Consider the following 56,881-nt stretch of genomic DNA (forward strand, 5'->3'; position numbering starts at 1 on the left):
GCGCGGGCCAGCACCGGCATCTCGCCCAGGCGGCCGGCCCAGCGCCGGCGCCACAGGATGGCCAGCTCCATCTGCGTGCGCATCAAGGCGCGCAGCGGCGGCATCCCAGGGCGCGCATGCCTGTGCGCATAGCGCTCGCTGGCCTCGATGTAAGCGTTGAACGCAGCGATGGTCGAAGGAGCGATGCGAAATCGGTCCTTCACGAACGAGCGCGCCTGCTCCAGCCTGAAAGGCACGCCCTGCAAACGCGCCTCGCGGTACATGATGGCCAGGGCGATCCGTGACAACAGGTCTGCGCCCAGGGGGTCGCTGCCCCGCCCCTGTTCACCCGGCGCGTAGCCACCGCCCACATCGGAGTGCACGCCGGGAAAGACGATTTCCTGACAGCCCTCGGGCAACACCCCGCCCACCGAGATCGAGTCCAGCGGAAACGAGCGGCGCACCTCATGGGCGGCCACCAGGTGCGTGCACTTGATGCCCGCCGGGATGCGCAGCGACACTTGCGCATCGGCCCAGGTCCCATGCCCATGGCCCACCAGCGCGGTGGAAGCCAACCCGACCGAGGCCACCGTGTCGAACAGCCCCAGAAAATCGAACTCCACCGCAAACCCGCCCAAAGTGCGCCCACTGCGCCCCAGCAGGCGCGCATCGAGCTCGCACAGCGCGACGAACCAGTTGGCAAACGCCCGCGCCATCGCCGCCCCGCGGGAGAACCCGAACGCACTGACGTACACGGTGCGCACGATGCCCGGGTCCACCCGCGCCGGCTGGCCCGTGCGCGCATCGGGAATGTGGGCCCGCAAAGCGTCGTGCAAACGGCGCAACACCCGCTCCAGGCACGCCATGGCGTGCGGCGCGCCCTGGCCGTCGGCCTCGGGCCACACCAGTCTGGGCAGCTCACGCAGGCCCCGGCGATCCAAGTCCACCTGCTGCGACCACTCCACCACCTCGGCATGCGAGACCAATGCCCTTTTGTGAAAGTAGCGGTGCACGGCATTGATCGCTTGGGCCAGCGCCCACAGGATGCGCCGCTCGCCCCAGCGTGCAAAGGCCGAGCCCAGCTTCTCGTCCAGGCCTGCACCGCTGTCGTCGATCTCCTCGAAGGGCGTGCCCACGCCGGGCAGATAGACGCGAAAGTAGTCCGGATACGCCGCCTCGTTGGGCCACAGCGCCCGCGCCGTGATCGCCGAGCGCGGGGCAATCGTCTGCCCCGGGTAGGCCTCGAACAAGCGCGCCACGTTCGAATGCGTGTGGTCGTCGCGCTGCTCGCTCAGCCCGTAGTGGTTGCGCGTGCCATCGAAGAAAAATCCGAAAAACAGGTTCGTCTCGCACGAACGGCCAGGTTGGCCGATGGCGGGGGTTTCGCGGGGCACGACATAGTTGTGCTGAATCTTGATTTGATCATCCTCTGTGAAGAACTGCTCCATCACTGAGGGATCCGTATAAGCCTTTGGATCAATCGCTCGTGCCAGCCTGATGCTCATGGCTTCACTTTCTCCATCTCCAAGAGGCGCGCTCGCACCGATGCAGCCGATTCCTCGCCATAACGCTTCAGCTTTTCGATGAATTCAGGATCGTCCGGCCCCTTGAAACCAGCGATCATTTCCTTCCATCGCTGGGCGTAGTAGTTCCATTTCTGCTGTCTCTCAGCCGCATCCAGGCCTTTGGCCATCCTCTCGAAGTGGGGCAGCAGCCTTGCCTCTTGGTCATATCGCATCTGCCACAGCTTGAGCCTGTGCTCCCGGCTCGGGATCGGCCAGTGCTTGAGCTTGCCCGGCCATTGCGGATGCCCCGGGTCCACCGCGCTGGCCAGCACTTCGACGCTGCCGTCCTCATAGAACAAGGCCCACAACACCCCCGGTTCGTCCGTCGGATACGGCGGCAGCTCCCGCACGATCGTCTCGTAGCGTCGGTCATACGACGAACCCGTCCACCAGTCGTAGCGCAGCTTCACCTGGATGCCCGGCCGCCACCGCCTCGGCAGCGCGTAGCAGCACATCGCACCATTGCCGCTGTAAGGGTCCACCCCGGGGCCGCCGGCCACTTTTTGATCGTTTTGCGGATCGATGAACAGCACCGCGTTCAATTCCCGCCCCGTGTAGTTCACCGCCGTCACCGCCACCGCATCGCGATCGGCGCGCACCGCCCCTGCGCAGCCGCTAAGCAGCACGGCGCACAGCCACAGCAGCCTCGGCAACAGCCACCCGCTTGCAGCTTTCACTTCCCGCTTCATCGGATCTTCATCCTCCAGCAGGGCCCTGTCGCCGGGCTTCACCAGGGCCTCGCGCACACGGTTTGGGCGGCCGGGGGCGCACCAGCCAGCACACTCAAGGCCTGGGCGATGTGGCCGCTGATGCGATGCATCCGAGCGTCGGCCCCCACGGTGTGCAGCTCAGCGCGGCTGTCCAGCCAGCCCGCCGCCAGCGCGGCCGCATCGAAAGGCTCGGTCATCACAGGCCTCCCTTGCTTGTCTTGTCCCTGAAAGCCGCGCGATGCTAGCAAGCCCCTCCCGGCGCGGGCCAGCAGGTTTTGGAAACAGGGTGTGACAAGCGCGGCACGCAGGGCAACAGTGGGGGCGCGGGAGCAGCGGCCTTCCTCGCCCCTCGAGTGGCCGGTCCCTTTTCAGTCCGAGCGGCGCCGCTGGAGTGCTCGTGCCAGCGGTGCATCGCGCTGGTACACATCGGCCGCAAATCGCACGGGGGCTCCCGGCGACTCGGCCCAGGCGGTGAAGTAGGCCAGGGCAACCGTCACCGGACGGTCGAGCATCACGTACTGCGAGGGGACGGCATCGTCGCGCATCGCCGCGGCCACCCGCTGCGCGTTCCAGCCCGGGTGTTCACGCAGGACCCAGGTGGCCAGGGCAGCCGGCTCCTGCACGCGCACGCAGCCATGGCTGAAGTCTCGCCGCTCGCGTAGGAAGAGGCTGCGCGCCGGGGTGTCGTGCAGATAAATGGCCTCGTCGTTGGGCATCATGAACTTCACGGCGCCCAAGGCATTGCCCGGACCCGGCTTCTGGCGCAGGCGCAGGCGGCCCTCACGCAGACCGGCCAGGGCCTCAGCACCGAACGGCAGCACGGGGGAATGGTCCGCCGGGCCGTCCACCACTTCTTTGTTCTGGCGGTGCAGGTAGCCCGGGTCGGCCTCGATGCGCGGTAGCTCCTCGTCGCGCAGGATGCCGGACGGCACGTTCCAGTAGGGACGGAAGACGAGGTAGCGCAGCTCCTCCATCATCGAGGGGGTGGCGTCCTTGCCACTGCGGCCCACGATCACACGCAACGCCAGGGCCGGCTCCGCGGTCGCGTCGGCATAGGCCCACAGCCGGAACATCGGCACATTGACCAGGATCAGAGGCTGGCCCGGCGGGGGAGGCATCCAGCGCAGCCGCTCCAAGCTCAGCTCGACCTGACGCACACGCTGCGACAGCGGTACGTTGAGCGCCGCCACGGTGGAAGGCCCGATCACCCCGTCGTCATTCAGTCCGTGGCGGGCCTGGAAGCGGCGCACCGCCGGTTCCCAGGCTGGGTCATAGCGGGTCGGGTCGGTGGGCGGGGGTGCATCGCCAGGCAGCTCACCCAGAAAGCGCAGCCGCTCGAAGACCCGCACCGCCTGTGCATGCGACTGCCCGGGGCGCAGACTGGGCCGGAAGACCGGCAACGGGGCTGGCGTTTCCCGGGCGGCCTGCGCCCGCAGGGCCGGCAAGGCGGCCCGCAGCGTTTCGTAGGCGGGCCAGGCGGGTCGCAGGGCCTGCACGGCGGGGGCCAGCCGTCCGGCCTCCAGGGCCTGGTGCAAGAGGGCGGCAAGGTCGGGCTCGACCCGGGCGGGTCGGCGCTTCCAGCCGTGCCGGCGCGGGTCGACACGGCCCAGGTGCAGCTCGCGCAGGAAGCGCAGCACGGCCAGGCTCAGGCGCTGGTCCAGCGCAGGCAGGGCTGACGGGGTGCCGTTGCCGGCAGCGGCTGCACGCCCGGATTGAACGGCCCGTGCGAGTTCATCGGCCTCGTAGTCGCCGGGATGCAACCCGTCGTCCTCGGCCGCGGCCAGCAGGGACAGGGCTTCGGCCAGCACCGGGCGAGCCCGGCCCTGCGCATCGAACCATCGCAGGCCGGCCGGGCCCAGGGCGTGGAAGCGCCGCAGGGTCTCGGCCTCGGCCGACGGAACCGGCATGACCCGGATCGACTCGGGGTGATCGAGCCACCGGGCCGGCGGCGGGGCCGCCGCCGCGGTGGGCGAGGGGGCGATGGACACGGCGGCCGCACAGGCCGCAAGGAACAGAGCGGGCAGACGCATGAGGTGCCAACGGTAACCCTGAAACCGGCGGTCACGGCATCCCCCGAATCGGCGAACCTCGTCGTCACCCGGGCCGGCCATCGGCACGCGGCCGACCGAACCAGCGCCCATACCGCCAGCTCCAGCCCAGGGCCACGGCCGCCCACAGCGCCGCCGAGGCCAGCACGAGCACGCCCGAGGCCGACCCCTGCCCCGCCCCCAGCAGGCGCAACACCACAGCGGCCTGCAGGCCCCAGAACAGCCCCCAGGCGAAGTCGTCGGCCACGAGCGTGCGCCCGCCGTGCCCACAGGACACGCGCGTGGCCATGGCCAGCAGGATGGATCCGAGAAAACCCAGCGTGAGCGCGTGCAGCGGGGCCAGACCCAGGGCATGCCCGCCCCACCACCACAAGGCCTGGGCCGCGGCCTGCAACAGCAGGGCCACGCCGAGCCAGACGAAGCCCAGGTGCAGCATGGCCAGCAGACGGATGCGCAGGCTTTGCACCAGGCCCCAGCGCACCGCCAGCCACAGGGCGGCGAGCCCGGCGACCCCGTTGATGCTAATCGCCAGCGCAGCCAGGGGGCCGGACTGTCGCGCCGCCCAGGCCAGTGGCGGCTGCGCCCCCAGCACCACCAGCCAGGTCCACAACAGCCACATCGGCCGCCAGGCATCGAGCGCCGGGAGCGCAGCGGCCGTGAAGAAGGGCACCATGCGATGCAGCACGGCGGCGTAGACAGGGGCGATGAACCACCACAGGCCCGCAGAGGCGGCAGCCAAGGTCCAGCCTGGTTCTTCGAGCACCAGGCCGACCACCGCGGCCCACAGGCCGATCGAGCCGACCAGGCAGGCGGTGCCCACCACACGCGCATGGGTGCGGTCCTCGACCGTGGACTTGCGCAGCAGTTGCAGGTAGCGCCGGGTGAATCCACTCCAGCCCCAGGCCACCGCCGACAGGCCGATGGCCGCCATTGGAGCCAGCCCATGCACCCCCATCAGGAAGACGGCCCAGCCGCTCAGGCAGGCCAGCGTGGGCGCCAGCAGGCTGCGCGCGGCCACCGGTGGCAGGCCCAGCCACTTCGGAGCGGCCGTGAAGAGGAAGCCCGTGATGAACAGCGGCATGAAACCCTGGCTCATCAGCAGGGCATGGGCCAGGCTGGGAGAGAGGGCCCAGGGCAGGGGCGGGACCAGGCCTTGGCGGCTGGCCAGCACGATCAGCCACCACAGGGCGCTGGCCGAAAGCATCACCGCCCCGGCAAAAAAGCCCAGCCGGTGCGGCGCGGCCAGCAGCCAGGAGGCACGCCAGGCGGGCGGCGGCACCGCCGGCGCGGCAGGCCCTGGCCGGATAGGGATGGTGCGCATGCCCGTGCCTCAGGCCGCCGCCGCAGCCGGGGTGAGCAGCCGTTCGACCAGCTCACGCACGCTGCGGATCTGGTCACCGAAGGGCAAGGGGCCCACACCCCGGAAGAACAGGCCCTTCTTCACGTCGCCGCGCAAGGCGGCAGCGAGCTGGTGGTCGATGCAGAACTGGCCCCAGCCGGGCAGACCGTCGCGCAGCCCGCACTGGGCCAGGCAGTCGAAGGCCTTGGTGCAGCGGCTCTTCAAGTGCGCCACGGCCTGCAGCTTCTTCTCGATCTTGAGGTAGGCCTTGAGCCAGGGGGTGGCCACTGCGCGTGCGGGCAGACCGGCCACGCTGGTGAACTCGACCATGTCCTCCTCGCGGGCTTGCGCCAGCACGCGCTTGAACTCGGGGTGGGCGTCGCCCTCCTCGGTCACCGCAAACGGGGTGCCCAGTTGCACGGCGCTGGCCCCCAACGACTGCATGCGGACGATGTCGGCATGGCTGCGGATGCCACCGGCGGCGATCAGCGGGATCTCGCGTTCGATGCCGGCCTTGCGCAGGAATTCGCGGGTCTCGGGCAGCACCCGTTCGAAGTCGAAGCGTGGGTCGTTCAGGTCGGCGATCTTCGCGGCGCCCAGGTGACCGCCTGCCAGGCGGGGGTGTTCGATCACGATGGCGTCGGGCAGACGCTTCTTGCGCTCCCACTTCCTCACGATGAGCTGCACGCCGCGGCTGTCGGACAGGATGGGGATGAGCAAGGCGTCGGGATGGTCCTGTGCCAGGTCGGGCAGGTCCAGCGGCAATCCGGCCCCCACCACGATGGCGTCAATGCCGGCCTCCAATGCACGCTTCACGCTGGCGGCATATTCGCTGACCGCGCGCATCACGTTCATCGCCAGCAGGCCCCGACCGCCGCTGCGCCGACGGGCAGCGGCCACCTCGCGGTCGATGGCTTCGAGGTTGGCCGCATCGATGGCCTGCTTGGCGGCCTTGCCGACGCCCAGGCCGCGGGTGCGCTCCATGAGGTCGGGGTGGTGACGGCGCAGGTCCACGCTGCTGAGCGTGCCCACACCGCCGAGTGCGGCCACGCTGCCTGCCAGACGATGGGCCGACACCCCCACGCCCATGCCCCCCTGCACGATCGGCAGCAGGCGAGCGCCCTTGAGCACCAGCGCCGACAGGCCGCTGCGTTCGAGCAGGCCGGCCATGGCGGGTTCGACGGAAGACGAGACTTCGGACATGGACACACCTCGTGATGGAGGTGTGAAGGTAAGCGCACGACACCGGCAGGGCCTTGACCCTGCTCAATGGACGCTCGTCAATGCAGCACGAGCACGGGCAGTTTCGTGCGCGACATGAGGTTCTTCGTGTGCGAGCCCCACATCAGTTCACCAAAGACACCGCGGCCATGCGTGACCATCACGATGAGATCGCACTGGTGCCGGGCTGCGGCATCGACGATGGCGTCCTCGATGTTGTTGGCCTGCACACTCACGCGCTGGAAGGGCACCTGCGCCTGTGCCGCGAGACGCTCGAAGCGGCCGAGCACTTCGTCGGCATGCGCGCGCACCGCTTCGTCATGGGTCTTGGTGATGCGCCCATAGGCATAGCCTTCGCCGATGCTGGCCGGTGGTGGGGCGAAGGGCTCGACGATGAAGCCGGTGACGCGGGCCCCCAGGCGCCGGGCCAGGGCCAAGCCCGCATGCATGGCTTTGTCGCTGAGATCGCTGCCATCGACGGGCACGAGCAGATGATCGAACATGGGAGCCTCCGTCCGAGCCCGCCTCGGGCCCTCATGCACACTCTACGCCGCGCGTGTGCATCTCGGCTTGCTCCACGTCAAGCCTGGGGTCATCGGGACGGGTGCAGTCGGCTGTCGATCTCGTTGAAGCACACGTCCTGCTCGGCCGGCACGTACGGCCCGGTCCCGCTGTGCTCGGACCGTGAGGCCGGCACAAAGCCACCGGCCAGCACGTCGAAGACGTGCACCTCGCCGTCCTCGATCACGTAGTGCCAGCCGTGCAGTGTGATCGTCCCGGCTTCCACCCGGGAGCGCACCATCGGATAGTCCATCAGGCGTTCGAGCTGCAACACCACGGCGCGCTGCTCGGTCCGGCGCAGGGCCTCGGGACTGGGCTGCACCGGCAGGGCTGCCTCGCGGGCAAGGTCGAGCCAGCGGGCCAGGTTCGGGGCTTCGGGCGAGATTTCCTCGTACAAAGCCTTCATGGCGCCGCAATGGCTGTGGCCGCACACCACGATGCGCGTCACATGCAGGTTGAGCACGGCAAACTCGATGGCCGCGGTCGTGCCATGGTGGCCGTGGCTGCCGTCGTAAGGCGGCACCAGCGCACCCACGTTGCGCACGATGAAGAGCTCGCCCGGGCCCGTCCCGGTGAGCAGGTAGGGCACCAGACGGGAGTCCGAGCAGCCGATGAAAAGCGTGGTGGGGTGCTGCCCCTGGTCCACCAGGTCGCGAAACCGCGCCTGGTGTCGGGGGAAGTAGTCGTCGTGGAAACGACGCAGGCGCTCGATCAGCTCGTCGGGCATGGCCGCACTCCCCTGCGCCCTACTGCACCAGGGGCGTGTCGGCGGCGTCGAGCGCCACCCCATCGAGTTCGGCCTGCCCGGCCAGCAGGCGCAGATACTGGCGCAGCGCGGTCACCCAGGCCTGCTGCTGCAGCGCCAGGCGCACAGCACCGCGCACAGTCTCGAAGGGCCGGGCCTGGCCGGCGTGGCGCTCCAGCACCTCCACCACATGCAGGCCGAAGCGGGTGTGCACCAGGCGAGGCAGCACGCCCACCTCGGTGTGCCCGAAGATCTCACGGGCGAACTCGGGAGCGCAGTCGGCTGCGCGCAGCCAACCCTCCTCGTCACCGATCACGCCGCCGCGCGCACCGCTGGGGCAGTTCGACCAGTCCTGCGCCGCCCGGGCAAAGCGCCGGTCCCGATCGGCCTGGGTCTGGCCTTCGTCGTGGCAGCGCAGTTCCAGCAGCACGCTTTCGGCCTTCAGGCGCAGGGCCTTCACGTCCACGCCGGGCGTCACGGCGAACAGAATGTGGCGGGCGCGCACCCGCTCGCCTTCACTGTACTGGGCGGCGTGCGCCGCATGGTGGCGGCGCAGCGCCTCCTCGGACGGCTCGGGCAGCGCCAGCTCGCGTTCGAGCAGGGCCTCGATCGCGGCGCCGGCCGCCTCGCTGATCACGCCGTCGGTGCCCGGTTGGTCAGCAGCGTCGAGCAGGCCGGCAGCCTGCGCGGCCTGGCGCAGCAGCTCGGTGCAGGCCCGTTGGCGCAGCACCTCGGGCGGCAGCGCCTGGCCAGGGGCGTGGAGCGGCCGGCCGTTGACGCGGGCCACCAGGCCCAGGGTGTCGATGGTCATGGCATTGTCTCCTTCAGGCCACGGGGCGGCGGGCCGGGGCATGGTGTTCGGCCGGCAGGTTCAGACGGCGTGAGCGCACCACCTGGTAAGGCCGCAGCAGGTAGGCGATGGCGCCGAAGCCGCTCCACACATGCACCAGGCGGGTGAACGGGAAGATCAGGAACATCGTCATGCCCAGGACCATGTGGGCGCGGAAGACCCAGGAGATGTCGGCCATCTGCTCGGCGGCCCCGGGCCGGAAGGTGACGATGCGCTGCGCCCACTCGGCCAACACCAGCATCACGCTGCCGTCCAGATGCTGGGCCGACAGCGGCACGGTGGCCAAGCCCAGCGCGAGCTGCACCCACAGCAGCCACAGCAGGACGATGTCGCTGGTCTTGGACGTGGCACGGATGCGCGGGTCCGACAGGCGGCGGTGCAGCAGCAGGCTCACCCCGATGAGCGCCAGCACGCCGGCGATGCCGCCGGCCGTCATCGCCAGCACCTGCTTGGTGCCCGAGCTCATGAAGGGCTCGTACAGGAAGTGCGGCGTGAGCATGCCCACGAAGTGGCCGAAGAAGAGGAAGAGCACCCCGGCGTGGAAGAGGTTGCTGCCCCAGCGCAACTGGCCGGTGCGCAGCAACTGCGAGGAATCGCTCTTCCAGGTGTACTGATCGCGATCGAAGCGCAGCAGGCTGCCGACGAAGAACACCCCGAGGCAGATGTAGGGGTAGAGGCCGAAAAAGAAGAAATCGACGGTGGCTTTCATGCGCGTGCTCCTTGGGAAGCTGCGGGCTTGCGGACGATGTGGATGGGCTGGGGTTGATCCGGCCGGTTCTGGCCCCTGGTGGCGCAGCCGTCGAAAGCCGGGGGCTCGGCCCAGGCGTCGTCCAGGCCCTCTTCGGGCGGCAGGGCCAAGTGCTGGACACGCTCGCCAGCCATTTCCAGCACCGCGGCAATCGCCGCCGCATAGGGGCTGTGCCGCTGCACGAGTGCGCTGTGCAGGGCGTTCAGGATGTGCGCCATCTCGCCGAGGAAATCGCGCGCCACAGCCGCCGGCTGCGTGGCGGCGAACTCCAGGGCCACGGGCAGGTAGTCGGGCAGTTCACCCGGGGCGAGGTAGAGGCCGGCCTGCTCGTAGGTCTGCAGCAGGTCCACCATCGCCGGGCCGCGGTCACGCGAGTCACCGTGCACGTGCTCGAAGAGATGCAGCGAGGTGGCGCGTCCGCGGTCGAAGGTGTCCACGTAGCGGGCCTCGACTTCGAAGGCTTCGCCGCGGCGCAATTGCCGGATCAGGGCCTGCAGGCCGGCACGGGCTTCGGCGCTGAGGGCGGACTCGGCCATCACCACCGCCTCGATCTCGTCGAGGGCGGCGCGCAGCGTGTCGTCCGGGTAGCCCAGCAGGCAGGCCACCGCGCGGCAGCTTTCGGAAGGAAAACGTTTCATCGTGGTGCTCCTGCGCTCAGACGGTGGCCTTGATGGGGATGGTGCGCTTCTTCTTGCTGCCAAAGAGGCTGGTCTCGGTGCTGCCATCGGAGCAGCCGTTGCCGAAGGAGAAGCCGCAGCTGCCGCGCACGTCGAAAGCGTTCTCGGCGTATTCGCGGTGTGTGGTAGGGATGACGAAGCGGTCCTCGTAGTTGGCAATCGCCATCACCTGGTACATGTCCTCCACCGTGGCCTGGTCGATGCCGACCTGCTGCAGCGCCGTCGTGTTGATGCGCCCTTCCACATGCTTCTCGCGCTGATAGGCGCGCATCGCCAGCATGCGCTCGAGCGCACGCACCACCGGCGCCGTCTCCCCGGCCGTGAGCATGTTGGCGAGGTAGCGCACGGGAATGCGCAACTGGTTGACGTCGGGGATCTCGCCGTTGATGCCGATGTCGCCGGCGTTGGCCGCGGCGGTGATGGGCGACAGCGGCGGCACGTACCACACCATCGGCAGGGTGCGGTACTCGGGGTGCAGCGGCAGCGCCACCTTCCAGTCCACCGCCATCTTGTAGACGGGGCTGTTGCGTGCCGCCTCCAGCCAGGCCTCGGGGATGCCGTCGGCGCGGGCCTGTTCGATTACCTTGGGGTCGTTGGGGTCGAGGAAGATGTCGAGCTGGGCCTGGTAGAGCTCGCGGTCGTGCTCGACGCTGGCCGCCTGCTCGATGCGATCAGCGTCGTAGAGCAGCACGCCCAGGTAGCGGATGCGGCCCACGCAGGTTTCGGAACACACCGTGGGCTGGCCGGCCTCGATGCGGGGGTAGCAGAAGATGCACTTCTCGGCCTTGCCGGTCTGCCAGTTGTAGTAGATCTTCTTGTAGGGACAGCCCGAGACGCACATGCGCCAGCCGCGGCACTTGTCCTGGTCGATCAGGACGATGCCGTCCTCCTCGCGCTTGTAGATCGAGCCCGAGGGGCAGGAGGCCACGCACGCCGGGTTGAGGCAATGCTCGCACAGGCGCGGCAGGTACATCATGAAGGTGTTCTCGAACTGGCCGTAGATGTCCTTCTGCACCTCCTCGAAGTTCTTGTCCTTCGAGCGCTTGGCAAATTCGCCGCCCAGGATCTCCTCCCAGTTCGGCCCCCACTCGATTTTCTCCATGCGCTGCCCCGTGATGAGGCTGCGCGGGCGCGCCACCGGCGCGGCCTTGGACTCCGGCGCCGACTGCAGGTGGTCGTAGTCGAAGGTGAAGGGCTCGTAGTAGTCGTCGATCTCGGGCAGGTTGGGGTTGGCGAAGAGGCGCATCAGCAGCTTCCACTTGCCCCCCTGGCGTGGCTCAATGTTGCCGTCGGCCTTGCGGACCCAGCCTCCGTGCCACTTGTCCTGGTTCTCCCATTCCTTCGGATAGCCGATGCCGGGTTTGGTCTCGACGTTGTTGAACCAGGCGTACTCCATGCCTGGTCGATTCGTCCAGACGTTTTTGCAGGTGACGGAGCAGGTGTGGCAGCCGATGCACTTGTCCAGGTTGAGGACCATGCCGATCTGTGCGCGGACTTTCATCGCAGGTATCTCCTTTTTGTCAGGCGGCGGTCGCCGGGGTCCCGTCGTCGAGCCAGTCGATGCGCTTCATCTTGCGCACCACGACGAACTCGTCTCGGTTGGTCCCGATGGTCCCGTAGTAGTTGAAGCCGTAGCTCAACTGCGCATAGCCGCCGATCATGTGCGTGGGCTTGGTGACGATGCGGGTCACCGAGTTGTGGATGCCGCCACGCTGCCCGGTGATCTCGCTGCCCGGGGTGTTGATGGTCTTTTCCTGCGCGTGGTACATCATCACCATGCCGGGGTTGACGCGCTGGCTCACCACCGCGCGCGCTGCGATCGCGCCATTGGCGTTGAAGAGCTCGACCCAGTCGTTGTCCACGATGCCGGCGCGCTTCGCGTCGTCCTCGCTCAGCCAGATCACCGGACCGCCGCGGTTGAGCGTGAGCATCACGAGGTTGTCGCTGTAGGTGGAGTGGATGCCCCACTTCTGGTGCGGCGTGATGAAGTTGAGCGTGATCTCCGGGTTGCCGTTGGGCTTGCGGTTCATCACCTCGTCCACCGTCTTCAGGTCCACCGGTGGGCGGTAGCTGGTGAATCCTTCGCCGAAGGCGATCATCCACGGGTGGTCTTGGTAGAACTGCTGGCGGCCGGTGAGCGTGCGCCAGGGGATCAGCTCGTGCACGTTGGTGTAGCCGGCGTTGTAGCTGACGCTCTCGCTTTCCAGGCCCGACCAGGTGGGCGAGCTGATGATCTTGCGCGGCTGGGCCTGGATGTCGCGGAAGCGGATCTTCTCGTCCTCTCGGTGCAGGGCCAGGTGGGCGTGTTCCCGGCCGGTGATCTTTGAGAGCGCCTCCCAGGCTTTCACCGCCACATGGCCGTTGGTCTCGGGCGCGAGCATCATCACCACCTCGGCGGCATCGATGTCGGTCTCGATCTTCGGCATGCCCTTCGTCACGCCCTCTTCGTGCACCTTGCCGTTCAGTTCGGCCAGTTGTCGCACCTCCTCGGCCGTGTTCCAGGTGATGCCCTTGCCGCCGTTACCCACCTTCTCCATCAGCGGCCCCAGGGCCGTGAAGCGCTTGTAGGTGTTGGGGTAGTCACGCTCGACGACCGTGATCTGCGGCGCGGTCTTGCCTGGGATCAGCTCACACTGGCCCTTCTTCCATTCCTGCACATCGAAGGGCTGGGCCAGTTCGGCCGGGGTGTCGTGCATCAGCGGCGTGAGCACCACTTCCTTCTCAACCCCCAGATGGCCCACGCAGACCTCGCTGAACTTCTTCGCAAAGCCCTTGTAGATCTCCCAGTCGGAGCGGGCCTGCCAGGCCGGGTCCACCGCGGTGGACAGCGGGTGGATGAAGGGGTGCATGTCGCTGGTGTTGAGGTCGTTCTTCTCGTACCAGGTGGCCGTGGGCAGCACGATGTCGGAGTACAGGCAGGTCGTGCTCATGCGGAAGTCGAGCGTGACCAGCAGGTCGAGCTTGCCCTCCGGGGCCTGGGCGTGCCAGGCGACCTCCTTCGGTTTCGCATCGTCAGGGCCCAGGTCCTTGCCCTGCACGCCGTGGGCGGTGCCCAGCAGGTGCTTGAGGAAGTACTCATGCCCCTTGCCGGACGAGCCCAGCAGGTTGGAGCGCCACACGAAAAGGTTGCGCGGCCAGTTGTTTGGATGGTCCGGATCCTCGCAGCTCATCTTGAGCGCACCGCTCTTGAGCGAGCTCACGACGTAGTCCTTGATGTCCTGGCCGGCGGACTGGGCGTCGCGCACCACCTGCAGCGGGTTGGTCTGCAGCTGCGGCGCACTGGGCAGCCAGCCCATGCGCTCGGCGCGCACGTTGTAGTCGATCAGGCTGCCCTGGAACTGGGTCTTGTCGGCCAGCGGCGAGAGCACCTCTTCGACGCCCAACTTCTCGTAGCGCCACTGGTCGGTGTGGGCATAGAAGAAGCTGGTGGAGTTCTGCTGGCGCGGAGGGCGGATCCAGTCCAGCGCAAAGGCCAGCGCCGTCCAGCCGGTCTGCGGGCGCAGCTTCTCCTGGCCCACGTAGTGCGCCCAGCCGCCCCCGCTCTGGCCCACGCAACCGCACAGCATCAGCATGTTGATGATGCCGCGGTAGTTCATGTCGCTGTGGTACCAGTGGTTCATCGCCGCGCCGATGATCACCATGGACTTGCCATGCGTCTTGTCGGCGTTGTCGGCGAACTGGCGCGCCACCGCAATCACCTGCTCGCGCTTGACGCCGGTGATCTTCTCCTGCCACGCCGGGGTGTAGGGCACGTTGTCGTCGTAGGAGAGTGCTGCGTTCTCGCCGGGCAAGCCGCGCGAGACACCGTAGTTCGCAACCAGCAGGTCGAAGACCGTGGCCACCAGCGCCTCGCGCGGCTCGCCGGCCTTGCCCAGCGCAATGCGCACCGCCGGCACCTTGCGACGTATCACGTCGCCGGTGGACTTGTTCGCGTTGAAGTGCGGAGTGTCGATTCCCCCGAAGTAAGGGAAGGCGACATCCACCACCTCATGGGCCTGCGCGCCCTCTTCCAGCACCGACAGCTTGAGCTTCACGTCGTGGCCGTGGCGGGCTTCCTTGTTCTCGAGGTTCCAGCGCCCGGCGTCGGGCCGGCCGTCCGGGCCCCAGCGGAAGCCGATGGAGCCGTTGGGCAGCACCACCTTGCCCATCTCGTCGAAGGCCACAGTCTTCCACTCGGGGTGGTTGGCCTGGCCGAGCTTGCCGTTGAAGTCGCTGGCGCGCACATAGCGGTCGGGCACCAGCGTGGTGCTGCCGTCGGGCAGGGTGTGCTCCTTGAGCCGCACCAGCAACGGCAGGTCGGTGTAGCGGCGCGCGTAGTCGTCGAAGTAGCTCGATCGCTTGTCGAAGTAGAACTCCTTCAGGATCACATGCCCCATGGCCATCGCCAGCGCAGCGTCGGTGCCCTGCTTGGGGTGCATCCACAGGTCGGCCAGCTTGGAGACCTCGGCGTAGTCGGGCGTGATGGCCACGACCTTGGCGCCCTTGTAGCGCACCTCGGTGAAGAAGTGCGCATCGGGCGTGCGCGTCTGGGGCACGTTGGAGCCCCAGGCGATCAGGAAGGTGGAGTTGTACCAGTCGGCGCTCTCGGGCACGTCGGTCTGCTCGCCCCAGGTTTGCGGGCTGGACGGAGGCAGGTCGCAATACCAGTCATAAAAGCTCATGCACACGCCACCGATCAGCGACAGGTAGCGGCTGCCGGCCGCGTAGGAGATCATCGACATGGCCGGGATGGGCGAGAAGCCGATCACGCGGTCCGGGCCGTACTTTTTGATCGTGTAGACGTTGGCCGCTGCGATGATCTCGTTGACCTCATCCCAGGTCGCGCGCACGAAGCCGCCCAGGCCGCGCTGCTGCTGGTAGTCGCGGCGCTGGCTGTCGTTCTCCACGACGCTGGCCCAGGCGTCCACCGGCGTGCGGGCCACGGCCTTGGCCGCGCGCCAGTGCTTGAGCAGGCGGCCACGCACCATCGGATACTTCACGCGGTTGGCGCTGTAGAGGTACCAGGAATAGGAGGCGCCGCGCGCGCAGCCGCGCGGCTCATGGTTGGGCAGGTCGGGCCGGGTGCGAGGGTAGTCGGTCTGCTGGGTTTCCCAGGTGACGATGCCGCCCTTCACGTAGATCTTCCACGAGCACGAGCCCGTGCAGTTGGTGCCGTGGGTGGAGCGCACGATCTTGTCGTGGGCCCAGCGGGCGCGATAGGCGTCTTCCCAGGTGCGGTCTTCACCGGTGGTCACGCCATGGCCGTCGGCAAAGTGTTCCTTAGGCTGGTTGAAGTAGGTCAGTCGGTCCAGAAAGTGGCTCATCGGAGGCTCCTTGTTCTGTTCGCTGGATCAGCAGGGCATGGGCGCGTTCTTGCGGCTGTAGTACCACCAAGTGATGGCCACGCAGGTGACGTAGAAGACGATGAAGACGTACAGCGCGGCCTCGGGCCCGCCCGTCAGGGCGATGGACGTGCCGTAACCCTTGGGAATGAAGAAGCCGCCATAGGCCCCCACGGCCGAGCTGAAGCCCAGCACCGCAGCGGCCTCCTTGTTGGCGTCACGCTGGGCCTGCTCCTGGGCCGCCGCGCCTGAACCGGCCGCACGCTGGCGCTCGGTCAGGAAGATGATGGGGATCATCCGGAAGGTCGAGCCGTTGCCCACGCCGGCCGCAGCAAACAGCACGAGGAAGGAGATCAGGAAAGCGTTGAAGTTACCGGCGCGCCCATCGGCTGGCAGGAACTGCAGCACCGCGGCCACGCCCAAGCCCATCACGATGAAGGTCCAGAACGTCACGCGGGCGCCACCCAGTTTGTCGGACAGCCAGCCGCCCACCGGGCGGATCAGCGCGCCCACCAGCGGGCCCAGCCAGGCGTACGACAAGGCGTTGACCTCTGGAAACTGGCTCTTGATGAGCAGAGGAAAGCCGGCCGAGTACCCAATGAAGCTGCCAAAGGTACCGATGTAGAGCCAGCACATCAACCAATTGTGTTTGCGTTTGAAGATGATGGCCTGGTCGGCGAAAGAGGCTTGGGCTTCTTTGAGATCGTTCATCCCAAACCAGGCGGCCACCGTGGCAGCCACGATGAACGGCACCCAGATGAATCCTGCGTTTTGCAGCCACATCGGCACCTGCTGCCCGTTGCGGGTGACCATCGCCGGCTCGCCGCCCAGGACACCGAACACGCCCGTGGTGATCACCAAAGGCACGACGAACTGCACCAATGAGACGCCCAGATTGCCCAGGCCAGCGTTCATGCCCAACGCATAGCCCTTTTTCGATTTGGGATAGAAGAAACTGATGTTGCTCATGCTGGAGGCGAAGTTGCCGCCGCCCAGGCCGCACAACAAGGCCAGCAGCACGAAGACCTCATAAGGCGTGGCCAAGTTCTGCACCGCCAAGCCGATACCCAGCGCGGGTAGCAGCAAGCTGGCAGTGGAGATCGCAGTCCAGCGTCGCCCGCCGAAAATCGGCACGGCAAAGGAGTAGAAGATGCGCAGCGTCGCGCCGCACAGCGCGGGCAGCGCCGCCAACCAGAAGAGCTGGTTGGTGTTGAACTTGAAGCCCACGGCGGGCAGGTTGACCACCACCACCGACCACACCATCCACACGGCAAAGGCCAGGGTCAGCGCCGGAATCGAGATCCACAGGTTGCGGCGCGCGATGGACGCGCCTTGCTGGTTCCAGAACGTCTGGTCTTCAGGGTTCCAGCGTTCAATCACATGAGAAGCCACGTCAGCCTCCGTTGGGGGGTTCTGTTGAAGATCAGCTCTGGGGGGCCAGGCCGCCAGTGTTGGCGCCGAGCACTTCGCGGCGGCGCACCTCGGTGAAGTACATCCAGATCAGCGACACCCACACCACGCCGTAGAGCAGCATGAAGGCGCTGGAGCGGATGCCGGTGAGGTCGAGCAAGGCGCCGAACATGATGGGCAGGATGAAGCCGCCCAGGCCGCCGGCCAGGCCCACGATGCCGGAGATGGCGCCGATGTTGTTCGGGTAGTCGTCGCTGATGTACTTGAAGACGCTGGCCTTGCCGAAGGCCCATGCGATGCCCAGGATGAACATCAGCGCGGTGAAGACATACACATTCAGGCCGATCGTGAAGCTGCGCGCGCCGTCCACGGTGAGCACCGTGAACTCGGTCTGCGGATAGCTCAGCAGGAACAGGCAGATCCAGCTCACCCACATCACCCACCAGGTGACGCTGTGAGCGCCGTACTTGTCGCTCAGCCAACCGCCGATGGCCCGCAGCACCCCGCCGGGCAGCGAGAAGCAGGCCGCCAGCAAGGCAGCCACGCGGATGTCCAGGCCGTACTCCCCCACGTAGTACTGCACCATCCACAGGCTCAGCGCCACATAGCCGCCGAACACGATGCTGTAGTACTGGCAGTACTTGAGCACCCGCAGGTCCTTCAGCGCCTTGAGCTGGTCGGTGAACCTGACGTGGCTGGGCACCAAGTGACTGGGGTCGCTGTGGCTGAACATCCAGAACAGCACCACGGTGCCGAGCATGATGGCCGCATACACCTGCGGCACCATCGTCCAGCCGAAGGCCACCAGGATCACCGGCGCGACGAACTTGTTCACAGCCGCACCCGAGTTGCCCGCGCCATACACGCCCATTGCAAAGCCCTGGCGCTGCTTGGGAAACCAGCGCGCCACGTAAGGGGTGCCCACCGAGAACGAACCGCCGGCCAGGCCGACGAACAGGCCGATGACGAGGAAGTGCCAGAACTGTGTGGCATAGGCCATCAACCAGATGGCCGGCACGGTAGCGGCCATCAGCAGCGTCATCACGATGCGACCGCCATAGCGGTCGGTCCAGATGCCCAGCGGCACGCGCACCAGCGAGCCGGTGAGCACCGGTGTGGCCATCAGCAGGCCGAACTCGGTGGCGTTGAGGTTCAGGGCCTTCTTCAGCGGGATGCCGATGACGCCGAACATCATCCACACCATGAAGCACACCGTGAAGGCCAGGGTGCTGACGATCAGCACCGACCAGGCCTTTACCGGAATGGGGGGGACCGTTGCCGATCCTGCTTGGGGGGCCGCCATGGGGATCACTCCTTGCTCTTCTCCATGGCAGCCACTGTAGGAAGCGGGACCGGCCTTGCCCATCCTTCTGCAAGGCGTTGCCGGCCGTCCGGAAGAACGAGGGTCCGCAGGTGCCCATCGTTCTTCCGGACTATTGACGCCGGACTTCAACCCAGGCGGTTGAAATTGACATCTACCTGACATCCCACGGTGGACGTGCGATATGGCGACAGGCGCACGAGCAAACGCGTTGGGACTTACCCGCGGCATAAGGTGGCCGTAAGCCTTGCCCACCACATTGCAAGGCAACGGTGCAGGTCAGGATCTGCAGCGCGATTTGCAGGGCGGCCCCATCACCGCCCTGGACTCCCTTTTCACGTTTCGAGAGGAGACACTCGATGGAAGACAACAACGCAAAAGCCTACTGGTCAGCGACCCTGGGCTTGCTGACCAAGGTGCTGGTGATCTGGGCCTTGGTGTCCTATGGCGCCGGTATCCTGTTCGCCCCGGCACTCAATGCCATCCACCTGGGCGGCTATCCGCTGGGTTTCTGGTTCGCCCAGCAAGGGTCCATCTACATCTTCATCGCACTGATCTTCTGGTACGCGAAGAAGATGAAAGAGATCGACCGCAAGTTCGGCATGCAAGAAGACTGATCGGGGACGGACCATGGATCTTCAAACGATGACCTACCTGATCGTGGGGCTGAGCTTCGCGATCTACATCGGCATTGCCATTTGGGCACGTGCCGGCAGCACGAAAGACTTCTACGTGGCCGGCGGGGGCGTGCACCCCGTGACCAACGGCATGGCCACGGCCGCCGACTGGATGTCGGCCGCCTCCTTCATCTCGATGGCCGGCCTGATCTCCAACATGGGCTATGGCGGCGCGGTGTTCCTGATGGGCTGGACGGGTGGCTACGTGCTGCTGGCCTGCCTGCTGGCTCCGTACCTGCGCAAGTTCGGCAAGTTCACGGTGCCCGAGTTCATCGGGGACCGCTACTACTCGCAGTTCGCCCGCAACGTGGCCGTGATCTGCCTGCTGGTGGCCTCCATCACCTACATCATCGGCCAGATGACGGGCGTGGGCGTGACCTTCGCACGTTTCCTGGGGGTGACCAGCGACCAGGGCATCTACATCGGCATGGCCATCGTGTTCGCCTATGCAGTGTTCGGCGGCATGAAGGGCATCACCTACACCCAGGTGGCGCAGTACATCGTGCTGATCGTGGCCTACCTGGTGCCGGCGTTCTTCATCTCGCTGAACCTCACCGGCAACTTCCTGCCACAGCTGGGCCTGGGCGCGAACCTGGCCGGCACCGACGTGTCGCTGCTGGCCAAGCTCGACCAGGTGGTGACGGATCTCGGCTTCGGCCAGTACACGACCACCGCCGCCGGCAGCACGATCAACATGGTTTTCTACACGATCTCGCTGATGATCGGCACGGCCGGCCTGCCGCATGTGATCGTGCGCTTCTTCACCGTGCCCAAGGTGGCCGATGCCCGCTCGTCGGCCGGCTGGGCGCTGGTGTTCATCGCGCTGCTGTACACCACGGCTCCGGCCGTGGGGGCGATGGCCCGCCTGAATCTCTTCGGCACCACCAACACCGCCGTGGGCATCACCCAGAACGAGGTCGGTCAGATGGCGGTGAATGCCGATGCGGTCAAGGCCAACAGCGACCTGTTCGCCCCTGAGGCCAGCCTGGTCTACGAGCAGCGTCCCGACTGGATGAAGCGCTGGGAGAAGACCGGGCTGCTGAAATGGGAAGACAAGAACGGCGATGGCCGCATCCAGTTCTACAACAGCGCCACGAAGAACCCCGACGTGCTGGCCAAGGCCGAAGCCGCCGGCTGGAAGGGCAACGAGCTGACGGTGAACGCCGACATCATCGTGCTGGCCAACCCCGAGATCGCGCAACTGCCCAACTGGGTGATCGCGCTGGTGGCCGCCGGCGGCCTGGCCGCCGCCCTGTCGACGGCCGCGGGCTTGCTGCTGGCGATCTCCTCGGCGATCTCGCATGACCTGATCAAGGGCGCGATCAAGCCCGACATCAGCGAGAAGAGCGAGCTGCTGGCCGGCAAGATCGCGATGGCCGGCGCCATCTTCGTGGCCGGCTACCTGGGCCTGAACCCGCCGGGCTTTGCCGCCGGCACAGTGGCCCTGGCCTTCGGGATTGCGGCCTCGACGATCTTCCCGGCCCTGATGATGGGCATCTTCAGCAAGACGGTGACCGACAAGGGCGCAAGCGCCGGCATGATTGCGGGCCTGGCGGTGACGCTGTTCTACGTGTTCGCGCACAAGGGCATCTTCTTCATCCCGGGCACGGACTACCTCAACCTGATCGGCGGGGCCAACAGCTTCTTCACCATCACCCCCGAGGCTTTCGGCACGGTGGGCGCGATCGTGAACTTCGCGGTCGCCTTCCTGGTCAGCAAGGTCTCGGCGCCCGTGCCCTCGCACATCGCCGCGATGGTGGACGCCGTGCGCACGCCCAAGGGCGCCGGCGCCGCCACGGCCCACTGAGCAGCCCACACTGAGCGGCCCGCTGCGGCTGTGGGCGGCCTGCCGGGCCGCCCACCCCCGGGACCCCGTCGGCCCCCCCGGCGGGGTCTTTTTGTTGCGAGAATCGAATCCACCTCGGTCCAAGACCATGAGCATCTATCTCCTCAACTGGTTCTTCCTGCTGGCGCTCATTCCGGTGGCCTTTTTCTGGCTGCGCCGCGCCTGGCGCATCGGTGTGCGCCGCGATTTCTCGGAGGTGGCGCTCAAGAAGGGCTTGCCCGCGCCCAACGCCGAGCGCTATGCCCCCTACGAGCTGATCATCAACCTCGTGGGCGGCCTGGTGCTGGTGGGGGTGCTGGTGGCCGTGCTCGGCTTCCAGGCCCTGGGGCGCGACGAATGGATCGCCATCGCCGGCTCGACGCTGTGGCTCAAAATCTTCGCCTCCTTCGCCCTGAGCCGTCAGGCCCATGGGCTTTCGGCCGCACGCCGTCGTGGTCCTGGGGGTTCACCGTAAGGTGTCGGTCAGAGGAAGGGGCACAATCGTCGATACAGAGAGCCTTGCCGCCATGGACGACACCCCCTGGATGAGGAGACGCCGATGTTCAGGAGCCTGGGGGCGCAGCGGCTGGTGTTCGTGTTTTTCGCCGGCTGGCTGTCGCTGAACTTTCCGCTGATGGCGCTGTGGGACCGCGAGGCCACGGTGCTGGGGGTGCCGCTGTTCCCGGCGGCGCTGTTCCTGGTATGGGCGGTGCTGATCGGCGTGACCGCCTGGCTGGTGGAACGTCTGGACGACTGACACCGTGCTCAGTGCGCCGCTGGTCATCGTCACCGCCTTCGCCTACCTGCTGCTGCTGTTCGCCGTGGCCTACCACGGCGATCGCCGCGCCGCCGAGGGCCGCTCGATCATCGGCAATGCATGGATCTACACCCTGTCGCTGGCGGTGTACTGCACGGCGTGGACGTACTTCGGCAGCGTGGGACGTGCCGCCGGCTCCGGCGTGTGGTTCCTGCCGATTTACCTCGGCCCCACGCTGGCCATGGTGCTGGCGTGGATGGTGGTGCGCAAGATGATCCGCATCGCCAAGACCTATCGCATCACCTCGATCGCCGACTTCATCGCCAGCCGCTACGGCAAGAGCCCCGCCCTGGCCGGGCTGGTGACGCTGATCACCGTGGTGGGCATCGTGCCCTACATCGCGCTGCAGCTCAAGGCCATCTCGGTGGGCTACGGATTGCTGACGCAACCTCCGGTGAGCCCCCTGGGCGCCACACCCAAAGGCCTGCCGTGGTGGCAGGACACCGCCTTGTACGTGGCGCTGGTGCTGGCCGGCTTCACGATCGTCTTCGGGGCGCGGCATCTCGACAGCACCGAGCGTCACGAAGGTATGGTCGCGGCCATTGCCTTCGAATCGCTGGTCAAGTTGCTCGCCTTCCTGGCCGTCGGTGCCTTCGTCACCTGGGGGCTGTACGACGGCCTGGGCGATCTTTTCGGCCGGGCCCTGGCGGACCCGGAGCTGGCCCCGCTGCTCAGCCCCTCACAGGGCGCGGCGCAGGGCAATGGCTTCGCCTACGGGTCGTGGTTCGCCCTCACGCTGCTGTCCATGCTGTCGGTCATCTTCCTGCCGCGGCAGTTCCAGGTGATGGTGGTGGAAAACGTGGACGAGAACCACCTCCGACGAGCCGCGTGGGCCTTCCCCGCCTACATGCTGCTCATCAACCTTTTCGTGCTGCCCATTGCCTTGGGCGGGCTGATGCTGTTCGAGCGGGGCAGCCAGAACCCCGAGGGCTTCCTCATCTCGCTGCCACTGAGCGACGGCCAGCAGGCGCTGGCCCTGCTGGCCTTCATCGGCGGCCTGTCGGCCGCCACCGGCATGGTCATCGTGGAGGCCATCGCCGTCTCCACGATGGTGTGCAACGACCTCATCATGCCCTGGCTGCTGCGTGCACGGCGCGTGCAGGCCCGCTCGGGCGGCGACCTCACCGGGGTGCTGCTGGGCATCCGGCGCGCCGCCATCGTGGGCATCCTGCTGCTGGGCTACCTGTACTTCCACCTGGCCGGCGAGGCCTACGCCCTGGTGAGCATCGGCCTGATCAGCTTTGCCGCGGTGGCCCAGTTCGCGCCGGCGATGCTGGGCGGCATGTACTGGAAAGGGGGCACCCGTGAGGGCGCGATGGCCGGCCTGCTGGCGGGTTTTGCGCTGTGGGTCTACACCCTGCTGCTGCCTTCGTTCGTCAAGTCGGGCTGGCTGGACGCCTCGCTGCTGGATCGCGGCCCCTTCGGGTGGGAACTGCTCAAGCCCGAGGCCCTGCTCGGGGTGAGCGGCCTGGACTACCTTACGCACTCGCTGTTCTGGAGCCTGCTGGCCAACGTCGGTGCCTACGTGGGCGTCTCATTGTGGCGCGGGCCCTCCGCCCACGAGGCCAGCCAAGCGATGCTGTTCGTCGATGTGTTCGATCGCACCCAGGCCACGCGCCCGGTGTTCTGGCGTGGCCGTGCCCAGGTGGCCGACCTGCTGCCGCTGGTGGCCCGCTTCCTCGGGCCGGTGCATGCACGCCGGCTCTTCGAGGACTATGCCCGCCGGGTCGGCGCCCCCAGCATCGAACGCATCCCACCCGATGCCCGGCTGGTGCAGTATGTGGAAACCCAGCTCGCCGGGGCCATCGGCAGCGCCTCGGCGCGCGTGATGGTGGCCTCGGTGGTCGAGGAGGAGGCGCTGGACCTCGACGACGTGATGCGCATGCTGGAGGAGACTTCGCAACTGCGGGCCCATTCGCGCGAGCTGGAGGAGAAGTCGCACGCGCTCGAGCAGCTCACGGCCGAGCTGCGCCAGGCCAACGAGCAGCTCAAGAGCCTGGACCGCCTCAAGGACGACTTCATGTCCTCGGTCACCCACGAGTTGCGCACGCCGCTCACCTCGATCCGTGCGCTGTCCGAGCTGATGCTCGACGACGCCGACATGGACCGCGCGCAGCGCCAGCAATTCCTGGGCCTCATCGTCAGCGAAACCGAGCGCCTGAGCCGCCTGGTCAACCAAGTGCTGGACATGGCCAAGATCGAGTCGGGCCACGCCGAGTGGCACCCCACCGACGTGGACCTGGCCGCGCTGCTGGAGCAGGCGGTGAAGACCACCCGGGAGCTCTTCCACGAGCGCGGGGCCGAGGTCCATCTGCACCTGCCGCACGGCTTGCGCACGCTGCGCACCGACCGCGACCGGCTGACCCAGGTGATGCTCAACCTGCTGACCAACGCCGCCAAGTTCGTGCCACAGGGGCGTGGCCGTGTGGACGTGCGGGTCACGCCCGACGAACGCGGCGTGCGTATCGAGGTGCACGACAACGGCCCCGGCGTGCCCGAGGCCCTGCGGGCCACGGTGTTCGAGAAGTTCCGTCAGGGCGGTGACGAGGACATCCGTCGCCAGGGCACCGGCCTGGGCTTGCCGATCAGCCGGCAGATCGTGGAGCATTTCGGCGGACGCATGTGGCTCGACGATGCCGCAACGGGAGCCTGCTTCTGCCTGTGGCTGCCCTGGACACCGGCCGACGAACTCTCGAGTCAAGCACCCCTGAACGGAGACGAGCATGCCTGCCAAGATCCTCATCGCGGACGATGAGCCCAACATCCTGCTGTCGCTGGAGTACCTGATGAAGCGCGAGGGCTACGAGGTGGTCCTGGCGCGCGACGGGCAGGAGGCCCTGGACGCCATCCGCGCCGACCCGCCTGCGCTGGTGCTGCTGGATGTGATGATGCCTCGCCGCACCGGCTTCGAGGTCTGTCAGGAAGTCCGCGCCGACGAGAGTCTGCGCGGCGTGCGCATCCTGATGCTCACCGCCAAGGGGCGCGACACCGACATCGCCAAAGGCCTGGCGCTAGGGGCCGACGCCTATATGACCAAGCCCTTTTCCACCAAGGAGCTGGTGGGCAAGGTGCGAGAGATGCTGGAGGCGCAGGGCTCGTGAGAATCGACCGCCGCTTCGTCGTGGCCCTGCTGGCTTTCGCGCTGGCGCTGCTGCTGTGGGCAGCGCTGAGCCTGGTGCTCGTGCTGTCCACCGTCGACGATGCTCAGCGCGGCCTGCTGCGATCGGTGCTGAGCGAGCGTGCGCCCCTGGTCTTCATGGCGTTCGTCTTCACGCTGGGGGTGGTCGTGTTCGTGTTGCGTCCGGTCTACCGGCGCTGGATCACCGCCGCGGCCCGGCTGGCCGAGGACACCCAGACCGTGCTGGGCACCGGCATCGTGCGCGAGATCGCGCCGCGCGGCAGCGCCGAGCTGCGCGCCCTCACCGGGGTGATCAATGAACTCGTGCGCCAGCGTGCGCGGCTGCGCGAGGACATGGCCCAGCAGGTGCGCCTGGCCAGCGAGCGCGTCGAACAGGAACGCTCGCGCCTGGCCGCGCTGATGGCCGAGCTCAGGCAGGCGGTGGTGGTGTGCAACCTCGACGGGCGCATGCTGCTCTATAACGCCCGGGCGCGCAGCCAGTTCCGCGCCCTGTCGAGCGTGCCGGCCCTGGCCGACGGAGCCGAGCTGATCGGTCTGGGTCGCTCCATCTACACCGTGATCGACCGCCGCCTGGTGGCGCATGCGCTGGACACCGTGCGCCGTCAGATCGAGCGCGGACACCCCGAGCCGTCGGCCCAGTTCGTCACCAGCACGGCCACGGGCCAGTTGCTGCGCGTGCAGATGACGCCGGTGCGCGACCATTCGGAGTCGGGTCTGGGCGGCTTTCTGCTGATGCTGGAGAACATCACCGAGGCCTTCGAGGCCGAAAGCGAGCGCGACCGGGTGCTGCACGACCTCATCCAGGGCACTCGCGCCTCGCTGGCGGCCCTGCAGGCGGCCGTCGAGGTGCTGGACGACCCCGGGCTGGAACCCTCGATGCGCGAGCGCTTCCAGCGCGTGATCCGCGAGGAGACCGCCACGATGAGCCGCCGGCTGACCGAGCTGGCGCGGCGCAGCACCGAAGCCCGCCAGACCCGCTGGCCTCTGGAGGACATGCTCGGCGCCGACTTCGTGGCCGCCGCCGCCCAGCGCCTTCAGGCCGCCCATGGGGCGCGCGTCACCGTCGGGGAGGTCGATTCCACCGTGTGGCTGCGTGTGGACAGCTTCTCGCTGCTGCAGGCCCTGGCCTACCTGGCCGGCCGGCTGGTGGAGGAGTACCAGGTGCGCTACCTGCAGTTGCGCCTGGCCCCGGCGGGTTCCCATGCCCACCTCGACCTGGTCTGGCCCGGCCAGGCCATGAGCACCGAGACCGTGATGAGCTGGGAGCTCGACCCCATGCAGGGCGAAGCCGCAGCCTCGCCGCTGAGCGTGCGCGAGGTGCTCGACCGCCACGGCGGCGAGTTCTGGTTCGAGCGCGAGCGCACGCGCAACCAGGCCTTCTTCCGCTTCCTGCTGCCCCAGGCGGCCGCGCCCGAGGCGGCCGATCCTGCGCCGCCGGCCGTGGGCGACAGCCGCCCGGAGTTCTACGACTTCGACCTTTTCCGCACCACCGACTCGACCGAGGAGCTGGCCCAGCGCCGGCTGGTGGACCTGGTGTACACGGTGTTCGACACCGAGACCACCGGCCTGGAGCCCTCGGCCGGCGACGAAATCCTCCAGATCGGTGCCACCCGCATCGTCAACGGCCGGCTGCTGCGCCACGAGTGCTTCGAGCAGCTCGTCGATCCGCAGCGCCCCATTCCGGCCGCCGGCATCCCGATCCACGGCATCACGCCGGAGATGGTGCAGGGACAGCCCACGATCGACACGGTGCTGCCGGCGTTCCACGCCTATGCCCGCGACACGGTGCTGGTGGCGCACAACGCGGCCTTCGACATGCGCTTCCTGCAGCTCAAGGAGGCCCGCACCGGCGTGCGCTTCGACCAGCCGGTGCTCGACACCCTGCTGCTGTCGGCCGTGGTGCACCCGCACCAGGACTCCCACAAGCTCGAAGCCATCGCCGAGCGCCTGGGCGTGACGGTGTTCGGCCGCCACACTGCGCTGGGCGACGCCATCGTGACGGCCGAGATCTTCCTCAAGCTCATCCCGCTGCTGGCGGCCCAGGGCATCCACACCCTCGGGCAGGCGCGGGACGCCTCGAAGAAGACCTTCTACGCGCGCATCAGCTACTGAAGGCCGGGGCGCGGGCCGGCCTTCACAGGTCGAGCACCAGGCGCGGGCAGCGCGCTCGCGAGCAGCAGGCCATCATGCGCTGGTGCGCCTCACGCTCGGCGCGGCCCAGCACGCTGTCGCGGTGATCGACCTCGCCGTCGAGCACGCCGACCTCGCAACTGCCGCACAGGCCTTCCTCGCAGTCGCTTTGCACATCCACATTCGACGCCCGCAGCACTTCCAGCAGCGTCTTGTCGGCCGGCACCTGCAGACGCAGCCCCGAGCTGCGCAGCTCCACCTCGAACGGCTGCTCCTGTGCAGGATCGAGTCGCCGTGCCCCGCCCGAGAAGTGCTCGACGCGCAAAGCGTCTTCGGGCCAGGCGGCTGCCAGCCGCTCCAGTTCGTCGAGCATGCGCTGGGGGCCACCGGCGGCTTCGACGCCAACCCGCAGGGCCCGATCGCCCAGGCCGTGGCCGCCGAGGCCCGTGCGGCCAGCGCGGCGCTGGGTCATCGAGCCTGATCCGGCCCCGCCTGCGACACGCCGGAACGGCTCAGGCGCCCATCCGGTCGGCCAGGTCGGCCAGATCGGCGGCCTCCAAGTCCACCGGCACGCCAGCCCGGACCTCCCCCCGCCCCGGTCCATGCTCATCGGGGCGGGCAATGAAGGCAGTGCGCAGGCCCGCCGCGGCGGCCGCGGCCAAGTCGGAAGAATGGGCCGCGACCATCATCACCTCGTGGGGGTCGCAATCGAAGGCGCGTGCCGCGGCGAGGTAGACCTCGGGCTTGGGCTTGTAATCGCGCGCCACCTCGGCCCCCAGGATGGCATCCCAGTGCCAGTCGTTGCGCCGCGCCAGGTCCACCATCAGCGAGATATTGCCGTTCGAGCACGGGGCGACGAGAAAGCGCTCGCGCAGCCGCGCCAGCGCCGGCCTCACGTCGGGCCAAGCGTCGAGCCGGTGCCAGGCGCGGTTCAGGTGCACGCGCATGGGCTCGTCGACCGCGGCGTCCAGGCCAAACTGGCGCAGCACCACGTCGAGGTTGCGGCGGTGCAGGATATCCAGCGTCGAGAACGGCCGCCGGCCCGAGCGCACCTCCTCCATCGCCGGCTGGTACTCGTCCCGCCAGGCATCGGCAAAGGCCAGCGCATCCACCCGCAAGCCCAGGCGCTGCAGCGCGAGCTGCACCTCGCGGGCGATGCTGGTACGCCAGTCCACCAGGGTGCCAAAGACATCGAAGACAAGGGCGCGCACAAACGTCATGGCGCTGGCTCCAGGAAAAGATGTTCCGCCAGTGTCTCAAACCTCGCACCGGCCCGCCCCCCCAAACGCGCGATCTGCGCCCTTGAATCGCCCGATGGATCTGCGACGGGCTGCGCTGCCCCTTCAGTTTGCACCGGCCATGCCGATAGTGCTCGACATACGCCCCATGAGGCCCGAAAGGCGCCCAGGGCGCCTTGTCCTTTCCGAGGAGCACACTTCATGAATATCCTGCGCAACCTGCGAGTCGGCACGCAATTGATCGGTGGCTTTTCGATCGTCTGTGTGATCGGCGCGCTCATCGGTGCGGTCGGGCTGTGGCGTTCAGCCCAGATGAACGACCTCGCCCACCAGATGTACGACCGTCAGGTCGTCGGTCTGAATGCCGCGGCCGAGACGGCCTTGGCCCTGCTCGAGGCCAACCGGGCCGCGACGAATGCGGTGTTCGCCGACACCTTGGGCGAGCGCCAGAAGCACATCGCGTCCACCCGGGCCCGCCTGGAAGCCACCCGCGAAGCCCTGGGGCGCACGGAGACCCGGTTCTTCACGGACGAGGTCAAGCAGCAGGTGCATCGCGCGCGCGAACAGGTGCAAAAGGTGTCCCAGGTGGTGGACGAGCTGCTCACGCGCCTGGACAGCGAACCGCCCGGCGAGGCCTGGACTGCCGCCGACATGCTGAGCAATGAACTGCGCCCGGCGGTGGACGAGGCCGATGCACTGCTCAAGCAGCTCATGCAGCGCAAGCAGGCCGATGCGGCCGGCCTGGCCGAGGCCACCACGGCCACCTTCGCCAGCGGCCGTGTCGCGATGATCGCCCTGACCCTGGGCGGCTTCGCCGTGGGCCTGGGCCTGGGCATCTGGCTCACCCGGCGGCTGACCCGCCAGCTCGGCGGCGAGCCGGCCGACGTGGCCGCGGTGGCCAATGCCATCGCCGAAGGAGACCTGACCAGGGCCATCGACACTTCGCACGCGCGGCCCGGCAGCGTGGTTCACGCCATGCACACCATGCAAGAGGCGCTACGCCGCGTGGTGGGCAGCGTGCGCACCGGCAGCGACCACATCGCCACCGGCTCCAGCCAGATCGCCAGCGGCAATGCCGACTTGTCGCAGCGCACCGAGGAGCAAGCCAGCAACCTGCAGCAGACCGCCGCCTCGATCGAGCAACTGGTCAGCACCGTTCAACACAATGCCGAGACCGCCCGCCAGGCCGCCCAGCTCGCTGGCGTGGCTAGCGACGTGGCGGCCAAGGGCGGCCAGGTGGTGGGCGAGGTGGTGCACACCATGGGCGAGATCAACGCCAGCTCCAAGAAGATCGCCGACATCATCGGCGTGATCGACGGCATTGCCTTCCAGACCAACATCCTGGCGCTGAACGCCGCGGTGGAGGCCGCCCGCGCCGGCGAGCAAGGCCGCGGCTTTGCCGTGGTGGCCGGCGAGGTGCGCAACCTCGCCCAGCGATCGGCCCAGGCCGCCAAGGAGATCAAGAGCCTGATCCAGGCCAGTGTGGAGAGGGTGGAAGCCGGCAGTGGCCTGGTGGATCAGGCCGGGCAGACCATGAATGACATCGTGGCACAAGTCAAGCGAGTGACCGATCTCATCCAGGAGATCAGCGCGGCCACCACCGAGCAGACCTCGGGCCTGAACCAGATCAACGATGCCGTGGGCCAGCTCGACCAGGTGACGCAGCAAAACGCCGCGCTGGTGGAACAAGCGGCCGCCGCCGCCGACAGCCTGGCCCAGCAGGCCCGCCGTCTGGTGGAGGCCGTCTCCCAATTCAAACTGAGTGAACACGAGGCGGCGCAGGCCATTGCCCGCGCCCAGGCCTCCAGTGCGCAAGCCCTCGCCCCCTCGCCGCGCGATGCCGGCGACGACGATGGTTGGCGCACGCACTGAGGCACGGCCCGCTCACTCCTCACTCAGAAGCGCCCGGCCTGGAAACGCTGCTCCAGCACGCTTTGCAGGGTGTGGACGACGTCGAAGGCCTCCTTGAGCTGGCGGCGCTCGAAGTTGGACAGGCGGTCGACGACGAGGAAGTTGTCGGGCGGGTGGCCTTGCGCCATCTGGCCGGCCTGGTGGCGGATGCGCATCGCCGCCAGGAACTCCAGCGCCTGGCGCAGGTCGCGCACGCCGTCGGCGCTGATCTCGCCGCTGTCGGCCGCACGCTGCAGGCGGTCTTGCGTGTTCACCTCCTCCAGCGCCCCGGCCAGGGCATAGATGCGCGCCAGGTCGACGATGGGCACGATGCCGGAGTGCTTGAGGTCGATGGCACCGCGGTGCTCGCCGCTGCGGATCGGCGCAATCCCGCCGAACAGGCCCCGCGGCGGCCGATGGGCCAAGGCGTTGCCCACCATGTAGGCCAGGAAGATGCCGTTGCCGCGCGTGCGCTCGAGCATGTCGCTGCGCACCTGTTCGAGCAGCTCGGTGCGGCCGTGCACCGCGCGCAGGTCGAAGAACACGCAGGTGAGCATCAGCGCCTTGGGCTCGGGCTCGTCGATCCAAGTGCGGAAGTACTGACGCCAGCGGCGTTGGGGCTGGCGCCAGGCCGGCGTCATCGCCATCATCTCGCCGGGGCAGTGCACATAGCCGCAGGCCGCCAGGCCATCGCAGACGAAGCGTGCGAAAGCCTCGAAGTAGGCGCCGTGCCGGGCTTCGTCGTAGCCGTCGTCGAGCACCAGGCAGTTGTCCTGGTCGGTCTTGGCGGTTTGCTCGCAGCGGGCCTGCGAGCCGGCGGCCACCCAGACGTAGTCCACCGGCGGCGGGCCCAGGCGGCTTTCGGCGAGGTGGATCAGCCGGGCGGTGAAGGCATCGGTGACAGCGGTGATCAGGTGGCCCGTGGCATGGGCCGAGGCGTCGGCCGCCGCGAGGTGGCGCTGCAACTCGGGCAGGCGCCGGCTCACGCGCACCAGCCCCTCCAGATTGGGCTGCTTGTGGATCTCGCCGACGAGATACACCGCGGTGGTGCCGTGCCGCTCGGTCAGGTCGCGCACCGTGACCAGGCCGGTGACGCGCTCTCCGTCCATGAGCGGCAGGTGGTGGATGTTGTGCCGCGCCATCAGCATCAAGGCCTCGATCGCGGGGCGGCGCTCGTCCAGGGTCAGGGGCGCCAGCGTGGCGATGTCCATGACCGGGCGCGACGGATCGAGCCCGGCCGCCACGACCCGGTTGCGCAGGTCGCGGTCGGTCACCAGGCCGAACAGGCGGCCCTGCTCGACCACCAGCACCGACGACACCCCCTGCTGCTGCATGAGCTGCGCCGCCTCGCGCACGCTGGCCGTGGGCGGCACCGTGACGGGATCGCGCCAGCGCAGGCCCGACAGCGGTTCGCTCAGCAGGTGCAGGTGCTGCTCGCGCCCACCGGGCGCCGGGCCGGGGACGGTCGGGTCGGGGGGAGGCCAAGGTGCGTGCATGGCCCCATCATCGCCGGCCAGCCCCGGCCTGACCAGAGGGGTACCCTGAGCAAGCTCAACCGCGCTGGCGCTCGCTGGCATAGACGGCCGCCTGCACACGCGAGCTCAAGCCCAGCTTGCGCAGGATGTGCTGGACGTGGATCTTGACCGTCGTCTCGGCGATGCCGAGTTCGCGGGCGATCTCCTTGTTGCTGGCCCCCCGAGCGATCTGGCCCAGGATCTCGCGCTCGCGCGGCGACAGGGTGTCCAGCGGCTCGGCCGCGGCCGGTTCAGGCGGCGCGGGCGCGCCGGGGGCGGCGTGCAGGGCCTGGAAGGCCGCCACCAGCTTGGCCGTCAGTTCGGGGCTGACGACCGAGTCGCCAGCCATCGTGCGCTCGATGGCCCGCACCAGGTCCGGGCCGTCGATGGTCTTGAGCACATAGCCGCGTGCACCGGCCTTCAGCGCCGCGGCGAGGTCCTGCTCGTCCTCGCTGACGGTGAGCATCAGCACCTTCGCACGCGGTGCCACCTCACGCAGGCCGGCCAGCGCATCCACACCGTTCACCCCGGGCAGGTGGTTGTCCAGCAGGATGAGGTCGGGCTGCAGTTCGCGTGCTTGGCGCTGGGCCTGCCCGGCATCGCCGGCTTCGCCCACCACCTGCAGCCGCGGCTCCAGGCCCAACAGGGCCACGATGCCGCGGCGAAACAGGGTGTGGTCATCGACGACCAGCAGGCGGATGCGGGCAGGAGCAGCAGGCATGGGCAGGGGTGGGTTCAGGCGGCCAGCGCTTGGGCCGGCACGGCCGGACCGGGCAGGGTCAGGACCACGCGGGTGCCGTGGCCGGGCTGGGTGTCGATGTGCACCGACGCGCCGATGCGGGCCGCGCGCTCGCGCATGATGCGCAGGCCCACATGGGTTTCGTCGGGGGGGGCTGCAGCGGCATCGAAGCCCACGCCGTCGTCGCGCACCTCGAAGCGCCACACCGGGGTCTGCTGCACGTCCACCCAGACTTCGCGGGCCTGTGCATGCTTGCGCACATTGGACAAGGCTTCCTGCACCACGTGCAGGACCTGGATCTGCACGTCCGGATCGAGCGGCAGGCCATGGCCATGCATCGACAGGTGCGCCCGCATCCCGCTTTGCAACTCGAACTTCTGCAGCGTCGCGCGCAGCGCCGGCTCGATGTCCTCGCCGCTGGCGCGGGTGCGGAAGTGCAGCAGCAGTTCGCGCACGTCGTTGTAGCTCTCGCGCACGCCGGCATCGAGCTCGCCCAGCACCCGCTCCACCGCGTCGGGATCGGCGCGGCGCAGGGCCTCGCGCAGCAGCTGCACCTGGATCTTCAGAAAGGCCAGCGACTGGGCGATGGAGTCATGCAACTCCTGCGCCAGCAGGCTGCGCTCCTGGGCCACCGCGGCCTCTTTGCCCAGCGCCTCGGCGCGCAGGCCCTCCATGGCCCCGGCCAGATGGGCCGCCAGGGCCTCGAGCAGGGATCGTTCGTCCTCGCCCAGTGCGGTGTCGCTGCGGAAGAAGAGATCCACCTCCCCCAGCAGCCGGTGCTGCAGCCGCACCGGCACCGACACCAGGGTCTGGTAGCCAGCCTGCGCGCACAGATCCCGTCCGGAGGGTCGGGACGAGACGATCGGAATGACCCGGGTGCTCGCGCCGTCCACGGCCTGGCCGCAGTGGCAACTGCCGGTCTGCACGCACTGCTCGTGCTCGCTCATGAACTGGGGCAGGCCGTCGCCGGCCAGCAGCAGATAGCGCTGGTTGGCCTCGTCGGACCAGCGCACGGCCACCGCGTCGGCCCGCGCCAGGCGCCGCACCTGGCGCGCAAACCCCTGGGCCAGCTCATCCAGCGTGGCGGCCTCGGCCAAGAGCGCGCTGGTCTCGTACAGTGCGGCCAGGCGCTCGCGCTGCTGTTCCAGCCGGGCGGTCTTCTCGGCCACCCGTCCTTCCAGGTTGGCATAGAGCGCCTGCAGCGTCTGCGCCATGCGGTTGAAGCCGCGGGCGAGCTGATCGAACTCCTCGCTCGATCCTTCCTCGACCCGCGCAGCAAAGTCCTGCGCCTGCACGCGCTGCAGGCCGCGCTGCAGGCGGTTGAGCGGATGGATCACGAACAGGTGGCCGGCATACAGCAAAGCCACCCCCACCGCGATGGCCAGTGCAAGGATGCCCAGTTGCACGGCGTGCAAGATGGCCGTCCACAAGGACAATTGCTGCTCGATGGCGCCGACAAAATCATCGATGGCCCCCACGAAGCGTTCGACGTCGCCAGAGGCGGCCGACGGTACAGCGCCCTGCCAGCGCTCGCGCAGGCTGCGCCACTGGCTGCGCACGGCGTCGAACCGGCTGCGGGTGGCCTCGTTCCAGGGTACGAAGAGCGGGCGGGAGGGGTCGCCGGTGAGCAACAGCTCCAGGCCCTGGTCGAATCGGCGCAGCCGTTCCTCGATCACGGCCGGGTCGGCCCGGCGCTCGACCTCGAGCGCGAGCTGGTAGCTCTTCATGCGCAGCCGGCCGGCCTCATTGACCGCGGCCGCCCCCCCCTCGATCTGCCAGGTGATCCACAGCGTCAGGCCGATCGAGGTCAGCGCGGCCAGCAAGAAGGCCGTGCACAACAGGGCCAGTTTGGCCCACAGCGTCCCCGGATGGCGTCTCATGCGGCCACTCTAGGCCGCAAGCCGGCCGCCTGGCTTGATCCGCGTCAAGTCCTCAAGAGCTCAGCCGGGTGCGGCCGCCATCTGCTCGCGCAGCACACGCGCGGTGGCCTCATCGGCCGGGAAGAAGGGCCGGGAAGAAGGTTTCCAGGGCCAGGTCCAGTTGCGACAGGTGGCGCTGCTGGCGCCAGTGGCGCAGCAAGGCGCCCACGTCGGTGCGCGCGCGGCCTGTCTCGCCACCCGCCGAGGAAGGGTTGCGTGTCATGGCCGCCAGCTTATCCGCGCGATCGCCGCATGCCCATGACCTGTGAGGTCATCGCCTGCGGCCGGCGCGCTCAGCTCAAGCCGTTGACGGGCAGCGCGGCCCCGTGCAAGGCGCGTGCCGCCGGCGAGGCCAGGAAAACGATGACCTCGGCCAGATCCTGCGGGGCCACCCAGCGGGAAGGGTCGGCGTCGGGCATCGCGGCCCGGTTCTCCGGCGTGTCGATGATCGTGGGCATCACGCAGTTGACATTGATGCCGTGCTCACGCAGTTCCATCGCCATCGCCTCGGTCAGACGCACCACGGCGCTCTTGGAGGCGCAGTAGGCCCCCATCTGCGCGCGGCCCTGGGTGGCACTGGCCGCTGCCACCTGGATCACCTTGCCCGCCCTTGCGGCCAGCATGTGCGGCACCACCGCGCGCGCCGTGTGTACCACCGTGCGGGCATTGAGGTCGAGCAGGAAATCCCAGGTCGCATCCGAGGTTTCATGCACGGCCTGCCCCATGCGGAAGCCGCCGGCGATGTTGCACAGCACGTCCAGACGGCCGAAACGCTGCAAGGCCTGCTGCACGGCCGCCTCCACCTGCGACGGATCGAGCAGGTCGGCCGCAAGCGTCAGGCGGGTGGCGTCGTCGGCCCCGTAGGCCCGCTGCAGGGCCGCAGGCTCACGATCGAGCAGCACCAGGCGGGCGCCGCGCTGTGCAAACGCCCGGGCCACGGCGCGGCCGAGATTGCCGGCCGCGCCGGTGACGAGGACGGTCTGTTGGCTGAAGTCCATGGGGAAGCACTCCTGTGTTTCGATGCACATGCGGGCTGGCATGTTAGAGCCTGTCAGCGCGCCGGTTCGCAGCGGGCGCACCGCCCGAGCTGCCCACCCTTGCCGAACAGGGCTTCCCGGACGTGGACGTGGGCGGCTGGTTCGCCGTGGTGGCCCCGGCCGGGCTGCCAGCGGCCCAGGTGCAGCGCATCCACGCCGCCGTCGTGGCTGCCTTTGCCGACCCCGAGGTCAAGGCCGCGATGGCCCGCCAGGAAAACATCATCCACCCCACCTCACCCGAGGCCGCACTGCAGTTCTTCAAAACCGAGCAGGCGCGCTACGCCCGGCTGGTGCAGAAAGCTCAAGTGAAGCTCGATTGAATCCCCCCACGATGCGGCGGCCCGCCCGCCGCCGCGCCGAGGCACCGTCATGAACACTTCATGCGAGGATAGGAGTATCGAAAGTCTCTCGGTCCCATCCCGCCCATGCAAGAACCGGTTCGCCTCCAGACGACTGCCGACGCCCTCGCAAACAGCGACCTGCCCGATCCCGGGCGGCGCCGCTGGCTCAGTCGAACGGTGCTGGCCTGTGCAGCGCTGGTCGGCTGTGCGCAACGCAAGGGCCCAGGGCCCGATGAGGCCGCCGCGCCCGCTCAAGTGGCGCCCTTCTCGGCCTCGGCACCCGACGGCCGGCTGCCAAGGGGCTGGGAACCCTACGTCTTGCGCCGAGACAAGCGCCCGACCCGTTACGGCACCGAAGCGCACGACGGCCGCACCGTGCTGCGGGCCGACTCCCTCGGCGCGGCCACCGGCCTGCGCTGCCCGGTAGACATCGATCCGCTGCACGCCGGCCGGCTGCGCTTTTCCTGGAGGGTCGACGACGTGGATCCTCGCCTGACCGTGACCGATCCACGCATCGACGATGCGCCCGCGCGCGTGATCCTGGCCTTCGATGGAGACCTGCGGCGGCTGTCGCTGCGCGACCTGATCTTCTACGAGCAGGTCGAGGCTTTCACCGGTCAGCGCTTGCCCTATGCCAGCCTGATGTACGTCTGGGACGGCCGGGCGCCCCGCGAAACGGTGGTCCAGTACGCCCGCAGTGGACGCATCCGCTACCTCGTCGTCGACAGCGGCACGCAGCCGGCCGGACGCTGGCGCTTGCACGAGCGCGATGTGGTGGCCGACTTCCGTCGGGTTTTCGGCGAAGACCCCGGCCCGGTGCGCAGCGTGGGCGTGCTCACCGACAGCGACGACCTGGACATCGCGCTCACCGCCTGGTATGGCGACATCTCGCTCACACGGTCTTGAGAAGCGCTGCGCTATGACAGCGTGTATGCGGTTTTGACCGTCGTGTAGAACTCGGCGGCATAGCGGCCTTGCTCGCGCGGCCCATAGCTCGAGGCTTTGCGCCCGCCAAAGGGCACGTGATAGTCCACGCCCGCGGTGGGCAGGTTCACCATCACCATGCCCGCCTGGGCATGACGCTTGAAATGCGTGGCGTGCTTCAAACTCGTGGTCGCAATGCCCGCACTCAGGCCGAAGGGCGTGTCATTGGCCAAGTGCAAAGCCTCCTCGTAATCCCTGGCGCGAATCACGCTGACCACCGGGCCGAAGATCTCCTCGGTATTGATGCGCATGGTCGGCGTGGTGTGCGTGAACAGCGCCGGGGTGAGGTAGTAGCCGGGCGCGCCGTCGGCGTTGCAGTCGATGCGTTGCCCCCCTGCGGCCAGCGTCGCACCTTCTCGTTGGCCGATGGCGATGTATTCGAGGTCCTGGGCGAGCTGGCGCTCGTCGACCACCGGGCCGATGTCGGTGCCCGGCTTGCGGGCATCGTCCACCTTCAGGCACCGCATGCGCTCGATCATTGAGGCCACGAAACGGTCGTGGATCCCCTCGGTGACGATCACGCGCGAAGACGCCGTGCAGCGCTGACCGGTGGAGAAAAAGCCGCTGTTGATGGCGCAACTGACGGCCACGTCCATGTCGGCATCGTCCAGAACCACGAAGGGGTTTTTGCCGCCCATCTCGAGTTGGAACTTCGCACCTCGCGCCACGCAAGCCTGTGCCACCTGACGCCCGGTGGCCACCGAGCCGGTGAAGCTGACCGCCGCCACGCGCGCATCGTCCAGCAGCACTTGACCCACCTCGCGGCCGCGGCCCATCACGAGGTTGAACACGCCGGCTGGCAGCCCGGCGCGTTGGACAATGTCGGCCAGCGCCCAGGCCGAGCCCGGCACGAGTTCGGCCGGCTTGAGCACCACCGTGTTGCCATACGCCAGCGCTGGCGCCACTTTCCAGGCCGGAATGGCGATCGGGAAGTTCCAGGGCGTGATCAAACCCACCACACCCAGCGGCTCGCGTGTCACCTCCACCCCCACCCCCGGACGCACCGAGGGCAGCACCTCGCCCGCGCAGCGCAAGGCCTCGCCGGCAAAGTACTTGAAGATGTTGCCGGCGCGCACCACCTCACCAACGGCTTCCGGCAAGGTCTTGCCCTCCTCGCGGGCCAGCAAATCGCCCAGCTCGGCGCGCCGCGCCAGGATTTCCGTGCCCACCGCATCGAGGATGTCGAAGCGCTGCTGCGGTGTGCTCAGCGACCAAGCCGGGAACGCGGCATGCGCTGCGGCAATGGCCTGTCGCGCCTGCGCAGCATCGGCCTGAGCGTACTCGCCGATCACATCGCGCGTGTCGGAGGGGTTGATGTTGCGAATGGCGCCAGGCCCCTCCACCCATTGGCCATTGATCAGGTTTTTGAACATGGTGTGTCTCGTTCAGCGGACCAGACAAGGCCGCTTGGGGTCGAAAGCCCAGTTGGGGATCAAGTACTGCATCGCGATCGAGTCGTCTCGGGTGCCCAGGCCATGCCGCAGATACAGCTGATGTGCTTTTTCCACCTCGGCCATGTCCAGCTCGATGCCCAGTCCCGGCCTGTCCGGCACTTGGACGAATCCGTTGCGGATGGACAGCGGCTCTTTCGTCAGACGCTGGCCGTCTTGCCAGATCCAATGGGTGTCGATGGCCGTGACCCGGCCCGGCGCGGCAGCGGCCACGTGCGTGAACATGGCCAACGACACATCGAAGTGGTTGTTGGAGTGCGAGCCCCAGGTCAGTCCCCAGTCACGGCAGGTCTGCGCCACCCGCACCGAGCCCGACAGCGTCCAGAAATGCGGATCGGCCAGCGGAATGTCCACGGATTGCAAGGCCAGCGCATGCACCATCTGACGCCAATCGGTGGCAATCATGTTGGTGGCCGTGGGCAGGCCGGTGGCGCGGCGGAACTCCGCCATCACCTCGCGTCCCGAAAAGCCGTCTTCAGCCCCGCAGGGATCTTCGGCATAGGCGAGCACGCCGCGCAAATCGCGCATCAGGCGGATGGCGTCTTTGAGCCGCCAGCCGCCATTGGGGTCCAGCGTCACGCGGGCGTTCGGAAAGCGTTCGTGCAACGCGCGCACCGCCTCGACTTCCTCTTCGCCGCGCAACACACCGCCTTTGAGCTTGAAGTCGTTGAAGCCGTAGCGCGCGTGCGCGGCCTCGGCCTGACGCACGATGGCCTCGGGCGTCAGTGCCGGGGCATGACGCACGCGGAACCATTCGTCTTCGCCGGTTTCGCTGGCCGGGTCGGTGTACGGCAGATCGGTGCGCGTGCGATCCCCCACGAAAAAGAGATAGCCCAGCATCTCCACCTTGTCGCGCTGCTGGCCTTCGCCCAGCAAAGCCGCCACCGGCACCCCCAAATGCTGGCCGAGCAAGTCCAGCAAGGCCGACTCCAGCGCCGCCACCGCATGAATGGTGGTGCGCAAATCGAAGGTCTGCAAGCCGCGTCCGCCCCGATCGCGCTCGGCGAAGGCGTGTTGCACCCGTTGCAGGATCTGCCGGTGCGCGCCCAAGGTTTGCCCCAGGACCAAGGGCGCGGCGTCTTCGAGGGTTTGACGGATGTTGTCTCCGCCGGGCACCTCACCGACGCCGGTGCGTCCGGCACTGTCTGTGAGGATCACCAGGTTGCGCGTGAAAAACGGCCCATGCGCGCCGCTGAGGTTGAGCAGCATGCTGTCGCGGCCGGCGACGGGAATCGCGCGCAACGCCGTGATGCGGGGGGTGTCGTGCAAGGACATGAAATCTCCAAACGAACGGCGCTGTCCCAACTCAGTCGGCCGTGATGTTGCGCGCCTTGATCAGCTGGCGCCAGCGCTCGTACTCGGCGCGCTGGAACGCGGCAAACTGTTCCGGCGTGTTGGCCACCAGCTCAAAGCCAACCGAAACGAACTGTTCACGGATTTGCGGATCGTTGAGCGCTGCCACCAAGGCGGCATGCAGCTTGGCTTTGACGTCCGCCGGCAATCCGCGCGGCGCCGCGATGCCTTGCCAGGAATACACATCAGCCCCTTTGATGCCCGCTTCGTCCAGGGTGGGCACTTCGGGCAGGAGCTTGGAGCGCTGGGTCGAGGTGATGGCCAAGGCGCGCAGCTTGCCCGTGCGCACATGTTGGATGATGGCGTTGATGTTCTGGAACGAGGCGTCCACCTGACCGCCCAACAAGTCGGAAATCGCAGGTGCGCCGCCTTTGTAGGGCACGTGAATGCCGGTGGTTCCCGACTGCTGCCAAAACAGTTCGGCCGTGAGGTGGTCGGACGAGCCGTTGCCCGATGAGGCGAAGGTCAGCTTCCCAGGGTGGGCCTTGGCATGGGCCAGTAAATCCGACAGCGACTTGAACGGCGAGGCCGCCGGCACCACCAGCACATTGGGCGCCTGCACGGCTACCGTCAGCCCGTCGAGATCCTTGATGGCATCGTAGGGCACGCTCTTGAGCAAATGCGGCGCGATCACGAAGGGCCCCAAAGAAGCCACGAGGATCGTGTGGCCGTCGGCCGGTGCGCGCACCACCAGGCTGGCGCCGATGGTGCCCGTCGCCCCCGGCTTGTTCTCAACGATGAAGCTTTGGCCCAGCTGCTGTTGCAGCTTGGGCGCAATCGCCCGGGCCAAGGTGTCGGTGGAGCCCCCCGGCGGGAACGGCACGACCAGGGTCACTGGCTTGTCCGGCCAGGCCCAGGCGCTGCTCATCAGCCCCCAACCCACAGCCAACGCAAGCAGCCATTTTTTGGCGTTCAGTCTCAACATGACAGTCTCCTCGAGCATCGATCGTGAGAATTCACCTGCGACTCATTGAGGCCCCAGCGTTTGGATCAGCGCGCGCAGTTGTTCGACCTCTGCGGGCTTCAACTCCGACAGCGGCGGCCGCACGGGCCCGGCGCTGCGGCCCACAATCGATGCGCCCGCCTTCACGATGCTCACCGCATAGCCGTGGCCCCGATTGCGCAACTCGATGTAGGGCAGGAAGAAGTCGCGGATGAGGCGGTCGGTCGTGGCCGTGTCCCCGGTGGCATGGGCGTTGTAGAACGCCATGGCCGTGCGGGGGATGAAGTTGAACACCGCCGACGAGTACACCGGGCACCCCATGGCTTTGTAGGCACCGGCAAACACCTCGGCCGTGGGCAAGCCCCCCAGATAAGCGAAGCGATCGCCCAGGCGCTGACGGATGGACACGAAAGCCTCGATATCACCGATGCCATCCTTGAATCCAATCAAGTTGGGGCAGCGCTCGGCCAGGATGGACAAGGACTGCGGCGTGAGCCTGCACGCCCCGCGGTTGTAGACGATGACCCCCAAGCGCACGCTCTTGCACACCGCCTCGACATGAGCCACCAGCCCCTCTTGTGTGGCTTCGGTCAGGTAGTGCGGCAGCAGCAGCACCCCTTGCGCCCCGTGACGCTCGGCCTCCTGGGCGTACTGGATCGCCAGCATCGTGCCCCCGCCGGCACCGGCAATGATGGGCATGCGCCCCTTGCAGGTCTGCACCGCCACACGAATCACATCGGCGTACTCCCGCGGCTCCAGCGAGAAAAACTCGCCCGTGCCACCGGCAGCAAACAACGCGCTGGCCCCATACGGCATGAGCCACTCCAGGCGTTCGGCGTAGGGCTTGGGGGCAAAGCGCAGATCAGCGTCGAAGTCCGTCAGTGGAAAGGACAACAGGCCGGAAGAAATCGTGCGTTGCAGGTCTTGAGGACTCATGGACAGGCTCACAGGCTGGAAGGAAAACGCCCCGATTCGCATGAACCGAAGCTGCGTTGTTGTCAGTCATCGTACAACATCAAGACCCAGGATTCAATGCTTCGCCGCACGGTTTGTGATCCGCAGTTCTACGTAGACGCAGTTCTACGTAGACCGCAGCCCCGCCGGCCTCAAGCCCCCGCGCTTTCGGCCGCTTCCTGTGCGCGACGCAGCCGCTCGCGGCTGTTGGACAAATGGGTGCGCATGGCCGCGCGGGCCGCCTCCGGGTCGCGGTTGGCAATGGCCACGATCACACTGTCGTGCTCGGCCAGCACACGCAGCAAATACTCGCGCCGTCCCTGACCGGCCAGACGGGCCGAATTCACCCGCGAGCGCGGGATCAACATGTCACCCAAGTGCTGCATCAAGTCCAGGAAATGCGGGTTCTGACTGGCGCGGGCGATCTCCATGTGCAAAGCCCGGTCGGCCGCCACCGCATCGGTGCCATCCTCGATGGCCCGCGCAAACGCCGCCTGCGCCTCATGCATCGCCTGCAAATGGGCTTGCTCGCGACGCACGGCCGCCAGCGCGGCGGCCTCGGCTTCCACGCCGATGCGCAGCTCCAACACGGCAATCACGTCGCGCAGCGTGGCCACCTGCTCGGACGCGATGCGAAACGCCCCCGCCTCACCGGCACCGACCACAAACGTGCCGATCCCATGACGAGTTTGCACCCAGCCACCCGCTTGCAGCTTGGACAGCGCCTCGCGCACCACGGTGCGGCTCACACCAAACTCTTCCATGATGGCCGCCTCGGTGGGCAGCTTATCGCCCACCCCCCACTGACCGGCGCGAATACGCGCGCTCAATGCATCGACGAGATCGAGCGCCAGGGTGCGGGACTTGCGACGAGCAGGAAGGGCGAGGGTGGACATGAGACTCCGAGTAAACCCCGAGGCTTGCCGCCTTGACAGCGCCACGGGGCTGAACGACGATTGTTGTATGACGACTGACGACATATGACGCCGCTGGATTGACTCTAGCAACCCGTTCATGGATCCGCAAGCCAGGCGCCCGGATCGGGCCTGACGTTCCGCAGGACACGCCACCGGATTCCTCCCAGGACACCCTTTCTCGGCTTCGACATGAAGACTTCCCATGCCATCCGGCACATCCGGATCACCCCCATCGCGTTCCGTGACCCCCCGTTGCTCAATGCCGCAGGAATCCACGAGCCGTGGGCGTTGCGCTCCATCATCGAACTCGAGACCGCGTCGGGTCTGGTTGGCATCAACGAAACGTACGGTGATCAGTCCATGCTGGAGGCCTTGGCCAAAGCAGCACCGGACTTGCAAGGACTGTCGCCCTGGGCACTCAACGAGATGGAGCGCCGTGTCAGCGCCCGGGTCACACCCCCGCGGACGACACCCTCCGAGTTTCTCACCCCGCAAGTCTCGCTGGCTCCCGGCACCCATATCTCCAAGACCGCAGCCAAAGTCATGAGCGCCTTCGAAGTGGCGATGCTGGACTTGCAAGGGCAGATCGCGAACGCTCCCGTCGTCGATTTGCTCGGGGGTGCCGCACGCACGAGCGTGCCTTACTCGGCATACTTGTTCTTCAAGTATGCCGAGCACATCGATCGGCCCTACGAACCCGATCCCTGGGGCGAAGCATTGACACCGGCTCAAACCGTCGATCAAGCGCGGCGCATGATCGACCTGCATGGCTTCCAGAGCATCAAGCTCAAAGCAGGCGTTTTGCCTCCCGAAAGCGAAGCCGCCACCATCCAGGCCTTGGCTGCTGCGTTTCCCGGCACCCCCTTGCGAATCGACCCCAACGCCAACTGGTCGCTACAGACCAGCCGCCAGATCGTCGAGCAACTGGCCGGCGTGCTCGAGTACTACGAAGATCCCACCCCAGGCCTCGAAGGCATGGCAGCGCTCGCGCGTGAGTGCGACGTGCCGTTGGCCACCAACATGGTGGTGACGGACTTCGCCGAGTTCCGGCGCAACGTCGAATTGGGATGCCCGGTGCGCATCGTGCTCAGTGACCATCACTACTGGGGCGGCTTGCGCGCCACCCAGCAACTGGCACGGTTGTGCAAAACCTTCGATCTGGGGTTGTCGATGCACAGCAACTCGCACCTTGGCGTCAGCTTGATCGCCATGACCCACTTGTGTGCCAGCGTCCCTGAACTGACCTACGCCTGTGATACCCACTACCCCTGGCAAGACGAAGAAGTCATCGCTGGCGGTCGTCTGCGCTTCGACAACGGCAGTTTGAAGCTGCCTGGTACCGCGGGGCTGGGCGTCACGCTCGACCGCGAGGCACTGGCCCGACTGCACGAGAACTATTTGCGCTGCGGCATTCGCAGCCGCGATGACCTTGGACAGATGCGCAAGTACGACCCCTCTTTCACCGGACGGCAACCTCGTTATTGACCGTTGCCCCCCACACACACCCTTTCTCACAGGAGACGACGCCATGCAAAGACGCTTACTGATTCAACGTGCCGCAGTCGCCAGCGCACTGATGTTGGGGTCTGCCTTGATAGGAGCGCCCGCACTGGCCCAATCCGCCTGGCCAAGCGCCAAGCCCATCACCTACATCGTGCCCTTCCCGCCCGGGGGTAACACCGACACGCTCGCGCGCGTGATCGCCCAGCCCTTGAGTCAAGCACTTGGCACCCCCATCGTGATCGAAAACCGAGGCGGCGCAGGAGGAAGTGTCGGCTCCACGGCTGCCGCCCGCGCGCCGGCCGATGGATACACCATCTTGGGCGGAACCATCAGCACCCACGCCATCAACGTCAGCCTGTATCCCAAGCTGGAGTACGACCCCATCAAGTCGTTTGTGCCTGTGGCCATGTTGGGATCGGGCCCGCTGATGTTGGTCGTTCCCAGCACTTCGCCCTATAAAACCCTGGGCGAGGTGCTGGCGGCTGCCAAAGCACGTGCCTCTCAGGGCGGGCTGACGTCCGCATCGCCGGGCAAAGGCACATCGCCTCACATGGCGATGGAACTGCTCAGCTACAACACAGGGGTCAAGTTCACCCACGTTCCGTACAAAGGCAGCGGCCCGGCGGTGCAAGACCTGCTGGGTGGCCAGGTGGACATGATGTTCGACACGGCCTTGGTTGTCGGCCCCCACATCCAGTCCGGCAAACTGCGACCCATTGCCGCGACGAGCGCCAAGCGCTTGGATGCCTTCCCCGACGTGCCTACCATCGCGGAAGCCGGGCAAAAAGGGTTTGAGGTGGCCTCGTGGCAGGCTGTCTTCGCCCCCGCAGGCACGCCCCAAGCGATCGTGGATCGACTGCACGCAGAGATCATGAAGATCATGCAAACCCCTGAGGTCCGCGAACGCCTCAAGACGCTGGGGATGCAGCCCTCGACCATGACACCGGCCGAACTCGGCGCCTACCAGCGGGCCGAAGTCGACAAATGGGCCAAGGTCATCAAAGCCGCTGGCATCACGGCGGACTGAACCTGCACTGACCACGTATCGGAACCATGAGCAACTCGGCCCCACCTCTGCTCATCCGCATGCACCCCGCCGACAACGTGGCCATCGTGGCCAACGATGGCGGCCTGCCCGCGGGCACCGTCGTTGACGGCATCACGTTGCGTGAGCATGTGCCCCAAGCCCATAAGGTGGCGTTGGCCGATTTGGCCGAGGGCGCCGAGGTGCGGCGCTACAACGTGGTCATCGGCCGCGCGCTGCGGGCACTGCCTGCGGGCACTTGGGTGCATGAGCGTGTGCTGCACATGCCACCGGCGCGCGAGCTGGAGAACTTGCCGCTGGCCACGTGCCGGCCGCCGGCCTTGCCGCCGCTGGAAGGCTACACCTTCGAGGGCTACCGCAACCCCGACGGCTCGGTGGGCACGCGCAACATCCTGGCCATCACCCAGACGGTGCAGTGCGTCGCCGGGGTCACCGAGTACGCCGTGCAACGCATCAAACGTGAGCTGCTGCCCAAGTACCCCAACGTCGACGACGTGGTGGCACTCGAACACAGCTACGGCTGCGGCGTGGCCATCGATGCGCCCGAGGCCATCATTCCGATCCGCACGCTGCGCAACTTGGCCCGCAACCCCAATTTCGGCGGCGAGGTCATGGTCGTCAGCCTGGGCTGCGAAAAGCTGCAACCCGAGCGCCTGCTGCCGCCTGGCAGCATCCCCATCGGCGAAGACGATCGTGGTGGGCTTGACGTGGTGTGCCTGCAAGACGAGGCCCACGTGGGCTTCGAGTCGATGATCGATTCGATCATGCGCCAGGCCGAGATGCATTTGCAGCGACTCAATGCGCGTCGGCGGCAAACCGTTGCGGCCAGCGAGTTGGTGGTGGGTGTGCAATGCGGCGGCAGCGATGCCTTCTCCGGCGTCACCGCCAACCCTGCCGTGGGCTTTTGCACCGATTTGCTGGTGCGCGCTGGCGCCACCGTGATGTTTTCGGAAGTGACCGAAGTGCGCGATGGCATCGATCAGCTCACCGCGCGTGCGGCCACGCCCGCAGTGGCCGAGGCGATGATCCAGCAGATGGCCTGGTACGACGCTTATTTGAAGCGCGGTCAAGTAGACCGCAGCGCCAACACCACGCCCGGCAACAAGAAGGGGGGGCTGTCGAACATCGTCGAAAAGGCCATGGGCTCCATCATCAAGAGCGGCACCGCGCCGATCTCGGGCGTGGTGGCGCCGGGTGAGCGCGCCACCCAGCGGGGGCTGCTGTACGCCGCCACGCCGGCCAGTGACTTCATCTGCGGCACCCTGCAACTGGCCGCCGGCATGAACCTGCACGTCTTCACCACCGGACGCGGCACGCCCTATGGCCTGGCCGCCTGCCCGGTGATCAAGGTGGCCACCCGCAGCGAACTGGCCCGCCGCTGGCACGATCTGATGGATATCAACGCCGGGCGGATCGCCGATGGCCAGGCCAGCATCGAGGAACTGGGCTGGGAGTTGTTCCACTTCATGCTCGACGTGGCCAGCGGCCGCAAGAAGACCTGGGCCGAGCATTGGAAGCTGCACAACGCACTGGTGCTTTTCAATCCTGCGCCGGTGACCTGAGCCACGTCCTGCCGGTGTGTGCCGCTGGATCCCGGGTACTCCCCGTTCGGCTCACAATACCCCACCGCGTCCTGAACGAATCCGCTGTGGTCCATGCACACACCGCCTTTTTTCCCGCCCCAACGCTTTCAAGACCCGAACGCCGCGCTGGCCTATGTCAAGCGCATCTACGACGAGAGCCTCGCCCATCTGCGCGAGTCTTTGCGCCGCTTCGTGGCCGGTGAAGACCCGGCTCGCCACGTGCGCGCCTGCTACCCCTACGTGCGCATCCACACCGACACCGTCGCGCGCGCGGACTCTCCGGACTCTCGCCTGTCCTATGGCTTCGTGGCGGGGCCGGGCACCTACGAGACCACACTGACCCGCCCCGACCTGTACGAGGACTACTACCGCGAGCAGTTCCGGCTTCTGTTGCGCAATCACCGCGTGGACCTGGAGGTGGGCACCAGCCAGCAGCCCATCCCAGTGCACTTCGCCGTGGACAGCTCCGACCATGTCGAAGGCCAGCTCGACGCGGCCCGCCGCCTGCGCCTGCGCGATCTTTTCGACCTGCCCGACCTGGGCGCGATGGACGATGGCATCGCCAACGGCACCTACGAGCCCGCGCCCGGCGAGCCGCATCCGCTGGCGCTGTTCACCGCGCCGCGTGTGGACTACTCGCTGCACCGCCTGCGCCACTACACTGGCACCGCGCCCGAGCACTTCCAGAATTTCGTCCTGTTCACGAACTACCAGTTCTACATCGACGAGTTCGTGCGCCTAGGCCGCGAGCTGATGACACAGGCCCCCGACCAGGGTGCACTGTTCACCGCCTCGAAGGATGCCGCGGCCGACGACGGCTATGTGGCCTTCGTCGAACCCGGCAACGTGGTCACGCGCCGCCAGGGCGAGGCGCCCGAACCGGACGACGCCCTGGGCGCGCCGCCGCCGCGCCTGCCGCAGATGCCGGCCTACCACCTCGTACGGCGAGACCGCGCAGGCATCACGATGGTGAACATTGGCGTGGGGCCCGCGAACGCCAAGACCATCACCGATCACATCGCCGTGCTGCGCCCGCATGCGTGGATCATGCTCGGCCACTGCGCGGGGCTGCGCAACACCCAGCAACTGGGCGACTACGTGCTGGCCCACGGCTATGTGCGCGAAGACCACGTGCTCGACGAAGACCTGCCGCTGTGGGTGCCGATTCCCGCGCTGGCCGAGGTGCAGATCGCGCTGCAGACCGCCGTGGCCGACATCACGCAGCTCAGCGGCTACGAGCTCAAGCGCATCCTGCGCACCGGCACCGTGGCCAGCACCGACAACCGCAACTGGGAGCTGCTGCCGCACCGCACGCCCGAGCGCCGCTTCAGCCAGAGCCGCGCGGTGGCGCTGGACATGGAAAGCGCCACCGTGGCGGCCAACGGCTTTCGCTTTCGCGTGCCCTACGGCACCTTGCTGTGCGTGAGCGACAAGCCGCTGCACGGTGAACTCAAGCTGCCGGGCATGGCCAACCAGTTCTACCGCGAGCGCGTGGACCAGCACCTGCGCATCGGCATCCGCGCCATCGAGATCCTGCGCGGCGAAGGGGTGGACCGCCTGCACAGCCGCAAGCTGCGCAGCTTCGCCGAGGTGGCCTTCCAATGACCGGGATCAGAAGCTGCCGGTGAACTGGTAGCGCGAGGCCGGGTGCCACATCGCCGCCACCGAGGCCACCTGGCCTTGCGAGTGGGTCTGGCGGCGCAGCACCAGGCAGGGCTCGTGCGGGCCCATGTGCAGCAGCTCGCCGATCTCCTTCGGCGGCAGGCAGGCCTCGATGGCAAAGCGCACGCCCTGCAGCGGCGCCACGCGCATCAGGTAGGCGTTGGGCGTTTGGCTGCGGAAGTCCTGGGCCAGGTAATCGGGCGCCACCTGCGGGTTGACGTAGCGATCCTCCACCTGGATGGGCAGCTCGTTCTCGTAATGCACCACCACCGAATGGAACAGCGCCGCCCGCGCTGACAACCCGAACTGGCGCGCCAGCGCCTCGCTGGCCTTGCAGCGTTCCAGAAGCTGCAGCTCGCTGCGGTGCACATGGCCGCGCGCGGCCACCTCGTCGGCGATGTTGCGGATCTCCACCAACGTGGACTGGTACTTCTGCTGGGCCACGAAGGTGCCCGAGCCCTGCACCCGCACGACGATCTGCTCGTCGCTCAGTTCGCGGATCGCGCGGTTGACCGTCATGCGCGACACGCCGAACTCGCGTGCCAGCGCCTCCTCGCCCGGGATGGCGTCGCCTTCCTTCCACTGTCCACTCTGGATGCGTTCCAGCACGTGAGCCTTGATGACCTGGTAGGCCGGCTGCCGGGCCCCGTCAGCGGGCGGGAGGGTCGTGTTCATCTAGGGTAATCACCAAGACTTTCCGACGCGAATTGTATTGACGCCTTTCGGCCTCGACAATCAAAATGTATATACAACTTGGCTGCGAGTTGAGCCATTTGTATAGGCGCACCAACCACCACAGGAGACACCGCATGCCCCGTCCCGGCACCGCCCTGGCCTGGCCCCCTGGCGGCCTGGCCTTCCCGCTGCTCAAGCTGCTGGCCTTCAGCGCCGTGGGCGTCTTTCTCTTCTTCGTCGACATCGAGATCGGCGGCCGGCGCACCATTCCGGTGGATCACCTCAGCAGCTACCTGGTGCGCGAGCAGCGCAGCCTGGCGGTGGCCTTCGTGCTGGCACTGATGGCCTGGGGGGCTGTGTCACCCTTCGTCACCGGGGCTTTCCGCCAGAGCGCCACGGCACGGGTGTTCAGCGTGATCAAGCTGGCCGGCCTGGCCCTGGCAGGCCTGTACCTGGCCGGGCTGGCCCCCGACTGGGCCACCCAGAAAGACATGCTGCCCTTCCTCTTCGAGAAGCTGGCGCTGTCGGTGGGCGTGCTCATCCCCATCGGCGGTCTGGCGCTGAGCTTCCTGGTGGGCTTCGGCCTGCTCGAGCTGGTGGGCGTGCTGATGGAGCGCGTGATGCGCCCGCTCTTCCGCACCCCCGGCTACTCGGCCATCGACGCCGTCACCTCCTTCGTCGGCAGCTATTCCATCGGCCTGCTCGTCACCAACGCGATGTACCAGCAGGGCAAGTACACCGTGCGCGAGGCCATGGTCATCGCCACGGGTTTCTCCACGGTATCGGCCACGTTCATGGTGGTCGTGGCCAAGACCCTGGGCCTGATGGAGCACTGGACGTTCTTCTTCTGGGCCAGCTTCGTCGTGACCTTCGCGGTCACCGCGATCACGGCCTACCTGCCGCCCATCGCCGGCATGGACGACCGCCGCCCCACCCCCGCCGAGGACGACCATGCCCCGGCCGCCGGCAACCGCTGGCAGCGGGCCCTGCAAGCGGGTGTGGCGCGCTACCAGTCTCGCGAGCCGCTGCCTCGGATGCTGTGGACCCACCTGAAGGACGGGTTGCAGATGTCCGCCGTGGTCGCCCCCAGCATCCTCGCGGTGGGCTTCGCCGGCCTGTGCCTGGCCAAATTCACGCCGGTGTTCGAGTGGATCGGCGTGCTGCTCAAGCCCGCGCTGTGGATCGCCGGTGCCGTGCTGGGCCTGGAAAACGCTGCCGCCGCCAGCGGTGCCTTTGCCTCGGGCCTGGCCGAGATGTTCCTGCCGGCCATCCTGCTCAAGGACGCCGAGTTCCTGCTGCGCTTCCTGGTGGCCCTGGTCTCGATCAGCACGGTGCTCTTCCTGTCCGGCTGCGTGCCCTGCATCCTGGCCACCCGCATCCCCGTCAAGTTCCGCGACCTGCTCGTGATCTGGCTGCTGCGCAGCCTGCTGAGCATCGTCCTCGGTGCCGTCGCCCTGCGCGCCGGCCTGGCCTTGGGCTGGCTCGTCTTGCCGGCCTGAGTCTGCGCCCCCACCCGCCTGCCCTGGAGCCCATCATGACCGCCAACCCCGACCCCCGCTACGACCCCACCCGCGTGATCCGCGCCCCGCGCGGCCCCGAGCTGCACTGCAAGAGCTGGCTCACCGAGGCCGCCTACCGCATGCTGCAGAACAACCTCGACCCCGACGTGGCCGAGAACCCCCAGGCCCTGGTGGTCTACGGCGGCATCGGCCGCGCCGCCCGCAACTGGGCCTGCTTCGACCGCATCCTGGCCTGCCTGCGCGAGCTCAACGACGACGAGTCGCTGCTGATCCAGTCGGGCAAGCCGGTCGGCGTGTTCAAGACCCACCCCCATGCCCCACGCGTGCTGATCGCCAACTCCAACCTCGTGCCCAAGTGGGCCACCTGGGAGCACTTCAATGAACTGGACCGCCAGGGCCTGTTCATGTATGGCCAGATGACCGCCGGCAGCTGGATCTACATCGGCAGCCAGGGCATCGTGCAGGGCACCTTCGAGACCTTCGTCGAGGCCGGCCGCCAGCACTACGGGGGGGACTTGTCGGGCCGGTGGATCCTCACCGCCGGCCTGGGCGGCATGGGCGGCGCCCAGCCGCTGGCGGCCACCCTGGCCGGCGCGGTGTCGCTGACCATCGAGTGCCAGCAAAGCAGCATCGACTTCCGCCTGCGCACGCGCTATGTGGACCGGCAGGCCCGCGACATCGACGAGGCGCTGGCGATGGTGCGCCACCATTGCGAGCGCAAGGAGGCCGTCTCCATCGCGCTGCTGGGCAATGCCGCCGAGGTGCTGCCCGAGCTGGTCCAACGTGCGAAAGCCGGTGGCCTGAAGCCCGACCTGGTGACCGACCAAACCTCGGCCCACGACCTCATCCACGGCTACCTGCCGGCCGGTTGGACCGTCGAGCAGTGGAAGGCCGCCCAGCGTGACCCTGCAATGCACGCGATGCTGAAAGACGCCGCCGCCCGCAGCTGCGCCGCGCATGTGCAGGCCATGCTCGATTTCCATGCGATGGGGGTGCCCACCGTGGACTACGGCAACAACATCCGCCAGGTGGCCTTCGACCAGGGCGTGAAGAACGCCTTCGACTTCCCCGGCTTCGTGCCGGCTTACATCCGCCCGCTGTTCTGCGAGGGCAAGGGGCCGTTCCGCTGGGTGGCGCTGTCGGGCGACCCGGAAGACATCTACAAGACCGACGCCAAGATCAAGGAGCTCTTCCCCGACAACCACCACACCCACCGCTGGCTGGACATGGCACGCGAACGCATCGCCTTCCAGGGCCTGCCCGCGCGCATCTGCTGGCTGGGCCTGGGCGAACGCCACCGCGCGGGCCTGGCGTTCAACGAGATGGTGCGCAAAGGGGAACTCAAGGCACCCATCGTGATCGGCCGCGACCACCTGGACACCGGCTCGGTGGCCAGCCCCAACCGCGAAACCGAAGGCATGCGCGACGGCACCGATGCCGTCTCCGACTGGCCGCTGCTCAACGCCCTGCTCAACACCGCCGGCGGCGCCACCTGGGTCAGCCTGCACCATGGCGGCGGCGTGGGCATGGGCTACTCCCAGCATGCGGGCATGGTCATCGTGGCCGACGGCAGCGATGCCGCCGCCGAGCGCCTGGCGCGTGTGCTGGTCAACGACTGCGGCTCGGGCGTGATGCGCCACGCCGACGCCGGTTACGAACTGGCCATTGCCACCGCGAAGCAACAGGGGCTCAATCTGCCCATGATCGACCGGACCTGAGCATGCACGACACCCTGGTTCTCACCCCTGGCCGGCTGACCTTGGCCGAGCTGCGCGCCTTGTGGGCGGCGCCCCGGCGCGTGGCCCTGCCCGAGGCCGCGCACGCAGCCATTGCGGCCTCGGCGGCGGCCATCGACGCCATCGTCGCGCGCGGCGAAGCGGCCTACGGCATCAACACCGGCTTTGGCAAGCTGGCAAAGACGCGCATCCCCGACGCCCAGCTCGAACAGTTGCAGCGCAACCTCATCCTCTCGCATTCGGTGGGCACGGGCGAGCCGATGAGCGACGCCACCGTGCGGCTGGTGATGGCGATGAAGGCCGCGAGCCTGGCGCGCGGCCATTCGGGGGTGCGCCCGGTGGTGATCGACACCCTGCTGGCGGTGCTCAACGCCGGCATCGTGCCGCAGATCCCGTCCAAGGGCTCGGTTGGCGCCTCAGGCGACCTGGCCCCGCTGTCGCACATGACCCTGGCGCTGATGGGCGAGGGCGAGGTGCGCATGGACGGCCGCGTGGTGCCGGCCGCGGCCGCGCTGCAGGCCGCCGGCATCGCGCCGCTGCGGCTTGCCGCCAAGGAGGGCCTGGCCCTGATCAACGGCACCCAGGTGTCCACCGCGCTGGCGCTGCACGGGCTGTTCTTGGCCGAGCGCCTGCTGGAGGCCGGCAGCCTCACCGGCGCGCTGTGCGTCGACGCCGCCAAGGGCAGCGACACGCCCTTCGATGCGCGCATCCACGCGCTGCGCGGCCAGCCGGGGCAGATCGCCAGCGCCGCTGTCACGCGCGCCCTGCTCGAAGGCAGCGCAATCCGGCAGTCGCACGTGGTGAACGACGAGCGCGTGCAGGACCCGTACAGCCTGCGCTGCCAGCCCCAGGTGATGGGCGCCTGCCGCGACCTCATCATGCAGGCGGCGCGCACGCTGCTCATCGAGGCCAACGCCGTCACCGACAACCCGCTGGTCTTTGCCGACACAGGCGAGGTGCTCTCGGGGGGCAACTTCCACGCCGAGCCCGTGGCCTTCGCTGCCGACACCCTGGCGCTGGCGCTGGCCGAGATCGGCGCGCTGTCCGAGCGGCGCATCGCCTTGCTGATCGACAGCACCCTCTCGGGGCTGCCACCCTTCCTGGTGGACAACCCCGGGCTGAACAGCGGCTTCATGATCGCCCACGTCACCGCCGCCGCCCTGGCTTCGGAGAACAAGTCGCTCGCCCACCCGGCCAGCGTGGACAGCCTGCCCACCAGCGCCAACCAGGAAGACCATGTGAGCATGGCCACCCATGCCGCACGCCGGCTGGACGCGATGGCCGACCACACCGCCACCATCCTGGCCATCGAGTGGCTGGCCGCCGCCCAGGGCGTGGACTTCCACCGCCCGCTGCTGACCTCGCCGCGCCTGCAGCGTGTCCACGCCCTCTTGCGCGCGCACGTGCCCTTCTACAGCCAGGACCGGCTCTTCGCGCCCGACATCGAGGCGGCCAAGGCCCTGGTGCTGCAGGGCGCAGCCGCGGCCGGCAATGAAGACCTGCTCGCGCGGCTCTGGACGGACTGAAGATGCCCTCCCCCCCGCTCATCCTCTGGCGCCACGCCCGCCTGGCCACGCTGGCCGGCGAGGGCTGGGGCCTGGTCGACGACGGCGCCCTGCTCACGCAAGGCCCCTGCATCACCTGGGTGGGCCCCGCCCGCCAACTGAGCGCCGGCCTGGACGTGGCCGCCGAGCACGACCTGGACGGCGCGCTGGTCACCCCCGGCCTGGTCGACTGCCACACCCATCTGGTCTACGCCGGGCGGCGCTCCGACGAAGCCGAGCTGCGCCTGAACGGCGCCAGCTACGAACAGATCGCGCGAGCCGGTGGCGGCATCCGCTCGACCGTGGCCGCCACACGCACCGCCAGCGAGGCCGAGCTGCTGCGCAGTGCCACGCAGCGTGCACGGGCCTTGCGCAGCCAGGGCGTGACCACGCTGGAGGTGAAGTCGGGCTATGGGCTGTCGCAGGAGGCCGAGGCACGCTGCCTGCGCGTGGCGCGCCGCCTGGGCGAGACGCTGGGCCTGTCGGTGCGCACCACCTTCCTCGGGGCCCACGCGCTGCCGCCCGAATACGACGGCCGCAGCGACGACTACATCGATGCCGTGTGCGCGTGGCTGCCCGCGCTGCATGCCGAAGGCCTGGTCGATGCGGTGGACGCCTTTTGCGAACACCTGGCGTTCTCGCCTGCGCAGACGCGCCGTGTCTTCGAAGCCGCCCGCCGCCTGGGCTTGCCGGTGAAGCTGCATGCCGAGCAGTTGTCCGACCAGGGCGGCGCGGCCCTGGCCGCCGCCTTCGGCGCGCTCTCATGCGACCACCTCGAACACCTCAGTGCGCAGGGCATCGCCGCGATGCGCCGCGCCGGTACCGTGGCCGTACTGCTGCCCGGAGCGTTCTACATGCTGCGCGAGACGAAGCTGCCGCCGATTGCCGCGCTGCGCGAGGCCGGCGTGCCCATGGCGGTGGCCACCGACCACAATCCCGGCACCTCGCCGGCGCTGTCACTGCCGCTGATGGCCCACATGGCCTGCAGCTTCTTCCGCTTGACCCCGCTGGAGGCCGTGCGCGGCATCACGGTGCAGGCCGCGCGCGCGCTGGGCCTGCACGACCGCGGCACCCTGGCCCCGGGCCAGCGCGCCGACTTGGCCGTGTGGGCGCTCGACCATCCCAACGAACTGTGCTACTGGTTCGGCCACACGCCCTGCACCCAGGTGGTGGTGGCCGGTGAGGTCTCACGATGACCCCCTTCCCCTGGCAAGGCCGCATCGACGCCGAAGACAGTGGCGTCACCACCCGCTGGCACCAGCGTATGCAAGCCTTCACCCCCGACAGCCGCGGTGGCGTCGTGCTGTTGGGTTTTGCCTGCGACGAGGGCGTGCGCCGCAACGGCGGCCGGCCCGGGGCGGCCCAGGGGCCCGCGGCCCTGCGGGCTGCCCTGGCCAACCTGCCCGTGCTGGGCGAACCGGCCCTGTTCGACGGCGGCGACGTGACGTGCCAAGACGGTGATCTCGACGGGGCTCAGACCGCGCTGGCCGCGCGCGTGGCGCAGGCGCTGGCGCAAGGCCATCTGCCGCTGGTGCTGGGCGGCGGCCACGAAGTGGCCTGGGGCAGCTTCCAGGGCCTGATGCAAGGCCGGCCGGCGTTGCGGCGGGTGCTCGTCGTCAACCTCGATGCCCACTTCGACCTGCGCGAGGCCCGCCAGGGCAATTCGGGCACTCCCTTCCTGCAGATCCAGCAATGGTGTGCTCAACAGGGCCGGCCTTTCGACTACCGCGTCTTGGGCATCAGCCGCTTTGCCAACACCCAGGCCTTGTTCGACCGGGCGCAGGCGTTGGGCGTGCGCCACTGGCTGGATGAGGCCCTGCAGTCGCCCGAGGGCCTGCGGGCCGCGCAGGCCGAACTCGCCTGCGACCTGGCCGAGTGCGATGCGGTCTATCTCACGGTGTGCCTGGACGTGCTGCCCGCGCCGCTGGCGCCGGGCGTGTCGGCGCCCGCGCCTCTGGGGGTGCCGCTCGCGCATATCGAAGCCCTGGTCGACCAGGTGATGGACAGCGGCCGCGTGGCGCTGGCCGACATCGCCGAACTCAATCCGGCATTCGACCGCGACGGCCTCACCGCCAGGGTGGCGGCGCGCCTGGCCGCGCGCATCGCACGCGCCGCCAGGCCTTGAAGCTCAGCGGCTGTTGGGCCGGTTGGCCGGACGCGGGCCGGACGAACGCGTCTCGAGGTGACGGAAGGTGATGCGCCCTTTGGTGAGGTCGTAGGGCGACAGCTCCAGCGAGACATTGTCGCCCGCCAGGATGCGGATGTGATGCTTGCGCATCTTGCCCGCGGTGTAGGCCACCAGGCTGTGACCGTTGTCCAGCGTCACACGGAAACGGGAATCGGGCAGCACTTCCTCGACCTTGCCGCGCATTTCGATCAGTTCTTCCTTGGCCAAATCAACTCCTTGGGGGTGGTGAATGCAGACACGAGGCTCAGGCCCGCAGGGCGCGCTGCGCCCATTGCCGGCCTTGCTCGGCCGCGTGGCGCAGGGCGCCTTCGCGGGTGTCGAAAGGGGCCGCGAAGCGGAACACGCGGTCGTGCGTGCCCGCACCCCGGCCACTGCGGATCGAGACGGATGCGGCAAACCCGCCGGCATCGATGCGGCGGGACAGCGGTGAGACAAGGTACTTGCCCACCGCAAACGGTTGTTCACGGTTGGTCTTCATGGACTTCCTGCACCGGCGTGCAGCGCCGGTGCGTTCAAAACGGATACAGACACCGGCCACCCATGGGTTGCCGGCGAAGGGGGCAGACGGCTGCCACCCTGGGGTGTTGTCGGAAGCGTCTGGCTGCGCGGTGCGCAAGGCGCCGTCCGGGATGGGGCTCGCCGCAGGAGAAGACTGACAGCCGCGGGACCGACAGCAAGGCTCGAAAGCCGATTCGGTCCGGGGCGCAACGCGCGGCGCACAGGGCCTGCAGCGTGTCAGACGACAACTGCCGCGTCAGAGAGCAAGGCGCGACAGAAGCATGAAGTATACCCGCTTGACCCGCCACGTGCAGCACCGCCCCGGCCACAGCGACAATGACCCCATGAACGATGACTCACAGATCGAGGTGCCGCCGTCCTTCGTGGCCCTGTTCGTGGCGCCCGGGCGGATCAAGCCCCGTGAGCCCTGGGCCGTGATCGCTCAGCGCTACGAGCTGTGCGAAGACCTCGCCCAGATGCTCACCGACACCGCCCGCACCCAACTGTGGGAGCTGCACGCCACCGAGGCCGACGTGCTGGAGCGCATTGGCCGCGGGCTGGCCG

General features: G+C 67.9%; 49 protein-coding genes and 2 pseudogenes (1 of these 51 cut by a window edge). 21 read left to right on the forward strand and 30 right to left on the reverse strand.

From position 1 onward, the window contains the following. The 15 genes from AC1ECW_RS00005 to AC1ECW_RS00075 form a co-directional block, all read right to left on the reverse strand. Positions 1-1,373, reverse strand: a 1,373-nt coding sequence (locus AC1ECW_RS00005) for a T6SS phospholipase effector Tle1-like catalytic domain-containing protein (protein ID WP_481200878.1), incomplete at its 3' end; no start/stop codon positions are given. A gap of 107 nt (positions 1,374-1,480) precedes the next feature. Continuing rightward, positions 1,481-2,275, reverse strand: a complete 795-nt coding sequence (locus tag AC1ECW_RS00010; protein ID WP_481200879.1) for a DUF3304 domain-containing protein — start codon at positions 2,273-2,275, stop codon at positions 1,481-1,483. Then, a complete protein-coding gene (locus AC1ECW_RS00015) occupies positions 2,272-2,451 on the reverse strand; it encodes a hypothetical protein (RefSeq protein WP_409705014.1) in 180 nt (59 codons plus the stop codon). Before AC1ECW_RS00015 ends, AC1ECW_RS00010 begins: the two co-directional genes overlap by 4 nt. Before the next feature lie 171 nt (positions 2,452-2,622). After that, complete coding sequence (locus AC1ECW_RS00020) at positions 2,623-4,284, reverse strand: L,D-transpeptidase family protein (protein ID WP_409705012.1); 1,662 nt, start codon at positions 4,282-4,284, stop codon at positions 2,623-2,625. A gap of 64 nt (positions 4,285-4,348) precedes the next feature. Continuing rightward, positions 4,349-5,623: an NnrS family protein gene (locus AC1ECW_RS00025; protein WP_481200880.1), complete on the reverse strand. Its 1,275-nt coding sequence runs from the start codon at positions 5,621-5,623 to the stop codon at positions 4,349-4,351. 9 nt (positions 5,624-5,632) lie between these two features. Continuing rightward, positions 5,633-6,844: an NAD(P)H-dependent flavin oxidoreductase gene (locus tag AC1ECW_RS00030; RefSeq protein ID WP_409705008.1), complete on the reverse strand. Its 1,212-nt coding sequence runs from the start codon at positions 6,842-6,844 to the stop codon at positions 5,633-5,635. Between the two features lie 77 nt (positions 6,845-6,921). Next, the gene (locus AC1ECW_RS00035) at positions 6,922-7,365 is read right to left on the reverse strand and encodes a universal stress protein (protein ID WP_481200881.1); all 444 of its coding nucleotides are present in this window, start codon (positions 7,363-7,365) and stop codon (positions 6,922-6,924) included. 89 nt (positions 7,366-7,454) lie between these two features. Further along, positions 7,455-8,150 (reverse strand): carbonic anhydrase, encoded by a 696-nt coding sequence (locus tag AC1ECW_RS00040; protein WP_409705004.1) that lies wholly within the window; start codon positions 8,148-8,150, stop codon positions 7,455-7,457. Positions 8,151-8,169: 19 nt separating this feature from the next. Next, on the reverse strand, positions 8,170-8,979 hold the full coding sequence (locus AC1ECW_RS00045) for a peptidylprolyl isomerase (protein WP_481200882.1): 810 nt from the start codon (positions 8,977-8,979) through the stop codon (positions 8,170-8,172). 13 nt (positions 8,980-8,992) lie between these two features. Continuing rightward, positions 8,993-9,727, reverse strand: a complete 735-nt coding sequence (gene narI / locus AC1ECW_RS00050; protein WP_409705000.1) for a respiratory nitrate reductase subunit gamma — start codon at positions 9,725-9,727, stop codon at positions 8,993-8,995. After that, complete coding sequence (narJ, locus tag AC1ECW_RS00055; protein ID WP_409704998.1) at positions 9,724-10,404, reverse strand: nitrate reductase molybdenum cofactor assembly chaperone; 681 nt, start codon at positions 10,402-10,404, stop codon at positions 9,724-9,726. The genes narI and narJ overlap by 4 nt, the downstream gene beginning before the upstream one ends. 16 nt (positions 10,405-10,420) lie before the next feature. Beyond that, a complete protein-coding gene (narH, locus tag AC1ECW_RS00060; protein ID WP_409704996.1) occupies positions 10,421-11,944 on the reverse strand; it encodes a nitrate reductase subunit beta in 1,524 nt (507 codons plus the stop codon). Between the two features lie 19 nt (positions 11,945-11,963). Then, entirely contained in the window at positions 11,964-15,746 is a 3,783-nt protein-coding gene (locus tag AC1ECW_RS00065) for a nitrate reductase subunit alpha (protein ID WP_409704994.1), read from the reverse strand. Between the two features lie 27 nt (positions 15,747-15,773). Further along, a complete protein-coding gene (locus AC1ECW_RS00070) occupies positions 15,774-17,156 on the reverse strand; it encodes a NarK family nitrate/nitrite MFS transporter (protein WP_409704992.1) in 1,383 nt (460 codons plus the stop codon). Positions 17,157-17,187: 31 nt separating this feature from the next. Beyond that, a complete protein-coding gene (locus AC1ECW_RS00075) occupies positions 17,188-18,477 on the reverse strand; it encodes an MFS transporter (RefSeq protein ID WP_409704990.1) in 1,290 nt (429 codons plus the stop codon). A 377-nt stretch (positions 18,478-18,854) separates the two neighbouring features. Here AC1ECW_RS00075 and AC1ECW_RS00080 point away from each other — a divergent pair, with 377 nt between their 5' ends. From AC1ECW_RS00080 to AC1ECW_RS00110, 7 genes are all read left to right on the forward strand, one after another. After that, a complete protein-coding gene (locus AC1ECW_RS00080) occupies positions 18,855-19,112 on the forward strand; it encodes a DUF4212 domain-containing protein (protein WP_409704988.1) in 258 nt (85 codons plus the stop codon). 13 nt (positions 19,113-19,125) lie between these two features. Further along, positions 19,126-20,979: a sodium:solute symporter family protein gene (locus tag AC1ECW_RS00085; RefSeq protein WP_481200883.1), complete on the forward strand. Its 1,854-nt coding sequence runs from the start codon at positions 19,126-19,128 to the stop codon at positions 20,977-20,979. A 127-nt stretch (positions 20,980-21,106) separates the two neighbouring features. Next, entirely contained in the window at positions 21,107-21,472 is a 366-nt protein-coding gene (locus AC1ECW_RS00090) for a hypothetical protein (RefSeq protein ID WP_409709561.1), read from the forward strand. An 84-nt stretch (positions 21,473-21,556) separates the two neighbouring features. Continuing rightward, positions 21,557-21,754 (forward strand): hypothetical protein, encoded by a 198-nt coding sequence (locus tag AC1ECW_RS00095; RefSeq protein WP_409660699.1) that lies wholly within the window; start codon positions 21,557-21,559, stop codon positions 21,752-21,754. A gap of 4 nt (positions 21,755-21,758) precedes the next feature. After that, positions 21,759-24,569 carry an ATP-binding protein gene (locus tag AC1ECW_RS00100; RefSeq protein ID WP_481200884.1) on the forward strand — a complete coding sequence of 937 codons (2,811 nt, stop codon included), beginning with the start codon at positions 21,759-21,761 and terminating at the stop codon, positions 24,567-24,569. Next, the gene (locus AC1ECW_RS00105) at positions 24,538-24,915 is read left to right on the forward strand and encodes a response regulator transcription factor (RefSeq protein WP_409709567.1); all 378 of its coding nucleotides are present in this window, start codon (positions 24,538-24,540) and stop codon (positions 24,913-24,915) included. The genes AC1ECW_RS00100 and AC1ECW_RS00105 overlap by 32 nt, the downstream gene beginning before the upstream one ends. Continuing rightward, complete coding sequence (locus AC1ECW_RS00110) at positions 24,912-27,065, forward strand: 3'-5' exonuclease (protein ID WP_481200885.1); 2,154 nt, start codon at positions 24,912-24,914, stop codon at positions 27,063-27,065. Before AC1ECW_RS00105 ends, AC1ECW_RS00110 begins: the two co-directional genes overlap by 4 nt. Before the next feature lie 22 nt (positions 27,066-27,087). On the opposite strand, the pseudogene AC1ECW_RS00115 reads toward AC1ECW_RS00110, so the two are convergent. Next, positions 27,088-27,474, reverse strand: a pseudogene (locus AC1ECW_RS00115) (2Fe-2S iron-sulfur cluster-binding protein); the annotation flags it as partial. Here AC1ECW_RS00115 and AC1ECW_RS00120 point away from each other — a divergent pair. After that, a pseudogene (locus AC1ECW_RS00120) lies at positions 27,457-27,564 on the forward strand (IclR family transcriptional regulator); the annotation flags it as partial. The pseudogenes AC1ECW_RS00115 and AC1ECW_RS00120 overlap by 18 nt on opposite strands. 31 nt (positions 27,565-27,595) lie before the next feature. On the opposite strand, the gene AC1ECW_RS00125 reads toward AC1ECW_RS00120, so the two are convergent. Then, on the reverse strand, positions 27,596-28,303 hold the full coding sequence (locus tag AC1ECW_RS00125; protein ID WP_409709695.1) for a haloacid dehalogenase type II: 708 nt from the start codon (positions 28,301-28,303) through the stop codon (positions 27,596-27,598). A gap of 219 nt (positions 28,304-28,522) precedes the next feature. Here AC1ECW_RS00125 and AC1ECW_RS00130 point away from each other — a divergent pair, with 219 nt between their 5' ends. Beyond that, positions 28,523-30,193: a methyl-accepting chemotaxis protein gene (locus AC1ECW_RS00130; RefSeq protein WP_481200886.1), complete on the forward strand. Its 1,671-nt coding sequence runs from the start codon at positions 28,523-28,525 to the stop codon at positions 30,191-30,193. Positions 30,194-30,216: 23 nt separating this feature from the next. Here AC1ECW_RS00130 and AC1ECW_RS00135 read toward each other — a convergent pair whose 3' ends face one another. The 5 genes from AC1ECW_RS00135 to AC1ECW_RS00155 form a co-directional block, all read right to left on the reverse strand. After that, entirely contained in the window at positions 30,217-31,707 is a 1,491-nt protein-coding gene (locus AC1ECW_RS00135; protein ID WP_481200887.1) for a DUF294 nucleotidyltransferase-like domain-containing protein, read from the reverse strand. Between the two features lie 55 nt (positions 31,708-31,762). Then, the gene (locus AC1ECW_RS00140; RefSeq protein WP_409709758.1) at positions 31,763-32,446 is read right to left on the reverse strand and encodes a response regulator; all 684 of its coding nucleotides are present in this window, start codon (positions 32,444-32,446) and stop codon (positions 31,763-31,765) included. A 14-nt stretch (positions 32,447-32,460) separates the two neighbouring features. Next, the gene (locus AC1ECW_RS00145; RefSeq protein ID WP_409709755.1) at positions 32,461-34,344 is read right to left on the reverse strand and encodes a type IV pili methyl-accepting chemotaxis transducer N-terminal domain-containing protein; all 1,884 of its coding nucleotides are present in this window, start codon (positions 34,342-34,344) and stop codon (positions 32,461-32,463) included. A 109-nt stretch (positions 34,345-34,453) separates the two neighbouring features. After that, positions 34,454-34,606 carry a hypothetical protein gene (locus tag AC1ECW_RS00150; RefSeq protein ID WP_409709752.1) on the reverse strand — a complete coding sequence of 51 codons (153 nt, stop codon included), beginning with the start codon at positions 34,604-34,606 and terminating at the stop codon, positions 34,454-34,456. 70 nt (positions 34,607-34,676) lie between these two features. Next, positions 34,677-35,381 (reverse strand): SDR family oxidoreductase, encoded by a 705-nt coding sequence (locus tag AC1ECW_RS00155; RefSeq protein ID WP_409709749.1) that lies wholly within the window; start codon positions 35,379-35,381, stop codon positions 34,677-34,679. Positions 35,382-35,470: 89 nt separating this feature from the next. Between AC1ECW_RS00155 and AC1ECW_RS00160 the strand changes: the two genes are divergently transcribed. Both AC1ECW_RS00160 and AC1ECW_RS00165 read left to right on the forward strand, forming a co-directional pair. Then, a complete protein-coding gene (locus AC1ECW_RS00160) occupies positions 35,471-35,740 on the forward strand; it encodes a tripartite tricarboxylate transporter substrate-binding protein (RefSeq protein WP_481201205.1) in 270 nt (89 codons plus the stop codon). 105 nt (positions 35,741-35,845) lie between these two features. Beyond that, the gene (locus AC1ECW_RS00165; RefSeq protein ID WP_481200888.1) at positions 35,846-36,667 is read left to right on the forward strand and encodes a DUF3047 domain-containing protein; all 822 of its coding nucleotides are present in this window, start codon (positions 35,846-35,848) and stop codon (positions 36,665-36,667) included. Between the two features lie 11 nt (positions 36,668-36,678). Here the strand turns inward: AC1ECW_RS00165 and AC1ECW_RS00170 are convergent, their stop codons facing one another. From AC1ECW_RS00170 to AC1ECW_RS00190, 5 genes are all read right to left on the reverse strand, one after another. After that, positions 36,679-38,118 (reverse strand): aldehyde dehydrogenase family protein, encoded by a 1,440-nt coding sequence (locus AC1ECW_RS00170; protein WP_481200889.1) that lies wholly within the window; start codon positions 38,116-38,118, stop codon positions 36,679-36,681. A 12-nt stretch (positions 38,119-38,130) separates the two neighbouring features. Further along, positions 38,131-39,471: a glucarate dehydratase gene (gene gudD / locus AC1ECW_RS00175; protein WP_481200890.1), complete on the reverse strand. Its 1,341-nt coding sequence runs from the start codon at positions 39,469-39,471 to the stop codon at positions 38,131-38,133. 31 nt (positions 39,472-39,502) lie between these two features. Then, the gene (locus AC1ECW_RS00180) at positions 39,503-40,474 is read right to left on the reverse strand and encodes a Bug family tripartite tricarboxylate transporter substrate binding protein (RefSeq protein ID WP_409705944.1); all 972 of its coding nucleotides are present in this window, start codon (positions 40,472-40,474) and stop codon (positions 39,503-39,505) included. A 42-nt stretch (positions 40,475-40,516) separates the two neighbouring features. Next, positions 40,517-41,428 carry a 5-dehydro-4-deoxyglucarate dehydratase gene (kdgD, locus tag AC1ECW_RS00185; protein ID WP_481200891.1) on the reverse strand — a complete coding sequence of 304 codons (912 nt, stop codon included), beginning with the start codon at positions 41,426-41,428 and terminating at the stop codon, positions 40,517-40,519. Positions 41,429-41,598: 170 nt separating this feature from the next. After that, positions 41,599-42,342, reverse strand: a complete 744-nt coding sequence (locus AC1ECW_RS00190) for a FadR/GntR family transcriptional regulator (protein WP_409705938.1) — start codon at positions 42,340-42,342, stop codon at positions 41,599-41,601. A gap of 210 nt (positions 42,343-42,552) precedes the next feature. Here AC1ECW_RS00190 and AC1ECW_RS00195 point away from each other — a divergent pair, with 210 nt between their 5' ends. From AC1ECW_RS00195 to AC1ECW_RS00210, 4 genes are all read left to right on the forward strand, one after another. Then, the gene (locus AC1ECW_RS00195) at positions 42,553-43,848 is read left to right on the forward strand and encodes a glucarate dehydratase family protein (protein ID WP_481200892.1); all 1,296 of its coding nucleotides are present in this window, start codon (positions 42,553-42,555) and stop codon (positions 43,846-43,848) included. A gap of 43 nt (positions 43,849-43,891) precedes the next feature. Continuing rightward, the gene (locus AC1ECW_RS00200) at positions 43,892-44,893 is read left to right on the forward strand and encodes a Bug family tripartite tricarboxylate transporter substrate binding protein (protein ID WP_481200893.1); all 1,002 of its coding nucleotides are present in this window, start codon (positions 43,892-43,894) and stop codon (positions 44,891-44,893) included. A gap of 26 nt (positions 44,894-44,919) precedes the next feature. Beyond that, complete coding sequence (gene garD, locus AC1ECW_RS00205; RefSeq protein ID WP_481200894.1) at positions 44,920-46,473, forward strand: galactarate dehydratase; 1,554 nt, start codon at positions 44,920-44,922, stop codon at positions 46,471-46,473. A 93-nt stretch (positions 46,474-46,566) separates the two neighbouring features. Beyond that, positions 46,567-48,099, forward strand: coding sequence for an AMP nucleosidase (locus AC1ECW_RS00210; RefSeq protein WP_481200895.1), 1,533 nt, complete (start codon positions 46,567-46,569; stop codon positions 48,097-48,099). A gap of 6 nt (positions 48,100-48,105) precedes the next feature. Here AC1ECW_RS00210 and hutC read toward each other — a convergent pair whose 3' ends face one another. Beyond that, the gene (gene hutC / locus AC1ECW_RS00215) at positions 48,106-48,831 is read right to left on the reverse strand and encodes a histidine utilization repressor (protein WP_481200896.1); all 726 of its coding nucleotides are present in this window, start codon (positions 48,829-48,831) and stop codon (positions 48,106-48,108) included. Positions 48,832-48,965: 134 nt separating this feature from the next. On the opposite strand from hutC, the gene AC1ECW_RS00220 reads away from it, so the two are divergent. From AC1ECW_RS00220 to hutG, 5 genes are read left to right on the forward strand one after another with little or no spacing between them, the layout of a single operon-like run. Continuing rightward, positions 48,966-50,330, forward strand: coding sequence for a YjiH family protein (locus AC1ECW_RS00220; RefSeq protein ID WP_481200897.1), 1,365 nt, complete (start codon positions 48,966-48,968; stop codon positions 50,328-50,330). Positions 50,331-50,365: 35 nt separating this feature from the next. Further along, positions 50,366-52,069: a urocanate hydratase gene (gene hutU / locus AC1ECW_RS00225; RefSeq protein ID WP_481200898.1), complete on the forward strand. Its 1,704-nt coding sequence runs from the start codon at positions 50,366-50,368 to the stop codon at positions 52,067-52,069. A 2-nt stretch (positions 52,070-52,071) separates the two neighbouring features. Beyond that, complete coding sequence (hutH, locus tag AC1ECW_RS00230) at positions 52,072-53,613, forward strand: histidine ammonia-lyase (protein WP_481200899.1); 1,542 nt, start codon at positions 52,072-52,074, stop codon at positions 53,611-53,613. Between the two features lie 2 nt (positions 53,614-53,615). After that, complete coding sequence (gene hutI, locus AC1ECW_RS00235; protein ID WP_481200900.1) at positions 53,616-54,827, forward strand: imidazolonepropionase; 1,212 nt, start codon at positions 53,616-53,618, stop codon at positions 54,825-54,827. Continuing rightward, positions 54,824-55,756 carry a formimidoylglutamase gene (hutG, locus tag AC1ECW_RS00240; RefSeq protein ID WP_481200901.1) on the forward strand — a complete coding sequence of 311 codons (933 nt, stop codon included), beginning with the start codon at positions 54,824-54,826 and terminating at the stop codon, positions 55,754-55,756. Before hutI ends, hutG begins: the two co-directional genes overlap by 4 nt. Before the next feature lie 3 nt (positions 55,757-55,759). Here the strand turns inward: hutG and infA are convergent, their stop codons facing one another. Beyond that, the gene (gene infA / locus AC1ECW_RS00245; RefSeq protein WP_409703532.1) at positions 55,760-56,026 is read right to left on the reverse strand and encodes a translation initiation factor IF-1; all 267 of its coding nucleotides are present in this window, start codon (positions 56,024-56,026) and stop codon (positions 55,760-55,762) included. A gap of 37 nt (positions 56,027-56,063) precedes the next feature. Continuing rightward, positions 56,064-56,297, reverse strand: a complete 234-nt coding sequence (locus AC1ECW_RS00250) for a hypothetical protein (RefSeq protein WP_409703535.1) — start codon at positions 56,295-56,297, stop codon at positions 56,064-56,066. 364 nt (positions 56,298-56,661) lie between these two features. Here AC1ECW_RS00250 and AC1ECW_RS00255 point away from each other — a divergent pair, with 364 nt between their 5' ends. Continuing rightward, positions 56,662-56,881, forward strand: partial view of an ATPase with chaperone activity gene (locus AC1ECW_RS00255; RefSeq protein ID WP_409703538.1) — the 5' portion only. 116 nt of this gene lie beyond the right edge of the window; the window shows 220 of its 336 coding nt (coding positions 1-220); it begins with the start codon at positions 56,662-56,664; its stop codon lies beyond the right edge, outside the window.

The sequence above is a fragment of the Caldimonas hydrothermalis genome (genome assembly GCF_056746695.1).

Coding starts and splice junctions, on each gene's coding strand:
- AC1ECW_RS00015 (WP_409705014.1), bottom strand. CDS start 2,451: ATGACCGAGCCTTTCGATGCGGCCGCGCTGGCGGCGGGCTGGCTGGAC.
- AC1ECW_RS00020 (WP_409705012.1), bottom strand. CDS start 4,284: ATGCGTCTGCCCGCTCTGTTCCTTGCGGCCTGTGCGGCCGCCGTGTCC.
- AC1ECW_RS00025 (WP_481200880.1), bottom strand. CDS start 5,623: ATGCGCACCATCCCTATCCGGCCAGGGCCTGCCGCGCCGGCGGTGCCG.
- AC1ECW_RS00030 (WP_409705008.1), bottom strand. CDS start 6,844: ATGTCCGAAGTCTCGTCTTCCGTCGAACCCGCCATGGCCGGCCTGCTC.
- AC1ECW_RS00035 (WP_481200881.1), bottom strand. CDS start 7,365: ATGTTCGATCATCTGCTCGTGCCCGTCGATGGCAGCGATCTCAGCGAC.
- AC1ECW_RS00040 (WP_409705004.1), bottom strand. CDS start 8,150: ATGCCCGACGAGCTGATCGAGCGCCTGCGTCGTTTCCACGACGACTAC.
- AC1ECW_RS00045 (WP_481200882.1), bottom strand. CDS start 8,979: ATGACCATCGACACCCTGGGCCTGGTGGCCCGCGTCAACGGCCGGCCG.
- narI (WP_409705000.1), bottom strand. CDS start 9,727: ATGAAAGCCACCGTCGATTTCTTCTTTTTCGGCCTCTACCCCTACATC.
- narJ (WP_409704998.1), bottom strand. CDS start 10,404: ATGAAACGTTTTCCTTCCGAAAGCTGCCGCGCGGTGGCCTGCCTGCTG.
- narH (WP_409704996.1), bottom strand. CDS start 11,944: ATGAAAGTCCGCGCACAGATCGGCATGGTCCTCAACCTGGACAAGTGC.
- AC1ECW_RS00065 (WP_409704994.1), bottom strand. CDS start 15,746: ATGAGCCACTTTCTGGACCGACTGACCTACTTCAACCAGCCTAAGGAA.
- AC1ECW_RS00075 (WP_409704990.1), bottom strand. CDS start 18,477: ATGGCGGCCCCCCAAGCAGGATCGGCAACGGTCCCCCCCATTCCGGTA.
- AC1ECW_RS00080 (WP_409704988.1), top strand. CDS start 18,855: ATGGAAGACAACAACGCAAAAGCCTACTGGTCAGCGACCCTGGGCTTG.
- AC1ECW_RS00085 (WP_481200883.1), top strand. CDS start 19,126: ATGGATCTTCAAACGATGACCTACCTGATCGTGGGGCTGAGCTTCGCG.
- AC1ECW_RS00090 (WP_409709561.1), top strand. CDS start 21,107: ATGAGCATCTATCTCCTCAACTGGTTCTTCCTGCTGGCGCTCATTCCG.
- AC1ECW_RS00095 (WP_409660699.1), top strand. CDS start 21,557: ATGTTCAGGAGCCTGGGGGCGCAGCGGCTGGTGTTCGTGTTTTTCGCC.
- AC1ECW_RS00105 (WP_409709567.1), top strand. CDS start 24,538: ATGCCTGCCAAGATCCTCATCGCGGACGATGAGCCCAACATCCTGCTG.
- AC1ECW_RS00125 (WP_409709695.1), bottom strand. CDS start 28,303: ATGACGTTTGTGCGCGCCCTTGTCTTCGATGTCTTTGGCACCCTGGTG.
- AC1ECW_RS00130 (WP_481200886.1), top strand. CDS start 28,523: ATGAATATCCTGCGCAACCTGCGAGTCGGCACGCAATTGATCGGTGGC.
- AC1ECW_RS00135 (WP_481200887.1), bottom strand. CDS start 31,707: ATGCACGCACCTTGGCCTCCCCCCGACCCGACCGTCCCCGGCCCGGCG.
- AC1ECW_RS00140 (WP_409709758.1), bottom strand. CDS start 32,446: ATGCCTGCTGCTCCTGCCCGCATCCGCCTGCTGGTCGTCGATGACCAC.
- AC1ECW_RS00145 (WP_409709755.1), bottom strand. CDS start 34,344: ATGAGACGCCATCCGGGGACGCTGTGGGCCAAACTGGCCCTGTTGTGC.
- AC1ECW_RS00150 (WP_409709752.1), bottom strand. CDS start 34,606: ATGACACGCAACCCTTCCTCGGCGGGTGGCGAGACAGGCCGCGCGCGC.
- AC1ECW_RS00155 (WP_409709749.1), bottom strand. CDS start 35,381: ATGGACTTCAGCCAACAGACCGTCCTCGTCACCGGCGCGGCCGGCAAT.
- AC1ECW_RS00165 (WP_481200888.1), top strand. CDS start 35,846: ATGCAAGAACCGGTTCGCCTCCAGACGACTGCCGACGCCCTCGCAAAC.
- AC1ECW_RS00170 (WP_481200889.1), bottom strand. CDS start 38,118: ATGTTCAAAAACCTGATCAATGGCCAATGGGTGGAGGGGCCTGGCGCC.
- gudD (WP_481200890.1), bottom strand. CDS start 39,471: ATGTCCTTGCACGACACCCCCCGCATCACGGCGTTGCGCGCGATTCCC.
- AC1ECW_RS00180 (WP_409705944.1), bottom strand. CDS start 40,474: ATGTTGAGACTGAACGCCAAAAAATGGCTGCTTGCGTTGGCTGTGGGT.
- kdgD (WP_481200891.1), bottom strand. CDS start 41,428: ATGAGTCCTCAAGACCTGCAACGCACGATTTCTTCCGGCCTGTTGTCC.
- AC1ECW_RS00190 (WP_409705938.1), bottom strand. CDS start 42,342: ATGTCCACCCTCGCCCTTCCTGCTCGTCGCAAGTCCCGCACCCTGGCG.
- AC1ECW_RS00195 (WP_481200892.1), top strand. CDS start 42,553: ATGAAGACTTCCCATGCCATCCGGCACATCCGGATCACCCCCATCGCG.
- AC1ECW_RS00200 (WP_481200893.1), top strand. CDS start 43,892: ATGCAAAGACGCTTACTGATTCAACGTGCCGCAGTCGCCAGCGCACTG.
- garD (WP_481200894.1), top strand. CDS start 44,920: ATGAGCAACTCGGCCCCACCTCTGCTCATCCGCATGCACCCCGCCGAC.
- AC1ECW_RS00210 (WP_481200895.1), top strand. CDS start 46,567: ATGCACACACCGCCTTTTTTCCCGCCCCAACGCTTTCAAGACCCGAAC.
- hutC (WP_481200896.1), bottom strand. CDS start 48,831: ATGAACACGACCCTCCCGCCCGCTGACGGGGCCCGGCAGCCGGCCTAC.
- AC1ECW_RS00220 (WP_481200897.1), top strand. CDS start 48,966: ATGCCCCGTCCCGGCACCGCCCTGGCCTGGCCCCCTGGCGGCCTGGCC.
- hutU (WP_481200898.1), top strand. CDS start 50,366: ATGACCGCCAACCCCGACCCCCGCTACGACCCCACCCGCGTGATCCGC.
- hutH (WP_481200899.1), top strand. CDS start 52,072: ATGCACGACACCCTGGTTCTCACCCCTGGCCGGCTGACCTTGGCCGAG.
- hutI (WP_481200900.1), top strand. CDS start 53,616: ATGCCCTCCCCCCCGCTCATCCTCTGGCGCCACGCCCGCCTGGCCACG.
- hutG (WP_481200901.1), top strand. CDS start 54,824: ATGACCCCCTTCCCCTGGCAAGGCCGCATCGACGCCGAAGACAGTGGC.
- AC1ECW_RS00250 (WP_409703535.1), bottom strand. CDS start 56,297: ATGAAGACCAACCGTGAACAACCGTTTGCGGTGGGCAAGTACCTTGTC.